The 57,671-nt window shown below is 59.9% G+C and carries 50 protein-coding genes (1 of these 50 only partly in view); 34 read left to right on the top strand and 16 right to left on the bottom strand.

What is annotated here, in order from left to right:
• Window positions 1–27 precede the first annotated feature (27 nt).
• From CRP02_RS09885 to CRP02_RS09910, 6 genes are read left to right on the top strand one after another with little or no spacing between them, the layout of a single operon-like run.
• Window positions 28–777, top strand: coding sequence for a GntR family transcriptional regulator (locus tag CRP02_RS09885; RefSeq protein WP_097170953.1), 750 nt, complete (start codon window positions 28–30; stop codon window positions 775–777).
• Window positions 778–799: 22 nt separating this feature from the next.
• Entirely contained in the window at window positions 800–1,540 is a 741-nt protein-coding gene (locus CRP02_RS09890; protein WP_097170954.1) for an SDR family NAD(P)-dependent oxidoreductase, read from the top strand.
• Between the two features lie 19 nt (window positions 1,541–1,559).
• Window positions 1,560–3,032: a mannitol dehydrogenase family protein gene (locus tag CRP02_RS09895; protein ID WP_097171316.1), complete on the top strand. Its 1,473-nt coding sequence runs from the start codon at window positions 1,560–1,562 to the stop codon at window positions 3,030–3,032.
• A 3-nt stretch (window positions 3,033–3,035) separates the two neighbouring features.
• A complete protein-coding gene (gene uxuA / locus CRP02_RS09900; RefSeq protein ID WP_097170955.1) occupies window positions 3,036–4,229 on the top strand; it encodes a mannonate dehydratase in 1,194 nt (397 codons plus the stop codon).
• Window positions 4,226–5,215, top strand: coding sequence for an aldo/keto reductase (locus tag CRP02_RS09905; protein WP_097170956.1), 990 nt, complete (start codon window positions 4,226–4,228; stop codon window positions 5,213–5,215). The genes uxuA and CRP02_RS09905 overlap by 4 nt, the downstream gene beginning before the upstream one ends.
• A 25-nt stretch (window positions 5,216–5,240) precedes the next feature.
• Window positions 5,241–6,083 (top strand): amidohydrolase family protein, encoded by an 843-nt coding sequence (locus CRP02_RS09910; RefSeq protein WP_097170957.1) that lies wholly within the window; start codon window positions 5,241–5,243, stop codon window positions 6,081–6,083.
• 84 nt (window positions 6,084–6,167) lie between these two features.
• On the opposite strand, the gene CRP02_RS09915 is transcribed toward CRP02_RS09910, so the two are convergent.
• The gene (locus CRP02_RS09915; RefSeq protein WP_097170958.1) at window positions 6,168–7,394 is read right to left on the bottom strand and encodes an MFS transporter; all 1,227 of its coding nucleotides are present in this window, start codon (window positions 7,392–7,394) and stop codon (window positions 6,168–6,170) included.
• 121 nt (window positions 7,395–7,515) lie between these two features.
• Between CRP02_RS09915 and CRP02_RS09920 the strand changes: the two genes are divergently transcribed.
• The 9 genes from CRP02_RS09920 to CRP02_RS09960 all read left to right on the top strand — a co-directional run bounded on the left by CRP02_RS09920 (window position 7,516) and on the right by CRP02_RS09960 (window position 17,437).
• On the top strand, window positions 7,516–8,106 hold the full coding sequence (locus CRP02_RS09920; RefSeq protein ID WP_179783974.1) for a TetR/AcrR family transcriptional regulator: 591 nt from the start codon (window positions 7,516–7,518) through the stop codon (window positions 8,104–8,106).
• Window positions 8,107–8,401: 295 nt separating this feature from the next.
• Window positions 8,402–9,439, top strand: coding sequence for an NAD(P)-dependent alcohol dehydrogenase (locus CRP02_RS09925; protein ID WP_003518206.1), 1,038 nt, complete (start codon window positions 8,402–8,404; stop codon window positions 9,437–9,439).
• 378 nt (window positions 9,440–9,817) lie between these two features.
• Window positions 9,818–10,702: an AraC family transcriptional regulator gene (locus CRP02_RS09930; protein WP_003518205.1), complete on the top strand. Its 885-nt coding sequence runs from the start codon at window positions 9,818–9,820 to the stop codon at window positions 10,700–10,702.
• Between the two features lie 96 nt (window positions 10,703–10,798).
• Window positions 10,799–11,710, top strand: coding sequence for an ABC transporter substrate-binding protein (locus CRP02_RS09935; RefSeq protein WP_097099581.1), 912 nt, complete (start codon window positions 10,799–10,801; stop codon window positions 11,708–11,710).
• A 70-nt stretch (window positions 11,711–11,780) separates the two neighbouring features.
• The gene (locus CRP02_RS09940) at window positions 11,781–13,283 is read left to right on the top strand and encodes a sugar ABC transporter ATP-binding protein (protein WP_097170960.1); all 1,503 of its coding nucleotides are present in this window, start codon (window positions 11,781–11,783) and stop codon (window positions 13,281–13,283) included.
• Window positions 13,273–14,250, top strand: a complete 978-nt coding sequence (locus CRP02_RS09945) for an ABC transporter permease (protein WP_019566881.1) — start codon at window positions 13,273–13,275, stop codon at window positions 14,248–14,250. The genes CRP02_RS09940 and CRP02_RS09945 overlap by 11 nt, the downstream gene beginning before the upstream one ends.
• A 38-nt stretch (window positions 14,251–14,288) precedes the next feature.
• Window positions 14,289–15,020 (top strand): SDR family oxidoreductase, encoded by a 732-nt coding sequence (locus CRP02_RS09950; protein WP_097170961.1) that lies wholly within the window; start codon window positions 14,289–14,291, stop codon window positions 15,018–15,020.
• Between the two features lie 25 nt (window positions 15,021–15,045).
• Window positions 15,046–16,656, top strand: coding sequence for an FGGY-family carbohydrate kinase (locus CRP02_RS09955; protein ID WP_097170962.1), 1,611 nt, complete (start codon window positions 15,046–15,048; stop codon window positions 16,654–16,656).
• 55 nt (window positions 16,657–16,711) lie between these two features.
• Window positions 16,712–17,437 (top strand): SDR family oxidoreductase, encoded by a 726-nt coding sequence (locus tag CRP02_RS09960; RefSeq protein ID WP_097170963.1) that lies wholly within the window; start codon window positions 16,712–16,714, stop codon window positions 17,435–17,437.
• Window positions 17,438–17,503: 66 nt separating this feature from the next.
• Here the strand turns inward: CRP02_RS09960 and proP are convergent, their stop codons facing one another.
• Window positions 17,504–19,024 (bottom strand): glycine betaine/L-proline transporter ProP, encoded by a 1,521-nt coding sequence (gene proP, locus CRP02_RS09965; RefSeq protein ID WP_179783975.1) that lies wholly within the window; start codon window positions 19,022–19,024, stop codon window positions 17,504–17,506.
• A gap of 185 nt (window positions 19,025–19,209) precedes the next feature.
• Window positions 19,210–19,506 carry a PRC-barrel domain-containing protein gene (locus CRP02_RS09970; protein ID WP_097099579.1) on the bottom strand — a complete coding sequence of 99 codons (297 nt, stop codon included), beginning with the start codon at window positions 19,504–19,506 and terminating at the stop codon, window positions 19,210–19,212.
• 215 nt (window positions 19,507–19,721) lie between these two features.
• Here CRP02_RS09970 and CRP02_RS09975 point away from each other — a divergent pair, with 215 nt between their 5' ends.
• The 4 genes from CRP02_RS09975 (at window position 19,722) to CRP02_RS09990 (ending at window position 24,637) form a co-directional block, all read left to right on the top strand.
• Complete coding sequence (locus CRP02_RS09975) at window positions 19,722–20,561, top strand: inositol monophosphatase family protein (RefSeq protein ID WP_097170964.1); 840 nt, start codon at window positions 19,722–19,724, stop codon at window positions 20,559–20,561.
• Between the two features lie 53 nt (window positions 20,562–20,614).
• Window positions 20,615–21,223, top strand: a complete 609-nt coding sequence (locus tag CRP02_RS09980) for a dual specificity protein phosphatase family protein (protein ID WP_097099577.1) — start codon at window positions 20,615–20,617, stop codon at window positions 21,221–21,223.
• Window positions 21,217–22,887 carry a metallophosphoesterase family protein gene (locus tag CRP02_RS09985; protein WP_097170965.1) on the top strand — a complete coding sequence of 557 codons (1,671 nt, stop codon included), beginning with the start codon at window positions 21,217–21,219 and terminating at the stop codon, window positions 22,885–22,887. The genes CRP02_RS09980 and CRP02_RS09985 overlap by 7 nt, the downstream gene beginning before the upstream one ends.
• Window positions 22,888–22,984: 97 nt before the next feature.
• Window positions 22,985–24,637, top strand: coding sequence for a Na/Pi cotransporter family protein (locus CRP02_RS09990; RefSeq protein ID WP_097170966.1), 1,653 nt, complete (start codon window positions 22,985–22,987; stop codon window positions 24,635–24,637).
• A 46-nt stretch (window positions 24,638–24,683) separates the two neighbouring features.
• On the opposite strand, the gene CRP02_RS09995 is transcribed toward CRP02_RS09990, so the two are convergent.
• Window positions 24,684–25,670 (bottom strand): LacI family DNA-binding transcriptional regulator, encoded by a 987-nt coding sequence (locus tag CRP02_RS09995; RefSeq protein ID WP_003518188.1) that lies wholly within the window; start codon window positions 25,668–25,670, stop codon window positions 24,684–24,686.
• A gap of 518 nt (window positions 25,671–26,188) precedes the next feature.
• On the opposite strand from CRP02_RS09995, the gene CRP02_RS10000 reads away from it, so the two are divergent.
• From CRP02_RS10000 to CRP02_RS10030, 7 genes are all read left to right on the top strand, one after another.
• Window positions 26,189–28,042, top strand: a complete 1,854-nt coding sequence (locus tag CRP02_RS10000) for an ABC transporter permease (protein WP_003518186.1) — start codon at window positions 26,189–26,191, stop codon at window positions 28,040–28,042.
• Window positions 28,042–29,175 carry an ABC transporter ATP-binding protein gene (locus CRP02_RS10005; protein ID WP_097099574.1) on the top strand — a complete coding sequence of 378 codons (1,134 nt, stop codon included), beginning with the start codon at window positions 28,042–28,044 and terminating at the stop codon, window positions 29,173–29,175. Before CRP02_RS10000 ends, CRP02_RS10005 begins: the two co-directional genes overlap by 1 nt.
• Before the next feature lie 44 nt (window positions 29,176–29,219).
• The gene (locus tag CRP02_RS10010; RefSeq protein WP_019566893.1) at window positions 29,220–30,347 is read left to right on the top strand and encodes an ABC transporter substrate-binding protein; all 1,128 of its coding nucleotides are present in this window, start codon (window positions 29,220–29,222) and stop codon (window positions 30,345–30,347) included.
• 63 nt (window positions 30,348–30,410) lie between these two features.
• Window positions 30,411–31,511 carry an ABC transporter substrate-binding protein gene (locus tag CRP02_RS10015; RefSeq protein WP_097170967.1) on the top strand — a complete coding sequence of 367 codons (1,101 nt, stop codon included), beginning with the start codon at window positions 30,411–30,413 and terminating at the stop codon, window positions 31,509–31,511.
• 73 nt (window positions 31,512–31,584) lie between these two features.
• Window positions 31,585–32,673 carry an ABC transporter substrate-binding protein gene (locus CRP02_RS10020; RefSeq protein ID WP_097170968.1) on the top strand — a complete coding sequence of 363 codons (1,089 nt, stop codon included), beginning with the start codon at window positions 31,585–31,587 and terminating at the stop codon, window positions 32,671–32,673.
• Between the two features lie 59 nt (window positions 32,674–32,732).
• Entirely contained in the window at window positions 32,733–33,650 is a 918-nt protein-coding gene (locus CRP02_RS10025; RefSeq protein WP_179783977.1) for an inositol monophosphatase family protein, read from the top strand.
• A gap of 46 nt (window positions 33,651–33,696) precedes the next feature.
• Entirely contained in the window at window positions 33,697–34,323 is a 627-nt protein-coding gene (locus tag CRP02_RS10030) for a dual specificity protein phosphatase family protein (protein WP_097170969.1), read from the top strand.
• 114 nt (window positions 34,324–34,437) lie between these two features.
• Here CRP02_RS10030 and CRP02_RS10035 read toward each other — a convergent pair whose 3' ends face one another.
• Both CRP02_RS10035 and CRP02_RS10040 read right to left on the bottom strand, forming a co-directional pair.
• A complete protein-coding gene (locus tag CRP02_RS10035) occupies window positions 34,438–35,997 on the bottom strand; it encodes a TerC family protein (RefSeq protein ID WP_097170970.1) in 1,560 nt (519 codons plus the stop codon).
• Between the two features lie 301 nt (window positions 35,998–36,298).
• The gene (locus CRP02_RS10040) at window positions 36,299–37,315 is read right to left on the bottom strand and encodes a DUF1402 family protein (RefSeq protein ID WP_097170971.1); all 1,017 of its coding nucleotides are present in this window, start codon (window positions 37,313–37,315) and stop codon (window positions 36,299–36,301) included.
• A gap of 259 nt (window positions 37,316–37,574) precedes the next feature.
• Between CRP02_RS10040 and CRP02_RS10045 the strand changes: the two genes are divergently transcribed.
• Window positions 37,575–38,240: a transglutaminase-like cysteine peptidase gene (locus CRP02_RS10045; RefSeq protein ID WP_097170972.1), complete on the top strand. Its 666-nt coding sequence runs from the start codon at window positions 37,575–37,577 to the stop codon at window positions 38,238–38,240.
• Between the two features lie 69 nt (window positions 38,241–38,309).
• Here the strand turns inward: CRP02_RS10045 and CRP02_RS10050 are convergent, their stop codons facing one another.
• The 6 genes from CRP02_RS10050 to CRP02_RS10075 form a co-directional block, all read right to left on the bottom strand.
• Complete coding sequence (locus tag CRP02_RS10050) at window positions 38,310–39,395, bottom strand: ABC transporter ATP-binding protein (RefSeq protein ID WP_097099568.1); 1,086 nt, start codon at window positions 39,393–39,395, stop codon at window positions 38,310–38,312.
• Window positions 39,392–40,219: a carbohydrate ABC transporter permease gene (locus tag CRP02_RS10055; protein ID WP_003518166.1), complete on the bottom strand. Its 828-nt coding sequence runs from the start codon at window positions 40,217–40,219 to the stop codon at window positions 39,392–39,394. Before CRP02_RS10055 ends, CRP02_RS10050 begins: the two co-directional genes overlap by 4 nt.
• Window positions 40,216–41,118: a carbohydrate ABC transporter permease gene (locus tag CRP02_RS10060; RefSeq protein ID WP_097099567.1), complete on the bottom strand. Its 903-nt coding sequence runs from the start codon at window positions 41,116–41,118 to the stop codon at window positions 40,216–40,218. The genes CRP02_RS10055 and CRP02_RS10060 overlap by 4 nt, the downstream gene beginning before the upstream one ends.
• A 114-nt stretch (window positions 41,119–41,232) precedes the next feature.
• Complete coding sequence (locus tag CRP02_RS10065; RefSeq protein WP_097170973.1) at window positions 41,233–42,465, bottom strand: ABC transporter substrate-binding protein; 1,233 nt, start codon at window positions 42,463–42,465, stop codon at window positions 41,233–41,235.
• Between the two features lie 68 nt (window positions 42,466–42,533).
• Complete coding sequence (locus tag CRP02_RS10070) at window positions 42,534–43,436, bottom strand: sugar phosphate isomerase/epimerase family protein (protein WP_045019392.1); 903 nt, start codon at window positions 43,434–43,436, stop codon at window positions 42,534–42,536.
• A gap of 12 nt (window positions 43,437–43,448) precedes the next feature.
• Complete coding sequence (locus tag CRP02_RS10075; RefSeq protein ID WP_097170974.1) at window positions 43,449–44,483, bottom strand: Gfo/Idh/MocA family protein; 1,035 nt, start codon at window positions 44,481–44,483, stop codon at window positions 43,449–43,451.
• A 139-nt stretch (window positions 44,484–44,622) separates the two neighbouring features.
• Here CRP02_RS10075 and CRP02_RS10080 point away from each other — a divergent pair, with 139 nt between their 5' ends.
• Complete coding sequence (locus tag CRP02_RS10080; protein WP_097170975.1) at window positions 44,623–45,660, top strand: LacI family DNA-binding transcriptional regulator; 1,038 nt, start codon at window positions 44,623–44,625, stop codon at window positions 45,658–45,660.
• Window positions 45,661–45,668: 8 nt separating this feature from the next.
• Here the strand turns inward: CRP02_RS10080 and CRP02_RS10085 are convergent, their stop codons facing one another.
• Both CRP02_RS10085 and CRP02_RS10090 read right to left on the bottom strand, forming a co-directional pair.
• A complete protein-coding gene (locus CRP02_RS10085; RefSeq protein ID WP_097170976.1) occupies window positions 45,669–46,547 on the bottom strand; it encodes a hypothetical protein in 879 nt (292 codons plus the stop codon).
• Window positions 46,548–46,676: 129 nt separating this feature from the next.
• The gene (locus CRP02_RS10090) at window positions 46,677–47,723 is read right to left on the bottom strand and encodes a GlxA family transcriptional regulator (RefSeq protein ID WP_179783978.1); all 1,047 of its coding nucleotides are present in this window, start codon (window positions 47,721–47,723) and stop codon (window positions 46,677–46,679) included.
• An 85-nt stretch (window positions 47,724–47,808) separates the two neighbouring features.
• On the opposite strand from CRP02_RS10090, the gene CRP02_RS10095 reads away from it, so the two are divergent.
• The 6 genes from CRP02_RS10095 (at window position 47,809) to purU (ending at window position 55,210) form a co-directional block, all read left to right on the top strand.
• Window positions 47,809–49,062, top strand: a complete 1,254-nt coding sequence (locus CRP02_RS10095; RefSeq protein WP_097099560.1) for a sarcosine oxidase subunit beta family protein — start codon at window positions 47,809–47,811, stop codon at window positions 49,060–49,062.
• Window positions 49,063–49,073: 11 nt separating this feature from the next.
• Window positions 49,074–49,394 carry a sarcosine oxidase subunit delta gene (locus CRP02_RS10100; protein ID WP_097099559.1) on the top strand — a complete coding sequence of 107 codons (321 nt, stop codon included), beginning with the start codon at window positions 49,074–49,076 and terminating at the stop codon, window positions 49,392–49,394.
• Window positions 49,391–52,381 carry a sarcosine oxidase subunit alpha gene (locus CRP02_RS10105; protein ID WP_097170977.1) on the top strand — a complete coding sequence of 997 codons (2,991 nt, stop codon included), beginning with the start codon at window positions 49,391–49,393 and terminating at the stop codon, window positions 52,379–52,381. Before CRP02_RS10100 ends, CRP02_RS10105 begins: the two co-directional genes overlap by 4 nt.
• A gap of 13 nt (window positions 52,382–52,394) precedes the next feature.
• Window positions 52,395–52,949, top strand: a complete 555-nt coding sequence (gene soxG / locus CRP02_RS10110) for a sarcosine oxidase subunit gamma family protein (RefSeq protein ID WP_179783979.1) — start codon at window positions 52,395–52,397, stop codon at window positions 52,947–52,949.
• Window positions 52,950–52,966: 17 nt separating this feature from the next.
• The gene (gene glyA, locus CRP02_RS10115) at window positions 52,967–54,235 is read left to right on the top strand and encodes a serine hydroxymethyltransferase (RefSeq protein WP_097099556.1); all 1,269 of its coding nucleotides are present in this window, start codon (window positions 52,967–52,969) and stop codon (window positions 54,233–54,235) included.
• 90 nt (window positions 54,236–54,325) lie between these two features.
• A complete protein-coding gene (gene purU / locus CRP02_RS10120; RefSeq protein ID WP_097170979.1) occupies window positions 54,326–55,210 on the top strand; it encodes a formyltetrahydrofolate deformylase in 885 nt (294 codons plus the stop codon).
• 24 nt (window positions 55,211–55,234) lie between these two features.
• On the opposite strand, the gene CRP02_RS10125 is transcribed toward purU, so the two are convergent.
• Together CRP02_RS10125 and CRP02_RS10130 are read right to left on the bottom strand one after the other, a co-directional pair.
• Window positions 55,235–57,328: a mechanosensitive ion channel domain-containing protein gene (locus CRP02_RS10125; RefSeq protein ID WP_097170980.1), complete on the bottom strand. Its 2,094-nt coding sequence runs from the start codon at window positions 57,326–57,328 to the stop codon at window positions 55,235–55,237.
• A protein-coding gene (locus CRP02_RS10130) for a ParB-like protein (protein ID WP_097170981.1) crosses the window boundary here: on the bottom strand, window positions 57,325–57,671 show its 3' portion. Its footprint extends 271 nt past the window's final position; the window shows 347 of its 618 coding nt (coding positions 272–618); its start codon lies off the right edge, out of view; it ends in the stop codon at window positions 57,325–57,327. The genes CRP02_RS10125 and CRP02_RS10130 overlap by 4 nt, the downstream gene beginning before the upstream one ends.

Consider the following 57,671-nt stretch of genomic DNA (forward strand, 5'->3'; position numbering starts at 1 on the left):
ACGACGGCCTTTTGAAGGGGAGCGTTCATGACGAAAAACACCACTGCGGGTTTCACTGGGCGCGGCGCTCATCAAGACGCCCCCGGCTCCGGAATCGAAAGCGTGGAGCTTGTGGTCAATCGTTATGGCTCGGTTGCCGATCAGGTTCATGCGGCGTTGCGGCAGGCGATCGTCGAGGTCCGCCTCGCGCCCGGTGCGCCGATCAGTGAAAACTCGATCTGCCGTCAGTTTTCGGTGTCGCGCACCCCGGTGCGTGCCGCGATCCAGCGCCTGTCGGAAGAGGGTCTTGTGGACGTCTATCCGCAACTCGGGAGCTTTGTTGCGCCGATCAGGCTTGGCGAAATTCAGGACAGCCATTTTATCCGCCGTTCACTCGAAGTGGCTTTGCTGCGCGAAGTCGCGCCGAAATGGACGAAAGAAATGAGCCGTACGATGCGCGACGTCATCGCCGAGCAGGAAAGAGTGATTGCCGCCAATGACGCATCCGGCTTCTTTCATGCCGACGAGGCGTTTCACCGGCTGCTCGGCACGTTTTCCGGTCGCGAAGGCGTCTGGCAGGCGATTCTTGCCGCCAAGGTGACCCTGTCGCGGTTCCATCGTTATTGGGCAAAACCGGAACGATTGCCCGCCGTCATCGAAGAGCATCTGGCAGTCGTGGATGCTCTCGACCGTGGCGATGCCGAAGGTGCGGAAAAGGCGCTGGTGACGCATCTGGATATGGTTTTCGTGATCTACGAACAGTTGCCTGAAGAAGAGCGCAAGCATTTGTCCATTTGACGGTGGACGTGGAGGAGACAGAATGGAACTGAAACACAAGACGGCGCTCGTGACGGGCGCTTGTGGCGGCATCGGCCGTGCCGTGGTTGCGGCGCTGGTCGCGCAAGGGGCGAGGGTGATCGCCTTTGATCGCGACATCGAGGCCGTTGCGGCGCTCGCGGAGGGGTTTGGCGGTGCTTGTGATCCCGTCGCCGTCGATCTCGGCGATCCGACGGCGCTGCAGGCGGTCATGAAGGATGTCGCCAACCGTTTCGAGGTCATCGACATTCTCGTCAACAATGCCGGCGTGCTGTCGCCGCACAAGCTGGGAGCGACCACGCTTGATGATTGGCACAGGCTGATGGCCGTCAATCTCGATGCCGCCCTGCTGCTGACGCAGGCCGTCGTTCCCGCCATGAAGGAAAACCGCTGGGGGCGGCTGATCAACATCTCGTCCTATGCCTGGAAGTCCGGCGGCCTGACGGCGGGCACGGCCTATTCGGTCTCGAAATCGGCGCTGGTGGGCCTCACCTACTCGTCCGCTCGCGAACTTGCCCCTTTCGGCGTCACCGCCAATGCAGTCGCGCCGGCCTATGTGGTTTCGCCGATGATCATGGAGCAACTTTCGGAAGAAGATCGCCAGCGCCAGCTTGCGGCCATTCCCGTCGGGCGGTTCTGCCAGCCGGAAGAGGTGGCTCATACCGTACGTTTCCTCGCCTCGCCGCTGTCCGGCTTCATGACCGGCACTGTCGTTGACATGAATGGCGGCCTGCAATTCGGCTGAGATACGGAGATAAATGACCATGACAGAACGCCTCTCGTCCCTTGCGTTGCCGCATCTGCCAAAAGACGTCCTTTTGCCCGCCTATGACCGCAAAGCGGTGACACCGGGCATTGTGCATCTCGGCGTTGGCGCTTTTCACCGCGCCCATCAGGCCGTCTTCATCGATGATTGCCTGGCGCGTGGCGAAACCGGCTGGGGCATTGTCGCTGCCTCGCTGCGCAGCCCCGATACGCGCGATGCCATCGCGCCACAGGACAATCTCTATACATTCTGCCTGCGTGACGGTGAAAACGAAACGCTGCGGATCATCGGTTCAATCCTCGAGACCATCGTCGCCCCTGAGGATCCGGAGCGGCTGCTGCAAGCCATGACCGATCCGCGGGTCAGAATTATCACTTTGACGGTGACGGAAAAGGGTTACCTCGCCGATTTGTCGGCGGGCACGCTTCTTCGTGACCATTCCGATGTCGTTCATGATCTGGCGCATCCGCAGAAGCCGCGCTCCGCGCTCGGTTTTCTGCTGGAAGCGACAAGACGCCGGCGGGCCGCCGGGGCTGTGCCGCTGACTTTGCTCTCCTGCGACAATCTTCCGTCCAACGGTCGCATCCTGCACCGTCTTCTGGTGGAGATGGCTGGTCTCACCGATAAAGATCTCGCTGCGTTCATCGCGGAAAATCTCTCCTGCCCCTGCGTCATGGTGGACCGCATCGTGCCCGCCACCACCGCAACCGACCGCGAGCGTGTGACGGCGCGTCTCGGCTGCGAGGATTCCTGGCCGGTAATTGCGGAACCCTACTTCCGCTGGGTAATCGAGGATCGCTTTCCGCACGGTCGCCCCGGCATCGAGCTGTCAGGTGCCGAAATCGTTGATGAGGTCGAGCCGTATGAACATATGAAGCTCAGGATGCTGAATGGCGCTCACACCGCCATGGCCGCAATCGGCCAATGCAGCGGGCTTGAGACGATCGCCGATATCTATGCCGATGCGCGTGTACGCGGTTACGTCGACCGTTACTGGCGGGAGGTTGGTTCGACATTGAGCCCGGCCGTCAGCGGACCGGACTATGTTGCCGGTCTGCGCCAGCGTTTCGCCAACCCCGCCCTTCGTCATCGCGCCGCCCAGATCGCCTCTGACGCTTCACAGAAAGTGCCGCAACGCATTCTCGCGCCGCTTGCGGAGCTGCGTGCCGCAGGCGCGCCGAATACGGCCGCTCTTTTTGCGGTTGCCATGTGGATACGGTCCTGCGCAGCGCTGAACGACCGGGGAGAAGCAATTGTCATGGCAGATCCGGCATTTTCCGAATGGAGTGCACCCACCGGCAACGGCGAAGAGCAGGACGCGGTCATCGACCGGTTTTTAACATTCCGTCGCGTCTTCGGGCCTGAATGGCAGGCGGATGAGGCATTCGTAACGGCGCTTCGGGCGGCCTATCGCGACATCGTCCAATACGGCGCGCTCGGCGCCATCGAACGGCATTTTTCGGAGGAGTAGAATATGAAGGAAACCTGGCGCTGGTTCGGTGAATCGGACCCCATCACCTTGCAGCATGTGCGGCAGACCGGCGCCAGCGGCGTTGTAACGGCGCTGCACCAGATCCCCGACGGCACGGCGTGGCCGGCCGAAGAGATAGCCAAACGCAAGGCGATGATCGAGGCGGCCGGCCTGGAATGGAGTGTCTGCGAATCCATTCCGATGGAACAGTCCATCAAGCGCGGCGACGCCGATGCGCCGAAGGCGATTGCGCGCTGGAAAGATACGCTCTCCCGTCTCGGCCGCGCGGGCGTTCCCGTCGTCTGCTACAATTTCATGCCGGTGGTGGACTGGACACGCACGAACCTGCGCTGGCAGGCACGCAATACCGGATTGGCGCTGCGCTTCGAAATGGCGGATTTCGTCGCCTATGACGTCTTCATCCTGAAGCGTGTTCGTGCTGCTGAAAATTACGATCCTGCACTCGTGGCGCGAGCCGAAGAGAATTTTGCGCAAATGAGCGAAGATGACCAGTCGCTTCTCGAGCGTAACATCATCGCCGGCCTGCCGGGCGGCGCGCTGGTGCAGACGCGCGAATCGATCGCCGCACTGATTGCTTCGTTCGATGGCATCGACAGCGCGACCATGCAGGGCAATCTTCTGGCCTTTCTGAGAGAGGTCGTGCCGGTGGCGGAAGAGGTGGGCGTGCATCTCGGCATCCACCCTGATGATCCACCGTTCTCCCTGTTCGGCCTGCCGCGCGTGGTCTCGACACCTGCCGATATCCGCGCCATCCTCTCGGCCGTTGAAAGCCCGAACAATGGCATCACCCTTTGTACCGGCTCCTACGGCGCCCGCAGCGACAACGATCTTGTGGCGATGGCACGGGAGTTCGCGTCTCGCATCAATTTCGCCCATCTTCGGAATGTGACCGTTGAAGCGGATGGTTCCTTCTTTGAGGACGATCATCTGGATGGCGGAACGGACATGATTGGAGTCATCGAGGCATTGTTGCGCGAGGAGCGGGCCGCCGCCAAGGCTGGCCGCCGCACCAATATTCCAATGCGGCCTGACCACGGCCATCTGCTGGGTGATGACATCACCAAAAAGACCAATCCCGGATATTCCTACATTGGCCGCATGAAGGGGCTGGGCGAACTCCGCGGCGTCATCCACACCATTGAGCGCCAGCTTCGCCGCGAGGAGGGTGCCGCATGAAAACCCGCAAACTTGGTCGCACGGCGCTGTCGCTGAGCGAACTTTCCTTCGGCGCGGCGGGTATCGGTAATCTCTATCGCAGCGTCAGCCGCGAAGATGCGATGGCGACGCTGCAAACCGCCTGGAACGCGGGCATCCGCTACTTCGATACCGCACCCTATTACGGGCAAGGCCTTTCCGAACGCCGCCTCGGCGATTTTCTTCAGGGGAAACCACGCGACGAATTCGTGCTGTCCACCAAGGTCGGGCGGATTCTGAAACCGGCTGAAGCGGGCGTGACACCGGATTACGGTTTTGTCGAAGCGCTGCCTTTTGTGGTGGAATACGACTACAGCTATGATGGCATCATGCGATCGCATGAGCAGAGCCTCGCCCGGCTTGGTCTCGGTTCAGTGGATATTCTCTATGTCCACGATCTGGAGGAGACCACGCTTGGGGAAGAGGCCTATCGCCATCATTTCAGAGTATTCACCGAAAGCGGCATCGAGGCCCTGCACGAGTTGAAGGCGAAAGGCCGGATCGGCGCGTTCGGTCTTGGCGTGAATGAGGTTCCGGCCTGCCTGAACCTCATGGAGATAGACGAGATCGACTGCATTCTTCTGGCGGGTCGTTATACGCTGCTCGACCGGTCGGCTGCAGCAAAGCTGCTGGGGCGCTGTGCGGAAACCGGCACCTCGCTCGTCATCGGCGGCGTCTTCAACTCTGGCATTCTTGCGACGGGTGCAAGGCCGGGTGCGACTTTCAACTATAGTGAAGCAGCAGCCGATGTCATGGAGCGGGTGCGCGCCATGGAGGCCCACGCTGCCGGGCACGGGGTTGCACTTGCGGCCGCTGCCCTGCATTTTCCGCTGCAAAATGCCGATGTTGCAAGTGTCTTGATAGGCACGGCAAAACCGGACAGCCTTTTGCGCAACCTGTCTATTTTCGAAACGGCTGTGCCGGACGCCGCCTGGGCGGGTTTCGACGCGCTCGCCCTCGAAAATTGACCGCAACGACAGGGAGGAGGACGCCATGGATCTGATCGATACTCACCAGCATCTGATCTTGCGAGGCAAGCTCGGTTATGCCTGGACACGAGGGGAGCCCAGCCTTGCGGGAAGCTTCACCCGGGCTGATTACGCAGCGCTTGTCGAGGGATGTGGCGTCGTCGGCACGATCTTCATGGAAAGCGGGGTGGATGACGGCGACTATCAGGCCGAGGCTCGCCTCATCGCCAGCATGATCGGCGAGGGTGCCTTGCCGATGTTCGGCCAGATCGCCAGTTGCCGACCGGAAACGGATAATGGTTTCGAAGCCTGGCTGGAGGAGTGCCGCCACCTGAACGTGGTCGGTTTCCGGCGCATTCTCCACGTCATGCCCGACGACCTCAGCCGCGAGGAAAATTACCGACGAAACGTGCGCACGATTGGAAAGGCCGGATGGCCGGTCGATCTGTGTTTTCATTCCCGCCAGCTTGCCATTGCCGCCGAACTTGTCGGGGCCTGCCCTGATGTGCGCTTCATGCTCGACCATTGCGGCACGCCGGACATTGCCGGAAACGATTTTCGGGAGTGGAGCGAGCGTATGGCCGACTTGGCGACGTTGCCCAATCTCTTCGTCAAACTCTCCGGCATCACCGCCTATTGTGCACCGGGATGCGCGACGCTGGAAAGTGTGACACCCTATGTGGAAACCGTGCTCAACCTGTTCGGACCTGAGAGAATGGTCTGGGGCGGCGATTGGCCGGTGGTCGATCTCGGCTCGGGTCTACCGGAATGGATCGGTATGACGAGTGAGCTTCTTTCGACGCTCTCGCCCGACGAGCATGCATCGATCGGCCACCGCAATGCCAGACTGTTTTATCTGGCGACATAGCGCGCAGCTTTTCATGCCGATTGTGCCTTGCGTCGGCCGGATATACCAAGAAGCGCGCCCGCGCGCGCTTCATACTCCTGTGCTTTACTCGGCAGGCTGCGCTGCGGTTGTCGTCGCAGAGCGGTTGGTCTCTCCAGAAAGGCTGCGCTGACCGAGGCTGATAATGGTGACTGTCGACAGGGTGGCGGCAATCGATACCCAGAAGCCGTTGCTCGGGCCGAAATTATCGATCACCCAGCCGGAAATGAAGGCGCCGAGCGCCATGCCGATACCGATGCCGGTCATCACCCAGGTCACGCCTTCCGTCAGCATCGATTCCGGCACGCGGCGCTCGATCAGGCCAAATGCAGTGATGAAGATGGGAGAAATTGCAACGCCGCTGAGGAATACGGCGAAGGCAAGCAGGGCAACTGTCGTGCTTGCAAAGAGGAGCGGCAGCGCGGTGAGCGCAAGGACACTGACGGCGATCAGCAATTGCCGTTGCAGCGGCATTTTGGGGTTGATCGCGCCCAGAAGCAGGCCGACGACAAACGAACCGATGGCATAGACGCCGATCACGAGGCTGGCAGCTTCCGGTTGACCGAGTTCTTTGGTGATGGCAACGGCACTTACCTCAGCTGTGGCGAAAGTCGAGCCGACAAAGATCAGGGCGACCGTGATGATCTGGACCGAACGCAGCCGGATAGCCGAATGTTGCCTGCTGCCGCTTTCAACCGCGCGTACCTTGGGTTCGGTCGATCGTTGCAACAGGAAGGCAAAGGTACCGAGTGCGAGCGAGGCGGTGCTGATCATCATACCTGCTTCCGGAAAGAGTGAGACCGCGAGACCGACGGAGAGCGAGGCGCCGGCGATGTAGACAAGTTCGTCGGCGGCGGATTCAAATGCAAACGCGGTGTTCAGCTCAGGTCGGTCTCGGAAGATTTCCGTCCAGCGCGCGCGCATCATCGCGGGAATACTCGGCATGGCCGCGGCGAGGAAGGCCGAAAGAAAGAGTGTCCAGGCAGGCCATCTCTGGTTTGTCGCGATAATCAGGATAGCAAAGGCGATGACCGATATGATGGTGGCCGGGACAAGGACGCTGCTCTGGCCCTTGCGGTCCACCAATCGGGAAATCTGCGGCGCAACGGCGGCATTGGTCAGCGCGAAGGTTGCCGAGACCGCGCCGGCAAGCCAATATTCACCATGGGTCTGGGAAAGCATGGCGACGATGCCGATCGGTGCCATCGCAATCGGAAGACGGGCAAAGAAGCCTGCGGCGGAAAAGCCTTTGGCGCCCGGAGCCCGGAAAATTTCTCTATATGGATTAGACATCGGGATGCACCTTGTTTAGGGAATACCCACCACAAACATACGTGGCGTATGCAAATGAAATAATTGCATACGTCGCGTATGTCAACTAGTATACGCGACGTATGTAGAATTCGGAGAAAAAATGCGCAAACCTCGCAGTGAAATGATTGCCGAGACGCGGGCGAAGCTTCTGGTCGCTGGCCGCAAGGCATTTGGCAGCATCGGCTATGCCGAAGCTTCGATGGACGACTTCACTGCCGAAGCAGGGCTGACCCGCGGCGCGCTCTATCACCATTTTGGCGACAAGAAAGGCTTGCTGCAGGCGGTTGTGGGTGAGATCGACGCCGAGATGACGAAAAGGCTCTGTGACATCTCGTCTAGGGCCGCGACGCGGTGGGAGGGTTTTGTTGAGGAAAATGTCGGTTACATTCTCATGGCTCTGGAGCCGGAGATCCAGCGGATCATGTTCCGTGATGGGCCAGCCGTTCTCGGCGACCCTTCACGCTGGCCAAATGCCAACGGCTGTATCTCGGCCGTTGCGCGAAGTCTCGATGCGCTGAAGCAGGAAGGGACGATCGTCGACATTGATCCGGAGGCCTGTGCGCGTTTCATCAATGCGGCGAGCAGCAGTGCAGCCCAGTGGATCGCGAATTCCGACGACCCCGAAACGACCTCGAAACGCGCCGTCGACAGTTTCCGCACCTTTCTGGAAGGGCTGAGGATCACACGCTGATCCGCTTGTCGTCGGTCCTGCGTACACATCAGGGTCAATCTCGTTCCGGCTGAGTGGGTAACCTTGAGCCGGCGATATTCCCCGAAGCGCGCTGAGCGAATCGTGCTGTCTCTCTCCCCCGTAGACTCGTTAACGCGCTAGGGATGATAAGAAATTGCGGGCTCATCGATACAGTTTTTCCTCCTTGAAGAAAAACCGGCCGATCCGGCGGATTTCTGTTTACTTTTGTCGAAATTGCACCGCATCACGCTGTTTGAATTCGCTGTAAGGCCTTTCGCAAACTACGGAGGATGAGATGAAAGCACTGGTGCTGGAAGAAAAAGGAAAGCTCTCGCTCAGGGAGTTCGACATTCCCGGCAAGCTCGGACCCAAGGATGTGCGCATCCGTACCCATACCGTCGGGATTTGCGGTTCGGACGTCCATTATTATACCCATGGCAAAATCGGCCATTTCGTTGTGCATGCGCCGATGGTGCTGGGCCATGAAGCTTCCGGAACGGTAATCGAGACCGGTGCCGAGGTTGCGCATCTGAAGGCGGGTGATCGCGTCTGCATGGAGCCGGGCATTCCCGATCCGACCTCGCGCGCTTCCAAACTTGGCATTTACAATGTTGATCCGGCGGTCAGCTTCTGGGCAACGCCACCCGTTCACGGTTGCCTGACACCGGAAGTCATTCATCCCGCCGCCTTTACATACAAGTTGCCCGACAACGTTTCCTTTGCCGAAGGCGCCATGGTGGAACCCTTCGCCATTGGCATGCAGGCAGCGCTCAGGGCGCGTATTCAGCCCGGCGATGTTGCCATCGTGACGGGTGCCGGTCCGATCGGCATGATGGTTGCGCTGGCGGCGCTCGCCGGCGGTTGCGCAAAGGTGATCGTTGCCGATCTTGCCCAGCCGAAGCTGGATATCATCGCAGCCTATGACGGCATTGAGACCGTCAACATCCGCGAACGTGACCTGTCGCAGGCCGTGGCTGATGCGACGGACGGCTGGGGTTGCGATGTCGTTTTCGAATGCTCTGGCGCTGCACCAGCCGTGCTCGGCATGGCGAAACTCGCGCGTCCCGGCGGCGCCATCGTCCTCGTCGGTATGCCGGTCGATCCGGTGCCGGTCGATATCGTCGGCTTGCAGGCAAAAGAGCTGCGGGTAGAGACGGTTTTCCGCTACGCCAATGTGTATGACCGTGCGGTCGCTCTCATCGCGTCCGGCAAGGTCGATCTGAAGCCGCTGATCTCCGCAACCATTCCCTTCGAAGACAGCATTGCCGGTTTTGACCGCGCGGTGGAGGCAAGGGAAACGGACGTGAAGCTGCAAATTCTGATGCCGCAATAATACCTTCCGGCAAGCCGCCTGCCGATGCAGGGGCGTCAAAAACCCTTCGGAAAAGTATAAGCTCGACCTGCCGGTGATCGGCGGGTCGAGCTTTAAAAATTCATCACATCGATCTTTAAGATGCGCATTTTCTGGGCGTATGACGTGCAACTGCGCGAAAAAATGGGCGCAACCGCTGGCTTAGTTGTCGGCCTATGTACGGCACTCTTCAATTTCTGACAAAAAACAGTCAAAAAAGTATCGGTAATTTCCCCGGTATGATGTGGAAGTAAATGTGCCGCAGGCCATATGCTCCCCATCAACGCCTGGGACGAGCCATAAAGAGGAATGGCTTTGCTCCGCGAATACGGCGGACGTGACCGATGGGAGGAAACATCGATGCAGCCCGATCTGGAACTGGTACATATCCGCAAGGGCGAATCCTTCGCCGCCTGGCGGCATGGCTATCCGTTCCGCACCGTGCGCTGGCATTACCATCCCGAATATGAAATTCATCTGGTCGTGGCGACGTCCGGCACGTTCTACATCGGCGATTTCGTCGGTCGCTTCGGCCCGGGCCAACTAATCATGACTGGCCCAAATCTCCCCCAAAACTGGATCAGCGAGATCGAGCCGGACGAGATTGTTCCCACGCGCTCTCTCGTCATCCAGTTTCCGGAGGCTTTTATCGAGGATGCCTGCGCTTCCATGTCCGAGATGGAGGTAGTTCGCGCCCTTCTGGACCGCAGCCGCCGCGGCATTCTGTTCGACGATGAGACCAGCGATCGCGTTCGCCCGCTGATACTGCGTTTGATCGAGGCGCAGGGGTTGAAGCGTCTTGCGATTTTTTGGGAAATTCTCGATCTGCTGGTCAATGCGCCGGCGCCCGAGGTGCTGGCGAGCCTGAGTTACGAGCTGGACCTGACGGGCATCGGCGATAGCGGCATCAACCGCGCCTTGTCGCATCTGCGCCAGCATCTGACCGAACAGGTCGAGGAAATCGATCTGGCCGACATGGTTGGCCAGAGCCAGAGTGCCTTTTCCCGTGCCTTCAAGCGACATACGGGAACGACTTTGGTGCGCTATCGCAATCAGCTGCGCATCGATCTGGCCTGCCAGATGCTTCTGGTGGATCAGGACGTGAAGGTGGCGGAAGTCTGCTACGACGTGGGCTTTTCAAACCTTTCGAATTTCAACAGGCATTTCCTGAAGCTTAAGGGAATGTCGCCATCGAGGTTTCGTACGGTATTCGCGGCCCAGAAGGCAGCGGTCATGGCGGATTAAACCAAGATACATCGCGGATTTTTCACCAATTCGGGCAGAGGACTGTCCGGAAACGGGCTCCTATTGCCCAGATTTTCCAAACGGGAGGAAGTTACTATGAGAATGAAATCCAAGTTCCTGATGGCATCGGCCGCACTTGCAATGATGGCCGCTCCGGCATTGGCCCAGGACAAGCTGAAAATCGGCATGACGTTCCAGGAACTGAACAACCCCTATTTCGTGTCGATGCAGGAAGCGCTGAAGGAAGCCGCGGCAAGCATCGGCGCTGATGTTGTCGTCACCGACGCCGGCCACGATGTGGCAAAGCAGATTTCCGACGTGGAAGACATGCTGCAGCAGAAGATCGACATCCTGCTTCTGAACCCGACCGACAGCGCCGGCATCGAAGCCGCCGTGCACGCTGCCAAAGCTGCCGGCGTGATTGTCGTTGCTGTCGACGCCAACGCAAACGGTCCGGTCGACACCTTCGTCGGCTCGAAGAACCGTGACGCAGGCTACAAGTCTTGCAAGCATCTCGGTGATGCGCTCGGCGGCAAGGGTGAAGTCGCAATCCTCGACGGTATCCCGGTCGTGCCGATCCTGCAGCGCGTCGAAGGCTGCAAGGCAGCGCTTGCCGAATTTGCCGACATCAAGCTTGTCGACACGCAGAATGGTCGTCAGGACCGCTCCGTTGCGCTCGGCGTCGTTGAAAACATGATCCAGTCCCGTCCGAACCTCGCCGGTATCTTCTCGGTGAATGATGGCGGCGCAATGGGTGCACTCGCTGCGATCCAGGGCTCCGGCAAGGACATCAAGCTGACCTCGGTTGATGGTGCTCCCGAAGCTGTGAAGGCAATTGCCGACGGTACGCCCTTTATCGAAACGACCGCGCAGTTCCCGCGTGATCAGGTGCGCGTTGGCCTTGCCATGGCGCTTGCCCAGAAGTGGGGCGCCCGCGTCGTTCCGAAGGAAGTACCGATCGACGTCATGGTCGTTGACAGCAAGAACGCCGGCGACTTCAGCTGGTAAGAATTCCTCCCCGGTCCCGTCCCCGCCTCGTGTGGGGGCGGGATATGTCCCGACTATCGAGGAGGGTAAAATGCTGGAACTGAATGGAATAAGAAAAAGCTTCGGCAAGATCGAGGTCCTGCGCGGCGTTGACCTGCAGGCGCGCGCCGGCGAGGTGCATGCGCTTCTGGGAGAGAACGGCGCCGGCAAGTCGACATTGATGAAAATCCTGTGCGGCATTTTGCAGCCGTCGGAGGGCACGATCCGCATTGACGGAAAGGACCGCCGCTTCGCCAATTACGACGAGGCGATTGCCGCCGGTATCGGCATAGTGTTTCAGGAATTCAGCCTGATCCCCTATCTCGATGCGGTCGAAAACATGTTTCTGGCACGCGAAATCCGCGGACCGCTGCGCCTGCTGAACAAGCGCGCGATGCGTAAACGTGCCGCCGAAATCATGAGCCGTCTGGCCGTGGACGTTCCGCTCGATGTGCCGGTGCACCGCCTTTCCGTTGCCCAGCAGCAATTCGTGGAAATTGCCAAGGCGCTTTCGCTCGATGCCCGTATTCTCGTTCTCGATGAGCCGACTGCGACGCTTACCCCGTCCGAGACCGAGCATCTCTTCAAGGTCATGCGCGAGCTGCGGCGTCAGGGTGTCGCGATCATCTTCATTTCCCATCATCTCGAGGAAATATTCGAGATCTGCGACCGCATCACCGTTCTGCGTGACGGTGAACTCATCGGCTCCTGCCTCACCTCTGACGTCGATAATGACCGTCTGGTGGAGATGATGGTCGGTCGGCGCATCGAGGCCAATTTTCCGCCCAAACCGAAGATCGATACAGCTGCGCGCAACGTGATCGAGGTCGAAGAGCTTCAACTGAAAAAAGGCGGCCCGGTCTCGCGCTTTGCCCTGCGGCAAGGTGAGATACTCGGTTTTGCCGGGCTTGTCGGTTCCGGGCGCACGGAAACGGTGCTGGCCATGCTTGGCGCGCATTCCGCTTCGCGCCGCAAGATCAAGGTCGATGGCGTCGAGACCCGCTTTTCCGGCCCGGATGAGGCGCTGATGCGCGGCATTGGCCTGCTGCCGGAAAGCCGCAAGGAAGAGGGTCTGATCACCAGTTTCTCCATCCTGCAGAACATTTCCCTCAACAACTATCGCAAGTACCAGAAGGCTCACTGGTTTATCGACCTGAAAAAAGAGCTGGAACATACGAAAAAGGCGATGGCGCAGGTTCAGGTCAAGGCACAGGGACCCTATGCCCGCGTGGACACGTTGTCCGGTGGAAACCAGCAGAAGATCGTTATCGCCCGTTGGCTGAACCATGACATGCGCGTCCTGATCTTCGACGAACCGACGCGCGGCATCGATGTCGGCGCGAAGGCGGAAATCTATGCGCTGATGCGCGAATTCGCAGCCAAGGGCTATTCGATCATCATGATCTCTTCGGAACTGCCGGAAGTGATCGGCATGTCGGACCGCGTCTGCGTCTTCCGCTCCGGGGGCATCGTTGCCACCGTCGAGGGTGCGGACATCGATTCAGAAACAATAATGACAAACGCCACCACCGGGAGGGTTGAACATGTCGCTTGATGCAAATACCGGCATTGCCGAAAAGACGAGCGGTTTCGGCCTTGGCAGCATGCTGCGCTCGCCACTCGCCCTGCCTCTGGCGGGCCTGATTGTCGTATCGATCCTGATGGGTCTTGCGAGCGACAATTTCTTCAGCGTGAACAACATCATGAACGTGCTGCGACAGGTTTCAGTCGTCGGCATTCTGGCCGTCGGCATGACATTCGTCATCCTCACGGGCGGCATCGACCTGTCGGTCGGTGCGGTCATGGCGCTTGTCGGCACGCTGTCTGCCGGCCTGATGGTGAATACCGGCCTGCCTGCCTCGCTCGCCTTGCCGGCCGGGCTGTTCATCGGACTTGGCATCGGTATCTTCAACGGAGCACTTGTCGCCTGGGGCAAGATGCCGGCCATCATCGTCACGCTTGCGACGATGGGAATGGCGCGCGGTCTCGGCCTCATCTATTCCGGCGGTTATCCCGTCAGCGGCATTCCGAGCTGGATTTCCTGGTTTGGCGTCGGCCGCGTTGGCGTCGTGCCGGTGCCTGTTATCATCATGGTGGTGATTTACGCCGTGGCCTGGGTGCTTTTGCAGCGTACGGCTTTCGGTCGTCACGTCTATGCACTCGGCGGCAACGAGTTGGCCGCGCGCCTCTCCGGCGTCAAGACCCGGCGCGTCAAGCTTGCCGTCTATGGTATCTCAGGCGTGACGGCAGCGCTTGCAGCTCTCATTCTGACCGGCCGGCTTATGAGCGGACAGCCCAATGCGGGTGTCGGTTTCGAGCTGGATGCCATTGCGGCCGTGGTTCTCGGCGGCACGGCGATTGCCGGCGGACGCGGGCTCATTCTGGGTACACTTATCGGCGCGGTGCTGCTCGGCATCCTGAATAACGGCCTCAATCTCATGGGTATCAACCCCTATCTGCAGGATGTCATCAAGGGCGCGATCATTCTACTCGCCATCTATATCGGGCGCGACTGGCGTTGAGCCCACACGTCATATCTTCAAAGAAGCAGGAGAATTAAATGTCTGAATTGCTGCAAGGCAAGATCGCGGTCATCACCGGCGCCGCGTCCGGTATTGGCCTCGCCACCACCGAGGCGCTGCTGGAAAACGGTGCAACCGTCGTCATGGTCGACTGGAACGAGAAAGCCTTGAATGAACTTGTCGGCAAACTCGGCAAGCGCGCCATCGCGCAGGTCACGAACCTTCTGGATGCAGATAGCTGCAATGCCATGATCCCGGAAATCCTTGAGAAGGTCGATCACATCGACATTCTCTACTGCAACGCAGGCACCTATATCGGTGGCGATCTCATCGAAACCACGCCGGAAGCCATCGACAAGATGTTGAACCTCAACGTCAATGCCGTGATGAAGAATGTACAGGCCGTCGTGCCGCACATGTCGGAGCGCAAGACCGGCGACATCATCGTCACCTGCTCGATCGCCGGGCATTTCCCGACCTATTGGGAGCCGGTCTATTCGGGTTCGAAATGGGCGATCACCAGCTTCGTGCAGGGCATGCGTCGCCAGATGATCCCGCATGGTGTGCGCGTCGCGCAGGTCTCTCCCGGCCCGGTCGTCTCGGCCCTTCTGGCAGACTGGCCGGAAGAAAATCTTCGCAAGGCCAAGGAATCGGGTAGCCTCATCGACGCGAGTGAAGTGGCCGATGCGGTCGTTTACATGCTGACCCGCAAGCGCACCGTTACCATCCGCGACATGCTGGTGCTGCCCACCAACTTCGACCGCGTTTAAACTACACTCCCAAGGAGTATCGCAAATGGCTTCCTACCTGATTGGCGTCGATGTCGGTACCGGCTCTGCCCGTGCCGGTGTCTTTGATGTGGCGGGCAGGCTTCTGGCCACCGCCAAGCGCCCGATCACGATGCATCGTGAAGACGGCGGCATAGCCGAACAATCGAGTGGTGAGGTTTGGAAAGCCGTTTGCGACAGCGTGCGGGAAAGTGTCTCGCACGCCGGCATAAATCCCGCAGCCGTGATTGGCATTGGTTTCGATGCCACCTGCTCTCTCGTGGTGCGTGGGCCTGGTGACGAGACCCTGCCGATCGGTGCATCGGATCATCCCGAGCGCGATATCATCGTCTGGATGGATCACCGCGCCGTCGAACAGGCGGAGCGGATCAATGCGGGCGAACATGCCGTTCTGAAATATGTCGGCGGCCGGATTTCCCCGGAAATGCAGACGCCCAAGCTGGTCTGGCTTCGCGAAAACAGGCCGGATATCTATGCGCGCGCCGAGCACTTCTTCGACCTGACGGACTTCCTGACCTGGAAAGCCTCGGGCGCGCTCGATCGTTCCGCGTGCACGGTTACCTGCAAATGGACTTATCTCGCCCATGAGGAACGTTGGGATGCGGAATATTTCACCCGCATCGGGCTTGGCGATCTGGCGGAGCAGGGATTCCGCCGTATTGGTGAAAGCGTCGTTCATCCAGGCACGGCGCTGGGTACTGGTTTGACCGATGAAGCCGCAAAAGCCATGGGGCTGGTTGCTGGAACCGCCGTTGCCGCCGGTCTGATCGATGCGCATGCCGGGGGTGTCGGCACCGTGGCTGCGGGCGGCGACGCTTCGCGGTGCCTCGGTTACGTCTTTGGTACCTCTTCCTGCACCATGACAACCACCTCGGAGCCGGCTTTCGTGCCGGGTGTTTGGGGTCCCTATTATTCCGCCATGGTTCCCGGCGCATGGCTCAATGAAGGCGGCCAATCCGCCGCCGGTGCGGCCATTGATTATCTGGTGCAATTGCACCCAGCATTTTCAGAGGCAAAGGCGCTTTCCGAAAAAGAAGGCAAGTCACTACCTGCATGGCTTGCCGACCGCGCGCTGGCTTTGGTCACGTCTGCTTCTGCTGCCGTGAAGATTGCCGAGAATTTTCACGTGGTGCCGGAGTTCCTCGGCAACCGTGCGCCCTTCGCCGATCCTCATGCCCGTGCCGTCATTGCCGGTTATGGCACCGAGACGGGGGTGGATTCGCTTGTCGCGCTTTACGTGGCGGGGCTTCTCGGCCTCGGTTACGGGCTTCGCCAGATCATCGAGACGCAGGCGCGTCATGGCGCTCCCGTGGAAACGATCAGTGTCAGCGGCGGCGCGGGCGCTCATCCGCTTGCCAGACAATTGCTGGCGGATGCGACGGGGCTTCCGGTTGAACTCACTGAATGCGAGGAGCCGGTGCTTCTCGGATCGGCGATGCTCGGCGCGGTTGCCGCCAAGGCCTATCCCGACCTGATTTCCGCAATGCCCGCCATGTCGCGTATTGCCAAATATTCGGTACCGGACGCTGCATTCAGCCAAGTGCACCAGTCACGCTACGACGCGTTTCTGGCACTGCAGAATGCGGCGCGCGCCATTCGTTCCGCAAACCATTCCTGAAGCGCTACACGCTTCCATCGTCCGGCCGTCTTGGCCGCAAAATAAAGAGGATTCCATGCAGTTTTCCGGAAAATCCGTCATCATCACTGGCGCAGGCAAGGGCATCGGCCGTGCCTGCGCTCTCCTGATGGCCGCGCGCGGTGCTGAGGTCGTGGCAATCAGCCGGACCCAGTCCGATCTCGACAGTCTGAAAAGCGAAATCGGTGGCCGCTCGATCCGCGTCGATCTTGCCGATGTGGCTGCAACGCGGGCCGCGATGGCCGAAGCGGGTCCTTGCGATTTTCTCATCAACAGCGCCGGCATCAACGTGCTCGAAAGCGTGCTTGATATGAGCGACGAAGGTTATGAGGCTGTGCTGGGCATCAATCTGCGTGCCGCGCTCGTCACCTGCCAGGAATTCGCCCGTGCTCGTGTCGCAAAGGGTGGCGGCGGCGCAATCGTCAACATCACGTCAATTGCCGGTCATCGCGGTTTTCAGGATCATCTCTGCTACGCGGCCTCGAAAGCGGGGCTTGAAGGCGCAACCCGCGTTCTTGCCAAGGAACTTGGGCCGCACGGCATCCGTGTCAACGCCGTTGCACCAACAATCACGCTCACTGAACTGGCTGCCGAAGCATGGAACGATCCGGCCAAGAGCGCACCAATGATGGTTCGCCATCCGCTGCAGCGCTTTGCCGAGGCCGAAGACGTGGCACAGAGCATCGCATTGCTTCTGTCAGATGATAGCAGCATGATTTCCGGCGCGGTGTTGCCCATCGATGGCGGGTTCCTCGCCGTCTGACGTTTGAGGGATGCGCGGGGTGCAAATGCATCGCCGCGCATCCTGTCCCAGGACTGGATATCCCGCTCAGGTCAGATCCGGATGCCTGCCAACCAGCTGGTTGCGTTTTGCCTGAAGAATTTCCTTCTGTTCTTCAAGTTTGAGCAGTTCGTCGTCTATCTCCTCGACGCTTTTCTCGATGTGCAGATATTGCTCTGCAAGAAGCGACTTCGCTTCCTTTCGGCTGGATGCATTCGGCGTGTCGCCATAAAGCGGCCGGTTGGCGGTTTCCTTGAGGAAAAATGTCGTCACAATGCCGAAGACGGCCGCGACCATGAGATAGTAGGCCGGCATATAGATATTTCCCGTTACCTCCACCAACCATGCGGTGAGTGTCGGCGTGAGCCCGGCAACGATGATCGAGATATTAAACGCGATAGCCAGCGCGCTGTAGCGGATGCGGGCCGGGAAGAGGGCCGGCAGGGTGGATGCCATGATCCCGATCAGGCAGTTAAGTGCGACCGCCAGGATGAGCAGGCCGAAGAAAATCTGAACAACCTGTCCGCTGGCGATGAGATGAAATGCCGGCAGTGAAAGAAACAGGATCGCCGTGCTGCCAACCGCCAGAAACGGCCTGCGTCCGATCCGGTCGCTCAAAAGCCCGATTGCGGGCTGCACGAACAGCATGCCAACCATCACCGCGATGATGATGAGGACGCCATGGTCCTCGCTGTAATTCAGTGTCTTCGACAGATATGTCGGCATGTAAGTGAGCAGCATGTAATAGGTCACGTTGGTCACGAGGACCATGCCTATGCATATTGCCAGCGAGCGGGAATGTTGGCTCACAATCTCGGCGATGGGAACCATGGGGCGCTCTTTCAACGACTGCCGGTCTTCTTCTTCAGAGCGCTGCAGGCGTTCGGTGAAGGCTGGTGTTTCTTCTGCCGCGTGGCGCAGATAAAGTCCGATCAGCCCGAGGGGTGCCGCCAGAAAGAACGGAATGCGCCAGCCCCAGTCGAGGAACTTGGCTTCACCCATCGCGGTGCTGAGCAGCACGACAAGCCCCGCACCAAGCACGAAGCCGGCGATGGAGCCGAAGTCGAGCCAGCTTCCAAGGTAACCGCGCTTCCGGTCAGGCGCGTATTCCGCCACGAAAATGGCCGCACCGGTATATTCGCCGCCAACGGAAAACCCCTGGGCAAGCTTGCATAACAGCAACAGAATGGGTGCCCATATGCCGATGGTGGCATAACCGGGGATGAGGCCGATACAGAAGGTGCTCGCGGCCATGATGATGATTGTCAGGGAGAGGACTTTTTGACGCCCGAATTTGTCGCCCATGGCGCCAAAAAATACGCCCCCCAATGGGCGGATGAGGAAGGGGACGGAGAAGGTTGCGAGCGCCGCCACCGTTTGAACGGCGGGTGACGCGTCAGGGAAGAAGACCTTGCCGACGGCATAGGCGACGAAGCCGTATACGCCGAAGTCGAACCACTCCATCGCGTTACCGAGAGCGGCTGCTGTAACTGCTTTTTTGACCTTCTCGTCATCGATGACGGTGACGTCGTCGATGCTCAGCGGAGTGGCCTGTATCTGGTTGTTCAATCACTGTCCCCCTGAACTGCATTGCGCCCGAATTTTTTGAGCGCCATGAAAATGCTCGATACGCTTAAGCGTTCCATCGGTCGGCAGAACAATCGGGCCTTAGCCGATCTTATGGGGGTATGGGCGGGGTCGCACGACAGGAGAAAAAAGAACGCCCGGCTGGTAGCCGGGCGTTCTTTTAAAGATTAGTGGCGGTGCTCAGGCATTTCCTTGAGCTGATCCTTGGTCCACGAGGTGACCGCGTGGACATCGCCGTCTTCATCGCGCATGAAATCGAGATCGCTGAGCGGTACTGCGACAGGCTTTGCGCCGATGCCGAGAAAGCCGCCGACGTCGATGATTGCGGTGCTGGCCGCGCCGACGCCATGGACATGATCGACCTTGCCGACCTTGTGATCATCTGCGCCGTAAACTGTTGCACCTTCCAGAACCGACGGTGTCAGTTCGGTTTCAACGAGGCGTACGTGATTGGCGTGATCCATTTTTCTTCCTCCTGCTTGGGTTGCGATATGGAAACTCCCGCAGTGCAAAACCGTTCCATCGCGTCTGGGGGATTTTAGGCTAAACCGGTTGTCTGGACGTTTGAGGGACTGGTATGAACTCCAGCGGACCGCCCGCCGCAAAATCACGCTTGAAAAGACTGAACACGTGTGCAATATGAACGCGTGTTCAATCTTTTGAGAGATGGTTATTTCGCATGGACCTGATGCCTTATCCGGATACGTTGGCAGCCCGTGCCGAACTGTGCCGCAGCGTTATTCTTTCCGCCGGGGAACTGGTGCTGAAAGGCTTTCAGGGCGAGGCGACACGCAGCTTCTCGATGAAGGGCCCGCAGGACTTTCTGACGGTGACGGATGCAGCCTCCGAAGCGCATATTCGCGGCGCGATCTCGGCCTGCTTTCCCGAGGACAGTTTTTTCGGCGAGGAGGGCGGCGGTGTGATCGGTGATCGCGTCTGGGTCGTTGATCCCGTGGACGGCACCGCAAATTTCGCCCGCGGCATTCCGCATTTCTGCATCTCCATCGCCTATGTCGAAAACGGGCAAACCGAAATCGGCGCTATCTATAATCCGGCTCTGAATGAACTTTATTTCGCCCGACGTGGTGAGGGGGCGACGCGTAACGGGCAGCCGATCCAGGTTGCGCAGACGGAACGTTTCGATGCGGCCTCAATCGAAATGGGCTGGTCGACGCGTATCGCGAATGCCACCTATCTTGATGTCGTCAAGAACCTGCTCGATATGGGCACCAATGTGCGCCGCGCCGGTTCCGGTGCGCTGGCGCTTGCCTATGTGGCCGATGGCCGCTCCGATGCCTATCTCGAATTGCACATGAATTCATGGGATTGTCTTGCGGGACTGCTACTCGTCAGCGAAGCTGGCGGCGACGTCTGCCCTTTCCTGGAGATCGGTAGTCTTGAAGATGGCGGGCCGGTGCTGGCCGCAGCCAGCGGTGTTGCAAGCGGCGTCAGCCAGGCATCGAAGATACCGTTGGCAGAGCGGCAGCCGTCAGATCGGCAGCGGGCCGTATCGGCTTGAATTTAGACGAGCGCCCGTCCGTGAAGGGTGCTTGGTGCATGTGGAGGAATGAGATGGATGGACCCGTTTATGCCCGGCCTGCGATCAGCCTGATTGCGGAAGGGCTTGGCCCGCGTAACGTTGCGCTCTATATTGGCGGCAGCGATGGTGCGAGCGACCTTGGGCTCCTTCACCGGCACGGCATTACCACCGTGGTCAACTGCGCCGTCAATCTGGATATCAATCTCGTGCCAGCGGCGGCGGAAGATGGCGACAGGTGCGCGGTGGGGTATGGCGATATCCGTTATTATAAGCTCGGTCTTATCGACGGCGAAGGCAGTCCGGACACGATGATGTTGGGGGCCTATTATATTCTCGACGGCGCGTTGCGGCAGACCATGCCGAAGCGCGAAACCTATCCGTTTCCCGATGGCGGCAATGTGCTCGTCAATTGCCGCAGCGGTCGCAGCCGCTCGGTCTCGCTGGTCGCGCTTTTCCTGCACAAGCAGCAGCCGCATCTTTACCCTACCCTTGACGATGCACTGGCTGTGATCCGCACGAAGCGGGAATTGCGGCCGGACGAATGGTTCGAGACACCGAAGCCGATGCTTTATGCTGCTGCCCGCCGCGCTTCCGACTGGATCGATATGGTCGACGGCAGAAAGACTGTCCAACCATGCTGAAACGCACGCTTCCTTCCGTCGCCGTCATTGCCGACGCCCATTTCCATGACACGGCGGCCGATTTCGGTTTTCCCGGCATAGAGGTCGATGGGGAACGCATCACCATGCGTAGCTGGTCGGATACACGCGAATCCACCCGTGTTTTCAACGAAAGCGCCGATGCGCTGCATGCTGCACTCGAAGAAGTGCGGCAGCGGGGCATTCGCCATGTGGTGCTGCTTGGCGACTATACCGACGACGGCCAGCGCGCGACATCCGAAACGCTGAAGGGTATTCTGGAGCGTCATCGTGATACCCATGGCACCGCCTTTTATGCGCTGCCCGGCAACCACGATATTTTCGGCCCGCGTGGCCGACATCATACCAAGGAGTTTCTGACGGAGAACGGCAAATGCCTTTCCGTTTCAAGCGATGCGCGGCGGGCCGGTGATCGGGTCGTGATCAGCGACCGTATGTATTGCGAAGGCTATCCGATGGGGCTTGGCCCGATGGCGGCCTTTGGCTATTTCCGCCAGCCGGACTATCTGCATTGGGAAACACCGTTCGGGCTTTCCGATGCGGCGGAAGACCGTCTCTACGAGGTGCGTTCCCCCGATGGCACCAATATCTACCGGCTAATGGACGCATCCTATCTGGTTGAGCCGGAGCCGGGCCTCTGGCTGCTCATGATCGACGCCAATATTTTCGAACCGCTCGACGGCACTTTCGAGACGGGTGAGGAAGCGGCTTTCACCGACAGTACCTCTGGCGGCTGGAATGCGCTTTTGCGCTGCAAGCCCTTCATCATCGACTGGATTGCCGATGTGCGCGAAAGGGCGCAGGCGCTCGGCAAGACTTTGCTCGGCTTTTCGCACTATCCGGCGCTCGATCCCTTCGATGGCGCAAGCGGCGCCGAAAGTGTGCTGTTCGGCGAAACCAACGTCGTGCGCCGTACGCCGCGCAAGGCGGTTGAGGATGCGCTGGTTGAGGCCGGGCTCCAAGTCCATTTCAGCGGACATCTGCATGTGGAAGGCGTAACCCGGCGCGGGGAGGTGGAAACCTCGCTCACCAATATCGCCGTGCCGTCTCTGGTTGCCTTTCCGCCCGCCTTCAAGATTGTGCATCCCCAGCAGCACGAGATTTCCGTCGAGACGGTGGAAATGGCCGCGCTGCCGATAAACAGCCGCATTTGCCGGGGGTATGCGCAGGAAACGGCACTTGCGGGCGAGGATGAGGACCGCGCATTTGCGGCCGGCAATTATGGTGATTTCCTGCTTGGCCACAAACGCGCGCTTATCAGGCATCGTTATTTCACCAAGGAGTGGCCAGCCGGGATCGTGGCGGCGATCGCGGATAAAACCATATCCGAGGTTATCGGCCTGCTTGGTGAAAAAAGCCTTGCCTCGCATGATGCCGATCTGCCGATGTTCGAGCTTATTGCTGACTGGTATTGCCTGCGTCAGGGCGCGGGCCTGGCGCTTGCGCATATCGAGCCGCCACGACTTTCCCTTTATCGGGCGCTGGCGGAGCGTTTTGGCCGTAAGCCCGATCATCACGACGGTTCGGTTAAGAGTTTTATCGAAATCTTCTTCGGTGCCCTTGGGCTGTTTCTCGATCGTGCAGAAGGCGGTTTGCGGCATCTGGAGCTCCGTCTCACACCGCAACTCCAATCCGTTGCGGTGTGATCCGTAGGTTTTTTCGACGCAATACACGATGTGAACGGGGCAGATTAACGTCCCCGCGGGGAAGAGTGGCGGCAAGCAGGACAGGCGAGGTGATCTAGTGGAATCGGTCGTTGTCAGCATCAATCTGTTCGGCGCGGTGGCGCTCCTGCTTTTCGGCCTTGGGCAGATCAAGGACGGAATGTCGCGTGCCTTCGGCGCCAAGCTTCGCATCGGGCTTGCCGCCGGTACACGGGGTGGGTTTCGCTCCTTCATCGCTGGCCTCGTGGCGACGATTGCACTGCAGAGTTCGACAGCCACGGCGCTGATGGTTGCCTCCTTCGTTGAAAAAGATCTCATCGCACCGGCGATGGCGCAGATCGTACTGCTCGGCGCCAATGTCGGCACCGCAACGACCGCGTGGATTGTCGCGCTCGGTCTTGGCTGGCTGTCGCCCATGTTGATCCTTGCCGGTGTCATCCTTTTGCGTGGAAAGTCTGTGCAGCGGCAGGGTGCCGGTGCTGCCCTTGCCGGTGTCGGCCTGATGCTGCTTTCCCTGCATCTTCTTTCTGCGGCGACGGATCCGATCCGGCAGTCGCCGGCGCTGAACCTCTTCATTTCCATGCTCGGCAATGCCTGGCCGGTCGCGTTGATCTTTTCCGCGGTGCTGGCCGTGCTGGCATCATCGAGCCTTGCCATCGTCGTCCTCATACTCTCGCTTGCGGCAAGCGGCGGCATCGAAACAAGCCTCGTTATCGTGCTGGTGCTCGGCGCCAATCTCGGCGGCGCCGTTCCGCCGGTGCTGGCGACGTTGAAGGCGCCGGTCGCGGCGCGTCGGGTGGCGCTTGGCAACCTCATCGTCCGGACCACCGGCTGCGTCGCAGCCCTGCCTCTTGCCGGATACGGCGCGGCACTGCTGGACATGTCGCCTTTCTCGCACGCCAATCTAGCGGTCGATGCGCATCTCCTTTTCAATCTTGCTGTTGCCGCGATCGCATGGCCGCTATCGCCGTTGTTGCTGCGGATGACGAGCGCGCTGCTGCCGGAAAAAGAGGGGGCCGAAAGCCGCCGCAGCTATCTCGACAGTCATGATCTGGGTCAACCGGTTGCGGCGCTTGCCGGTGCAAGCCGCGAGGTCATGCTGGTTGGTGACCTGATTGAGCGCATGCTGCGTCAGGCGAATGACGCCATGCGCGACAGCGATCTTTCCAAACTCAATGATATCAGCACGCTGGAAGGTCGGGTGGATAGTATCCAGCATGCCATCAAGGTCTATGTCTCGAAGGTGGGCCAGGATGGACAGGATGGTTTGTGCCAGAAGGATCAGCGACGTGCGATGGATATCGTTGAATATGCCATCAATCTCGAACATATCGGCGATATCATCGAGAAAGGCATCCGCCCGGAAATCGCCAAGAAGATCAATCTCGGCCTCAGATTTTCCGATGATGGCAAAAGCGAGCTGGAACGTCTTTTCTCCATCACGCTCGACAATATCCGCATGGCGCAATCCGTTTTCGCCACCCGCAATGCCGACCTTGCCCGTCGGCTGGTGGAGGTGAAGGAAGACGTGCGCCGGCTGGAAAAACAGTCATCGGAGCGACATCTCCAGCGCCTGCGCGACGGCCTGACCGACAGCATCCAGACAAGCTCAGTGCATCTCGACATGCTGCGCGATCTGAAGCGCATCAACGCCCATATCGCCGCCGTCGCCCATCCGATCCTCGATGAAAGCGGTCTCCTGATCGAAAGCCGGATCAAGCAGGCGGGTTGAAGCCATTCCAGCAAAGACGCTGTGGTTTTTGCCCGGGAGTGCGCTTCTAGCGCGCGGTGATCCGCTCGACCATCTCAACGGGCACGACCTGAAGCCGGGTCTCGGGCTCGTCGCTGTCAAGGGCGGTCAGGACCTTCTCGGTCAGCGCGTCAAAGGATTGGGCAACGGTCGTCAACTGATAGCTTTTCCAACCCGCCTGCGGAATATCGTCGAAACCGACAATCGACAGGTCTTCCGGAATTCGGCGACCCATCTCCAGCCTTGCTGCGTCCATGAAGCCGAGTGCCAGCAGATCGGTCACGCAGAAGGCGCCGTCTATCGTCTTGTCCGTCAGCAACTCGCAGCCTGCCTGATAGCCGCTGTCATAACTCGTCGGACCGCCCGACCATGGAACGACCTCGATACCCTCGATGCTCATGCGCTGGGTGAAAGCGCCGGCGCGGCGCAGCTGTGCCGGTGTCTGGCTGCCGCTGGAAACGACCGCGACCTTCCGGCATTTAGCCGCCACAAGCCGCATGGCGGCGAGATCGGCGCCGTGGGAATCGTCGCTCAGCACCATGTTCGTATCGGTCCGGTCGAGGCGCTGGTTGATGAGGATGAGGCGCACGCCATTGGCAATGCATTCGTCGACGATCGAGGCTGGCGGCTCGCCGGAGAGTACGACGATAGCCTGGGCGCGAAACTCGAAAAGCAGTTCGATCAGCGGCGCGATATCCTTGCGTGCATCGGCCGCATTCAGCAGCAGGCATTGCAAGCCGCGACGCAGAAGGCCGATGCTGAGGAGGTCGAGCTGTTTTGAAATAAACGGCGAGCTGAGATTGGCACCGACTACCCCGATGAGATTGGATCGGTCATTGTTGAGGCCCTGGGCCAGACGGTTGACGCGGTAGCCAAGCTCATGCGCGGCTTTCAACACCTTGCGCCGGACGGCCTTCGATACGCTGCCGCCGGGGGTGAATGTGCGCGAGACGGCGGAGCGCGAGACACCGGCCTTTTTCGCCACCTCTTCGGCCGTCACGAACCCTCTCGCCATTCAACTTCCCCGTTGCAAAACCTCATGTCTGATATCACAGGCCATAAGGGCCGACTATTCCAATCGAAATATTTCGGGTGCAAAGCGCTCTTGCTGAGGGAAGGCAGTTCTCGCTTTCGCCGGCAAATATATCGTCCTTTCCATTCTCATTCTGTGGGAAAAAATGATTGCTCGTGCGTCGGTACGAAAATTTGCAAAACATGTTCAATAAAATCGTTTAAAAACAATGGTATATATCAATGATCACGTGTGCATTTTTTCGTTGACAAAATGCCGTTTAGGATGGATCATGCATTCCAAGGTTAAGCGCTATGTGGAATATTTATTCCACGTTTTGCTTGCCGGCGATGTTTCCGGGAGGAGCTGGATCATCGTTGCTCGCGGGCCTGATGTGCCCGCTGCTGAAGCATTGACGCATTGCTCATGTTCGACGCACGCGCCGCCTGTTTCGCAGGTTGCGCGCAGGCAGATGCTTGCCGGCGTGTCGGAGCGATGTTGCGGCCATATGGGGAGGAATAATGGCTCTTTTAAGCGAATCAACGAAGGCGGAGGCACTGGGGCGTCCCCCGGCGACCGCGCCTTCGGCATGGCAGGCCTGGCGATATCGCCTCAAGGTCGCGCTCAGGGAGCCGACGACGCTCATCGGCGTGCTGACGGCGCTACTTTTCACCTATCTGATCGTCGTTCCGATCATCTCTATCGTTCTGGATGCCGTCCGTGTCCAGTTCGGCCACGAACGGCGTCTTGGCAAGGATGTCGGTGACCTCACGCTCTATTATCTCGACAGGGCGTTCTTCTCGCCCGTCGCAACGGATCTTTTCTGGCATCCGCTCTTCAATACGCTCACCGTCGCTTTGGGGGCGATTGCGCTTTCGCTTGTTATCGGCACGGTGCTTGCCTGGCTTATCAGCCGCACGGATATGTTCGGTCGCCGCTGGTTTGCGACCGCGCTGATCGTGCCCTACATGCTGCCCGCATGGACCTTCGCTCTCGCCTGGACGACGCTGTTCAAGAACCGCACCGTTGGCGGCCAGCCCGGCTGGTTCGAGGCGATGGGCCTGACGCCGCCGGACTGGGTGGCCTATGGGCGCTTCCCGATCACCATCATCCTTGCCCTGCATTACACACCCTTCGTCATCCTGCTGTTCGGCTCGGCCCTGCGCCGCTTCGACTCGCAGCTGGAGGATTCGGCCCGCATTCTCGGCGCTCATCGTTATCAGGTGGCTTTGCAGGTGATCCTGCCCTTGATGCGCCCAGCGCTGCTCTCTTCCATGGTGCTGATCTTTGCAAAGTGCCTCGGCGAATTCGGCGTACCCTATGTTCTCGGGCTTCCAGTGAAGTTCGAAGTCCTCTCGACATCGCTGTTCCGCAGCATCGCCTCGCGCCAGACCGGTGTTGCCGGTGTCGTTGCGGCCTCGATCATGCTCATCGGCATCATCACGCTGATGATCGATGCCCGCCTGGTTCGCGAAGCCCGCCGTTTCGTGACGATCGGCTCGAAGGGGTCGATGAACCGGCAAAGCCGCCTCGGCAAAATGCGTCTTCCGGCAACGGGCTTTGCGGCCGCTGTCTTCATTCTCAGCGTCGGCCTGCCTTTGCTTACCCTCGCTCTCTCGACCGTCATGAAGATGCCGGCCAAATTCACGTTCGACAATTTCACGCTCGATTACTGGATCGGCAGCAATCTCAACACGGTGGCCTTGCAGACCGGCGTTCTTTTAAGCCCCGATCTCTGGGCAGCCGCGAAGAACACGATGATGATCGTTGGTCTTGCCTCGCTCACATCTGGCGTCCTCGGCCTTCTGGTCGGGTATGTCGTCATCCGCACGCCGGTGCGCGCCCTTTCGGTCTATCTGCGTCAGGTCACGTTCCTGCCCTATCTCGTGCCCGGCATCGCCTTTGCCGCCGCCTATCTCTCGCTGTTTGCGGTTCCGCGCGGGCCGATGCCGGCGCTCTACGGCACGGTGACGATCCTTATCCTGGCACTGATCGCCGACCAGATGCCCTATGCCTCGCGCGCCGGTATCTCGGCCATGACACAGCTTGGAAAGGACCCGGAAGAGGCAGCACAGATCGCCGGTGCCGGATGGTTCCGCCGCATGGTCTCGATCGTCATCCCGATCCAGAAGGGATCGCTGGTGACGGGGGTTCTCCTGCCCTTCATCTCGGGCATCAAGGGTTTGAGCCTTTTCGTGATCCTCGCGGTGCCAAGCACGGATGTTCTGACCACCTATTCGCTGCGGCTGGTCGACTACCACTATACGCAGGCCGCAAACGCCGTGGTGCTGATCATCGCAGGTATTGCCTATTTCGGTACCCTGTTGGCCCAGAAGCTGACCCGCACAAATCTTGCAGAAGGACTTGGAAGCTGATGCCTACCATCAACCTGCGCGGGGCGCAGAAGAACTACGGCGTGAATTCCGCAAATGCGGTTTCCGATCTCGATCTCGAAATCCGCGACGGCGAATTCATGTGCCTGCTCGGCCCTTCCGGCTGCGGCAAGACCACAACGCTGCGCATGATCGCGGGCCTTGAAAACCTCTCCGGCGGTGAAATCCGCGTCGGCGACAGGGTGATAGACTCCGTCAATGACGGCATATTCGTGCCGCCGGAAAAGCGCGAAATGGGGCTTGTCTTCCAGAGCTACGCGCTCTGGCCGCATCTGACCATCGAGCGCAACACCGATTTCGGCCTGCGCCTGCGCAAGCTGCCGAAAGCCGAGCGGGAGGCACGCGTCGAGCGCGTCATGCAGGCGCTCGACATTGCCAAGTACCGCGACCGTTATCCGTCACAGCTTTCCGGTGGGCAGCAGCAACGTGTGGCGCTGGCCCGCATGCTTGCCGTCAATCCCGGTGTGCTGCTTCTGGATGAGCCGCTGTCCAACCTCGATGCCCGGCTGCGGCTGGAAATGCGCGCCGAGCTGAAGCGGCTGCACAAGGAGTTCAAGACCACCATCGTCTTCGTGACGCATGACCAGTGGGAGGCCATGACGCTTGCAACGACCATCGCCGTCATGAACGAGGGCACGCTCCAGCAGATGGGAACGCCGAACGATATCTACGACCGTCCGGCCAACCGCTTCGTCGCCGAATTCGTCGGCAGCCCGCCGATCAATATCCTGACCTTCGGCCAGCCCGGCGTGTCTGATATCGCCGATAATGCGGAGGCCTATTTTGCAACGCGTTATCCGCAGTTGCGCGGCATCGCCTCTGTCGGCATGCGACCGGAGGCGATGGGTTACACGGCAAAGTCTGAGGATGTGCCGCAGGGCAGCCTCTTCGGTGAAATGACGGTGACCGGCGTGCTTCCGACGGGCGGCAGCTGGATTCTCGAATTGAGGAGCGAGAACCACACGCTGTTCCTGACCACCCATGCCCTGCCGCGCGTCGATAGTGGCGACCGTGTGTTTTTCCACGTGCCTCCCGACGCCCTGCATGTGTTCGACGCCAAGGGGCAACGGATTACGGAAGCGGACGCCGTGCTGAGGAGCAGTAGCTACAACTGAAAACGACGAAAAGACTGACAATCGCTTGCTGAAGGAGGAGCAGTATGAAGCGGAAAATGACGGGCGGCCTTAGCCGTCTCCTGTGTGCAACGGCAATTCTAGCGACGTTTGGCGGCGTGGCGAAGGCGGGGGAGCCTTTTGACCTCAACGCCCTGATCGAGGCTGCGAAAAAGGAAAAGCCGATCACCGTCTATGACAGCACGGGCAAGATCGTGGAAATGGCGAAGAATTTCGCCAAGAAGTATGGCGTGGGCGCGGAGGGTGCGAAGGTAAAGGCAACAGCGCAGCTGGAGATGGTCATCCGCGAGGCGCGGGCCAACAATATTCAGGGTGACGTCTCGATCATCAGCGATGCCCCGGCGGCGATGGCACAGCTTATTCCGATGGGCTTTGTCGAAAGCTGGTTGCCGCCGGATCTCGCTGGCAATATTCCGCCGGAATATCAGGATCCGCTGACCGTCGTCACCAGCGCCAATGTCTGGGCCTACAATACTGAGCTTTTCGACAAATGCCCCGTTTCCAACATCTGGGAACTCACCGACCCGAAGTGGAAGGGCAAGGTGGCGATGCAGGATCCGCTCGGCAAGGCATCCTATGTCGACTGGTTCAACCAGATGGCTAAGCATGGCGATGGCGAGGTGAAGGCGGCCTATAAGGCGCTTTACGGCAAGGACCTCGAGACCGCGGAGTCAAGCGCTACAGCGGCCTGGGTCAAGGCACTTGCCGCCAACGCGCCGCTGCTGACCGATGCCGATGCAGCGGCGGCGGAAGCCGTTGGCACGCCCGGCCAGAAGCAGCCCTTCATGGGCCTCATCAGCTCGGCGAAGTTTCGCGATAATGCCGACAAGGGCATGAAACTCGGCCTCTGCAAGGAGCTGAAGCCGTGGATCGGCTGGCTTTATCCAGGTGTCGGCCTGATCACCAAGGGCACGGACAGCCCCAATGCTGCAAAGCTCTTCATTCACTACGTCATGACTGCCGAAGGCATCGCGCCGCAGGCGATCGACGGCAAGATGTCCACCAACAAAGACGTGAAACTGCCCGCCGACGAACCTTCGGGTATCGGCGCCGTGCTCGACCGCGTTCTGCCCTACAGCATGGCCACCAGCCTGGAAGACTGGGATGCGCGCGAAACCTGGCAGGACTTCTGGCGCGTGAATTACAAGAAATAACGGGGGACCGACACAGTGAATATCATGACCAAGAACCGATGTGGTGGCGAGCGGCGGCGGCGGATGGCGGCTTCAGCCCTTTCCCTCATCTTCTCGCTGGCGCTTGGCGGTGTTGCCCACGCGCAGGACGCCTTTAATCTCGATGCGCTCATCGACGCCGCGAAGAAGGAAAAACCGATCACCGTTTATGCGGTGACCGGCAAGATCGTCGACACTGCGCAGGCCTTCACCGCCAAATATGGCGTGCAGGCAAGCGGCAAGAAAGTGAACGAGGCAACGCAGGTCGAGTTGATGATCCGCGAACATCGCGCCGGCAATGTCGTCGGCGATGTCAGCGTCGCAACGGATGTCGCCTCCGCCATGGGGGAACTTCTGCCGGAAGGCATTGCCACCAGCTGGTCGCCACCGGATATGGAAAGCGATATTCCGCAAAAGCTGCGCGATCCGCTCGTGGTCGTTTCGGATCCGCATGTGTGGACCTACAATACCGAGAAGTACGACAAATGCCCGGTCACCAACATCTGGCAACTGACGGAGCCGCGTTGGAAGGGCAAGCTTGCCATGCTCGATCTCTTCGACAAGCCGCTTTATGCGGACTGGTTCAACCAGATCGAAACCCATCATGATGCCGATGTCGCCAAGGCCTATGAGGTGCTTTACGGCAAGAAGCTGGAAACGGGCGAAAAAAGCGCGACGGCTGCCTGGGTGAAGGCCTTTGCCGAGAACGCTCCCCTGCTGACGGACTCGAGCACGGTTGCCGATGCGGCGGGCGCTCCGGGACAGACCGATCCCTTTTTCGTCATCACCTCGGCGGCGAAATACCGCGATAATGAGGCCAAGGGGCTGAAGCTCGGTCTTTGCAGCGGCGTCAAACCGTTTTCCGGTTTCCTCTATCCCGGCTTCGGCCTGATTGCCGGGCAGACCAAAAGCCCGAATGCTGCAAAGCTCTTCCTTCACTATCTGATGACGGAAGAGGGCATCGCGCCGCAGACGGTCGATGGCAAAATCTCCGGCAACACGAAAATCGGTCTGCCGGCGGACGAACCATCGCGGGTAGCCGATCATCTCGACGAGTTGATGGCCTTTGATGCCGCAACGGCGGCCGACGACCTCGACAAGCGCGAAGGCTGGCAGGATTTCTGGCGTGTGAACTACAAAAAATAACGGCAGGGCGGGCGCGAGCCTGCTTTGCCTTTTCCTTGGGAGGGGAACGATGAGAAGAAGCAGATTTTTACCGATGACGGCGATAGCCATCGCCGTTGCAGGCATATCCGCAATGGGGGCTGCAGCCGAAGAAACCTTCGATCTCGATACGATCTTGGCGGCGGCGAAGCAGGAAAAGCCGATCAATATCTACGACAGCACCGGCAAGATCGTGGAGATGGCCGACAAGTTCAGCGCCAAATACGGGTTAAAGGCGACAGGCGTGAAGGTTTCCGCCAACAGCCAGCTGGAAATGATCATCCGCGAAAGCCAGTCCGGCAACGTGCAGGGCGACGTGGTGCTGATCACCGATGCGCCATCGGCGCTCGCGCAGCTTCTGCCGGCGGGTTTTGTCGAGAATTACCTGCCGGGCGACATGGTTGCGAAAATCCCGGCGCAGTTCCAGAACCCGCTGGCTATCTCCACCAACGCCAATGTCTGGGCTTACAATACGGAAGCCTATGATAAATGCCCGGTGACCAACATCTGGGAACTGACCGAGCCGAAATGGAAAGGCAAGGTCGCCATGGTCGATCCCTTAAGCAAGAGCACCTATACGGACTGGTTCAACCAGCTCGAAGCCCACGGCAACGAGAAGGTGGCGGCCGCCTACAAGGCCCATTTTGGCAAGGATATCGAAAAGGATGCGGCCGCAGCCTGGATCAAGGCGCTGGCGCAGAACGGCCCGCTTGCCACCGATGGCGATGACCCGGTGGCAGAGGCCGTCGGCGCACCCGGCCAGAAGCAGCCCTTCTTCGGCCTGCTCAGCTCTGCCAAGTTCCGCGACAATGCCGACAAGGGCTACAAGCTCGGCCTCTGCACTGGTCTCGATCCCTGGGTCGGCTGGACCTACATCAAGCTTGGGCTCATCGCCTCCAAGACCAAAAGCCCGAACATGGCGAAACTCTTCGTCCACTATATCCTGACGGAAGAGGGCATCGCACCGCAGATGAAGGACGGCAAGCTGCCGACCAATATCGACATCAAGATGCCGGCCGACGAGCCGTCGGGGCTGATGAAGGTTGCCGACAGGCTGATGGGTTACGAGTCCGCCACCGGCCTCAACGATTTCGATCGTCGCGAGGAATGGCAGGACGTCTGGCGCGTCAACTACAGGAAATAATCCCGGCTGGCGCGGTCCTACCGCGCCGGTCCCTCCTTTGCGAAAAAAACAGACTGGATATGCCGATGCAAAGCCCTTCTTCGACTGAAAACAAATCTGGAAATGAGGAGGCGCTTTCCCGTTCGGTGCGGCTGATGAAAATCGCCGAAGCGGCGGCGCGTGCCGTGCGCGATCCGTTGCTGGCGGCATTCCGCTCTGATATGGCGGTGGACTACAAGGTCGATCTCCACGACATCGTCACCATTCACGACAAACGCGCCGAAGCCGCGATCCGCGCCGTCATTCTCGAGCGGGAGCCGAATTCGGCGATCATGGGCGAAGAGGGTGGCCAGATCGGCAACGGCGAGGTGCAATGGTATGTCGATCCGATTGACGGCACGGCAAATTTTGCCCGTGGCCTTGCCTTCTGGTGCGTATCGATTGCCGCCGTCATCGGTGGGGAAGCCGTTGCCGGCGTGGTGTACGATCCCGTGACTGACCAGATGTTTTCCGCCGACCTCGAGGCTTCTTATCTCAACGGCGACAAGCTGCGCTCCCGCAGCGTTGCAGATGAAACCCGGGCGACGCTTATCACTGGCTATCCGGTCTCACGTGATTTCCGGCTGGATGGGCGGGATGCGGCGCTTTCCAATTTCGGTGCGCTCGTCGAGACTTTCTCGACGCTGCGCCGGCCTGGCAGCGCTGCCCTCAGCATCGCGCATGTGGCGGCCGGCTGGACGGATGCTGCCGCGGGCTTCGGCGTCAACGCCTGGGATGTGGCAGCAGCCATCCTCATTCTTAGGAATGCCGGGGGAACATACGAGCCGCTGACGTTGGGAAAGGTGGCGGAGGGGTCGGCCGATTTTCTCTGCCCCGGCTATATCGCCACGGGCGAGGGGGCGAATTACCAGACATTGCAGCGGGTGGCGCGATCCATATCCGCAAGCCGCATAGCCAGGGCAGCGATCCCGCCAAGCCAGACCGCTGCAAACGCCTGAAGCAAGGACATGACGGCCGCCACATCGGCGCCGATGGAGACAAGACATGCCGCAACCGGAAAAGACCCTATCCCGCGAACAGGAAACCGGCGAATTGCCGAAGCTCAGCCGCATCTATGAGCAGCACCCACTTTATGGCGTCGATCTCTTCATTTCAGGTAAGGAAGGCGCCAGCGATCTGAAGCTTCTGCGTGAAAACGGCATCACCACCGTCGTCAATTGTGCCGTCAATCTCGACTTCAACTTCGTGGAGCAGCCGCAGATCGTTTCCGATCATGAAGGCAGCGTCTATGGACCCGGCGAAATACGTTATTACAAGATCGGTCTGATCGACGGCGATGGAAATCCCGATACCCAGATGGTTGCGGCCCATTACATCCTGCGGGCGGCGCTCGAACAGATCCTGCCCGACAAGCCGTCCTATCCCCGGCGCGAGCGCGGCAGCGTGCTGATCAATTGCCGCGGCGGCCGTTCGCGTTCCGTCGCCGTTGTTGCGCTCTTTCTGCATCTGACATTGCCGGTGGAATTCCCGACGCTCGACGATGCCATCAGCTTCGTGCGCGTGAAGCGCGAGCTACCGGAAAACGAATGGTACAAGGCGCCGAAACCTGTGCTCGCGGAAGCAGCCCGCCGCGCCGCCGGGTGGATTACCATGATCGATGCCGCCCACTAGAGCGGAGGACGGTTTTCACCGGTCGGGCCGCTTCCTTGGTGATGCAAATGTGGAGACGTGCCGTGGCTTGCACGTCACGTCGTCATTTCGAAGCGGGTTCGGGATTTTTCCAACTCACGCCTCGGGAAGCGTAGTGTTCCAGACCCGGACCTTTTCGATGTTTCTGTCCGAGCAGGAAACGATCTCGAACTCGAACCCGTCGCCGGAAACACGTTCGCCGATCTCGGGAAGGCGATTGAGGCGCCAGAGGATGTAGCCAGCGACGGTGGAATAACGATCGTCCTCGTCCACCAGATCGATATCCAGCAGATAGGATACGCGTCTGACGTCGACGGCGCCGTCCAGCAGCCAGGAACCGTCCTCTGCCCGTTCCGAAATCTGCGATTCCTCGCCTTCATCCGGAAATTCGCCGGCGATAGCCTCGAGAATGTCGGTAGGCGTCGTTATTCCCTGAAGCGTGCCGTATTCGTCGACGATGACGGCCATCTGGAGCGGGGATTTGCGCAGCTGCTCCATGACCTGCAACGCGGTGGCGCTTTCATGCACGACGAGGGGTTGGCGCAGCGAGCGCTCGAGGTTCAATTTGCCGTCATGCAGAAGATCGCGCAGCAAGTCCCTCGTTGCGGCGACACCGAGGAACGCATCCAGCTTGCCCTGCGCGAGCATCAGGCGGGAATGGTCGAGTTCCAGCAGGCGGTTCCTCAGCGTATCGTGATCGGCGTCGACATCGAGCCAGTCGATTTCCGTCCGCGGCGTCATGATTGAGACAACGGGGCGCTCGGCAAGCGTAAGGACACCGCGGATCATGTCCTTTTCCTCGGATTTGAACAGGTCGCTTCGTGCCGCCTGTGCCGCGATGACGTCGGCTGTCTCGCCAAGGGACTGTTCTTCGCCGACACGGCCGCCCAGAAGCCGCAGAATGGCATCGGACGTCCGCTCTCGCATATCACCGGCGGTGATACGTCTTTCGCGATTGCGCCTGCCAATCTGGTTTGCCGCCTCGATGAGCACGGAAAAGCCGATTGCGGCATAGAGATAACCCTTGGGAAGGTGGAAGCCGAAGCCTTCGACGATCAGGCTGAAGCCGATCATCAACAAGAAGCCAAGGCAGAGAATGACCACGGTCGGGTGTTTCGACACGAAACTCATCAGTGGCTTCGATGCTGCCATCATCACGGCCATGGCCACACAGACGGCGGTAATCATCACCCAGAGATTGTTGACCATGCCGATGGCGGTGATGACGCTGTCGAGGGAGAATACTGCATCGAGCACGACGATCTGCACGATCACCTGCCAGAAGACGGCATGGACGACCTTGCCCTGTTTCGGCTTATGCGCGCCCTCCAGCCGTTCGTGCAGTTCCATCGTTCCCTTGGCGAGCAGGAACGCACCACCGAGAATGAGGATGAGGTCGCGCCCGGAGAAGGAGAAGTCCGCAACCTGAAACAGCGGCCGCGTCAACGTCACGATCCATGAAATCGAAAACAGCAGCAGGATGCGCATGACTAGCGCCAGCGACAGACCGACGATCCGCGCCTTGTGGCGTTGATGCGGCGGCAGCTTGTCGGCGAGGATCGCGATGAAAACGAGGTTGTCGATGCCGAGGACGACTTCGAGGACGATAAGGGTAACGAGGCCGATCCAGATATTTGGATCTGCGAGGAATTCCATGGTCAGGGGCCTTTATGGGAACGGGCGCGAACGCAAAAAGCCCCGGACTGAACATCCGAGGTTGAAACCCGTTTCGTTGAAGAAAACAAGAAAGGACGAGGCTGGCTTCGCTTTACGCAAGCCAGCCTCGTTCGGTGTCGACTACCGTCGGTACTGTCGCCTTCGTCAGGCATATCGCGGAATTATCCCACTATCAGTCAATTCTTGTGCACGTGGCAGTAGCAGATTCCGGGCGGTCGGGAAAGCGTTTTGCGTGCATCATCCTTTGCGAGGCGGATTTGCAATCCTCCCGGCAGGTGCGTTATCGCGTTTTTTCGCCGATATCCGAGGTGGTTCGCTTGTCGATGGCCTTGCCATCGAGGATGCCTCTCAGAACGTCGAGGCGCTCGTTGATAAGCCATCCATAGTAGTTTTCAACCGGCAGCAGGTTCTTTGCGCCTGCATCCACGGCCGTCCGCAGGCGTTCGGCGCGACGCCGGGGTTGGCCGACATTGTAGAGGGTGGCGGTGATGCCGGGATTGCCGGAAATGTCGAAGCCTTTTTCCCTGTAGGCGTCGATGGAATCTCGAAGGATAGCGGCGATGTAGATGATGCTCCGGTCAGGATCCATGACGTCGCGGTAAATCTCTTTCGGCCTGTCGGCGGAGAGTTTCGGCAGACCACTGGTTCTGTTTACGAGATCGGTGACCTGCAGCGCCGTCAACGGGCTGATCTGGCCAAGACCAAAGGTCTGTCCGGCATAGAAGGGCTGGAAGAAGGCCCGCTGGAACGAAATCGCTTCATAGCTCACGCCATCGACGACTTTGCCGCGGAAACTTGCATCCCAAACGATATCGCGGCAGCTCCATTGCTCGGATGTCCTGGCAAGCGTCGCGCAGGATCGGAATTCCGGACGCTCGAGAAACGTCTTCAGGGCAACGCCCTGATAGCTGAATTTTATATCGAGTTCCGCATAGGAAATGGCCTTGACGTAATATGTCTGCAGGCGGTCCACGGCGGTGACGTTGAAAGTGTGTTCACCTACGATGGCGCCGACGATATGGATCGGGTCGATGCCATAGGCCGATCCCGCCTTCCTGATCTTGCCGAGGAGACCGGGTTCGCTGTTTAGAAGATCGACCGTCTTGCGGAATTTTTCCTCATAGGTCGTGGAGAACGCCCTGGTCCTGATCGCCGAAGCCTGAGGTATTTCCGGCTGTTGGGCGGAGCGGTTTCCGGGAGGTACGACCACCATCTGCTGCGCTGCGGCATTTGAGGGCAGGCAGGCCAGTGCCAGAATGACAGCGGCCGCGCGGGTGGTCTTCGCAAACAGGCTCATGCAGCGTTCTCTAATATGTGGATTATTATTGCGTGACGGCCTCTTCATAGGCAGGCCGCCCCGGCGTGGCAAGTTCCCGCTGCTCACTTTACCGTTGCTGACCGTTCAGATGCCGTGGCTCCCCGAGGCGTGATCCCAGGCAACGCCGCTCCTTGTCGGGACCATCGGGAGCGGAATTATCGGGTTCGTTAAAAGTCGAGCATTTTGTTTCATGTGAACTCAAATCGCCACCGGTAGGTCATGCCGTCAGGAGACGAACATGACCCATCTCATCAAATTGCTGCAAGCATGTTTCATTCTGGCCGTCGCGGGTTTGGCTGCGCCGGTGCAGGCGTCTCCTTCGATGCAGACGGGCAAGTTCACGTCGCAGCCCATCGGGCATTACGATTTCTGCAAGCGTCACGCGGATGAATGTCAGCCGGTCAAGGAAATGCCGCCGCTCAGTCTTACCCCTGATGTCTGGGCTACCCTTGTTTCGATCAACAGCGCAGTCAACGTCGAAATCGACCAGCGTTCCGACATGGAAGTATGGGGTTACGAGGACTATTGGGAGTATCCCTATAACGGCGCGGGAGACTGCGAGGACCTCACGCTGGAGAAACGGAAACGGCTTATGGATGCCGGTTTCCCGGTTTCCGATCTGCTGATCACCGTTGTCCGGGACGAAAAAGGCGATGGCCATGCCATCCTCACGGTGAGAACGGACCGCGGAGATTTCATTCTCGACAATATGAAATCGAAGATCTTTCGCTGGGACGAAACGCCCTATACCTATCTCAAGCGTCAATCCACGGAACATGCCGGTCGGTGGGTGGATATTGAAGGCTCCGGTTCGCCCGCCATCGCCGCCCGCGAGGTTGGCCGGGCCACCGCCACCTCCGCAACCGCGCGCCGCAACATCCTCGACATCATCATGGGGCGCTGAAGCTTTCGCCTCGTTGCGGATCGGAAAGCCCGAAGGGCCGTCCGGTCCGGATAGGCCCCATGGTTCGTTTCACCGGCCTCCGAGGCCGGCTCCGGTTTCTTCATCAAACAAATGCAGGTCGGTCGGGTTGATGTCGAGGCCGACGACTTCGCCGCTCCTGACCTCACTGCGTCCCTGTATAGCGATGACCACTTCGGTCGATGTGCCAAGGGTGAGGAAGGTGGCCGAACCTGTGGTTTCCACGGCTGAAACAGGTAACGTCAGCGCCGCGCCGGTTGCGGTTCGCGGCCGGATGTGTTCCGGCCTGATACCAACGATGACACGCTTGCCGGGCGATAAGGGAGCCGGGTTTTTGATGGATTGCTGCGGCTCGCCTTCACTGAAACGCAGCTGAAGCGCCGCGCCGTCCGGGCTGACCGTTGCCGGAATGAAATTCATTGCCGGTGAACCGATGAAGCCGGCAACAAAACGATTGACCGGGCGGTCGTATAATTCCAGTGGCGTGCCCTGCTGTTCGATCACGCCGTCGCGCATGACGACGACGTGATCCGCCATCGTCATCGCCTCTATCTGGTCATGGGTAACATAGACCGAGGTGGCGTGCAGGCGGTCGTGCAACGCTCGAATTTCCTTGCGCATGTGCACACGCAGGGCCGCGTCTAGATTGGAGAGCGGTTCGTCGAACAGGAATGCCTGCGGGTTGCGGATGATCGCGCGGCTCATCGCCACACGCTGGCGCTGCCCGCCGGAAAGTTCGCGCGGATAGCGCTTCATCAGCTTTGACAGGCCTGTGGTGGCTGCAACCTCCTCTGCCGCCTTGCGGGCTTCCGCTTTTGCCACGCCGCGCATGCGCAACGAATAGGTCAGGTTCTCCTCCACCGTCATGTGCGGGTAGAGCGCATAGGACTGGAACACCATCGCCACATCGCGCTTGCGCGGCGGCACACCGTTCATCAACGTGCCTGCAATGCGCATGTCGCCGCTCGATATGGTTTCCAGCCCCGCCAGCGAACGCAGCAAGGTGGACTTTCCGCAACCGGACGGGCCGACGAGGGCGACGAAGGTGCCCTTCTTGATGGAAAGATGGATGTTCTTCAGCGCGTGAAAGGCACCGTAATATTTGTTTACGCCGGAAAGTTCGATCTGAAGGGTCATTTTAACGCTCCCGATGTCAGGCCGGAAACGATGCGGCGCTGCAAGAGAATGAACAGGGCAAGAATGGGCGTCACATACATGGTCGCATAGGCCATGATGTTGTTCCATTCGCTGGTGTTGGGGCCCATGAAGGAATTGAGGCCGACACTGGCAGGCTGCAATTCAGCCGCCTGGATCATCGATTTCGAATAGACGAATTCCCCGAATGCCTGCATGAAAATGAGAATGGCGCTGACGAGAATGCCGTTTCTGGCAAGCGGCAGCACGATGTTGAAGAAGGCGCCGACGCGGGAATTGCCGTCCACAAGCGCGGCCTCTTCCAGCTCCTGCGGCACCGCCATGAAGGTTGCGCGCACCAGCACCACGAAGAAGGGCATGCTTTTCGCCGCAATGGCGAGAATGACCGACAGGCGGGGATAATCCAGCAGACCCACTTGCGAGAAGCCGACGAAGATCGGCGTAATCATCAGGGATGCCGGCAGAACCTGCAGCATGAGGATGAGGAAGAGGCCGATATCAACCCAGACGTTGCGATAGCGCGCCAGGACATAGGCGCAGCCAACGCCAAGCACGGTGATGAGCGCCACGGCACTTGAAGCAATGAGCACCGAATTCCACAGATAACGGCCCATATTGCGGCTTTCCCAGACATAGGCATAGGTCTGCCATTGCGGATCGGCCGGCCAGAAGCCCGGCGGGTTCGCAAACATCTCCGAGCCGCTTTTCAGCGAGGTCAGATACATCCAGTAGAGCGGAAAGAGATAGATGACGGCAAGCACGATGGCGATTGCCAGCATCAACCGGTTGCGGGTCGTGATACTCATCCGCGCACCTCATGCCGTGTCGAGCGCACATAAACGACGGAAGCCAGCATGACGAAGACGATCATGATGACGGAGATCGTCGCGCCCTTGCCGAAATCATATTGCCGGAATGACAGATCCCAGGCCCAATATTGCGCCACGTTGGAACTGTTGTTGGGCCCGCCATCGGTGATGGCGGCGAAAAGATCGAACTGCTGAAGCGTGAAGATCAGGCCGAGCGAGATGATCGCGCCGATGGTAGAACGCATCATCGGCAGGGTGATGGTGTAGAAACGCTGCCAGGCGTTCGCGCCATCCAGCTCCGCCGCTTCGTAGAGATCGCCGGGGATGGAGGCGAGGCCGACAGAAAGAAGGATCATGTTGAACGAGGTGCCGAGCCAGATATTGGCGATGACAACGGCCCAGAGCGAAAAATTCGCGTCCGATCGCCAGAAGATATTGCCTGAGATCATGCCGCTTTCCCGCAGGAAGAAATTCAGCACGCCGAAATCGCCTGATAATATCCAGTTCCAGATCGCGCCGACGACGAGGCCGGGCATGACCCAGGAAACGAGAAACAGCCCGCGCAGCCAGGTGGCGCCGGGAAAGTTCACCCAGAAGAACAGCGCCAGACCGAAGCCGATGGCGAATTGCCCGGCAATCGAGGTGACGACAAAGGTGACGGTGTTGAAAAGGATCGGCAGGGTTTCAGGCTGCCGGAAGAGATCGACATAATTGCGGAAACCGACAAATGGGCGCACGAAGGTGCCCAGGCTGAACATGTCGACTTCCTGAAAGCTCATGACGATGTTGTAGATGAGCGGCAGGCCCGCCATGACGAACAGGAAGCCCAAAGGAAAAGCGACAAGGATGAGGTCGAAACCACGACCGTCGCTGACGCTGGAAAACAGTTTTTTCATGAAACATCCTCACAAGCTCCGATCGGGGCCGCCGCTGCATAAAGCAGCAGGCAGCCCCACCGGGAGGAACCCCTTGGATGGGGCCGGGTGAACCCGGCCGCCCGCCCAGACAGATCAGCTTTCGATCAGCTTTATCTTTTCAGCGGCCTGATCGAGCGCGGCCTTCGGCGTCATCTGACCCGACAGGGCACCCTGGATAGCGTCCTGGATCGCCTTGGAAATCTTCGGCCATTCAGGCGAGGGACCGCGCGGCTGCGCATATTTGAGCTGCTCGATAAAGGTCTTGAGTGCTTCGTCCTTCAGCGCGTTGCCGGTGGGCGGAACGGGAATATCGGAACGCGCCGGCAATTGCCCGAAGTTCTTGAACATGTCCTTGTCCTGCGAGGCGAAAAATTCGATGGCCTTGAAGGCTTCGGCGGGATGTTTGCTCTTGGAGAAGATCGCCCAGTTATAGTCGCCCATGGCCGAAGACCGCGGCGCGTCCGGCGTCGGAACCGGCAGTAGCGTCACGCCCCAGTCGAACTTGGCGTCCTTGAGCATGCGGTCGATTTCCCACGGGCCGGAGATCACCATGGCCGCGTTGCCGGCGTTGAAGGTGGCGGTGGAATCCCACTGGCTGCGCGTCAGCGTATCCGGCGAGGCCAGCTTTTCACTGAGAAGGGTCTTCCATGTTTCAAGCGCCTTCACCGCGCCATCGGTATTGATGTTTTTGTAGGTGGCGCCGGCCATCTGCGCCCATGGCAGAAACTGGAAGGTGCCTTCCTCGTTGGCCTTGGCGCTGAAGCTGATGCCGTAAACATTCTTGGCGGGGTTGGTCAGCTTGCGGGCAGCTTCCACAAGCTCGTCCCAGGTCTGCGGCGGTTTTGCCGCATCGAGACCGGCTGCCTTGAACAGGTCCTTGTTGTAATAGAGCGCGATCGTATTCGTCGCCTTCGGAACGCCGAAATATTTGCCGTCCCAGGTTACGGATTTCAGCGGACCCGGAAAATAGTTTGCCGTCTTGATGACGTTCGAATTCGCAATCATATCCGTCACGTCAAGAAACGCGCCACGTGCGGCGAACATGGCGTGGTTTGGGTTGTCGATGGCGATGATATCGGGCGCGTTGCCGGTCGAGTAGGCGCGCATGGATTCGCTCACCACATCATCGAACTGCAATTGCCGGTATTCGATCTTGATGCCGTTATTGAGCTTGTTAAACTCGTTCACGAGGTTGGGTGCCGGCTGGATGTCCCTGTCCAGCGACCACAGGGTCAAGGTCACATCTTCCGCATTCGCCACCATCGCACCGGCGGATACGCCTGCCAGAACAAGCGCACCGGCGATCATGCATTTCGCGATACCCATAATAATCTCCTCCTCTTGGTTATCGTCTCTGCAATTACTGGAAGCCTTCTCCCAAAGGCTTCCATTCCTCAGGTGGGATCGACGACAAAATCGCCGCCCCGGCAATGTTTCAGATAGTTCAGGCCATGTACCTGTCCCGTCATTTCCAGCGCGTCGCGATAGACGGGGTCATGCCAGCCTTCAATGTCGATCGAGCCGGACCAGCCGGCCAGGCGCAGTTCCGAAATAATGTCCGTCCAGTTGCTGTCGCCGAAGCCCGGCGTGCGCATGAAGACGAATTTTTCCTTGCCGAAAATCCCATGCTCGCGGATGACATCCCAGCGAATGGTCGCATCCTTGCCGTGCACGTGGAAAATCTTGTCCGCCCATTTGCGGATCTGCGGCAGCGGATCGATGAGATAAACCATCTGGTGGCAGGGTTCCCACTCGATGCCGATATTGTCGTCCGGCGTTTCGTTGAACATCAGTTCCCACGCATCCGGATTATGGGCGATGTTCCAGTCGCCGGTCTGCCAGTTGCCGTCCATGGCGCAATTTTCAAAGGCGATCTTCACGCCCTTGTCCGCTGCGCGTTTGGCAAGCTCGCTCCAGATTTCCTTGTAACGGGGCAGGCTCTCAGGCAGCGGCTTTCCGCGCAGGCGGCCGGTGAAACCGGCAACGCAGGTTGCACCGAAGTGGTGGGCATTGTCGATGCAGTCTTTCCAGCCCTGCAAGGTCTGAAGGTCGATTTCCGTTTCCTCCAGCGGGTTGCCGAACATGCCGAGCGTGCCGATGGTGATGTCGCGGTCACCGATCGCGTCAAGTGAACGCTTGCCAAGCTCGGCAAGGTCCTGGCCGTTGGTCGTCTGCCAGAAGAACGGTTCGAAGCTTTCGAAACCAAGATCGGCTATCTGCCCGATGCGTTCAGCCGCCTGTCCCTTGGTGGCGCTGACCATGGTGCCGATGCGGATGGATTTTGCCGGATTGCTCACTTCTGTCGGTCCTTATGCTGCGATGGAAACACGCTGGCCGATGCGGGCGCTTTCAATCGCGCCGATCACCATTGCCAGGCTGTTGATGTTGTCGAAGGAGGCCGTTTCCGGCATCTGGCCGGTACGGATGGATTGAAGAAACGAGAGTATGACGCTGGCGTGGCCATGCGTATCCTTCTCGGAAATACTATCGGAAACGTTTACGGTCTTGAATCCGCGTAGAAGACCCGGCTCTTCGCCGGCGACGGATGCGGAGAAATTGTCTTCGCCGTCCCAGAGGATCATGCCCTTGGAGCCAATCAGCCGCCAGCGGGCTTCCCAGCTGGTTCTTTCGCCTTCCGCGCACCAGGAGCCGCGATAGGTGAAGACCACATCGTTGGAGAATTCGAATATGGCATTGGCGCTTGCCCCGTGTGCGTACCAGGAGCCGGCCGGATTTTTCTCCACGCAAAACACGGAGAGCGGCTTTTCGTCGGCGACGAAACGCGCCGCATCGAAGGTGTGGATTGCCATGTCGAGAAGAAGAACATTCTTCATCTCCTCGCGGAAACCGCCGAAATGGGGCCCCAGGAAAAAGTCGCAGTGAATCGCCGTCAAATCACCGATAATGCCGTCTTCCACGGCCCGGCGCAGCCGCCGGATGCCGGAGATAAAGCGCCGGTTTTGCACCACAGCATGAATTTTTCCGGCCTTTTCCGCCAGTTCCACCAGCTTTTCGGCTTCTTCCATCGAGGCCGCAAGCGGCTTTTCGCTGAGCACATGGCACCCGGCCGCAAGGCCGGTTTCAACCACGGCATACCGTGCCTGCGGGATGACGATATCGAACAGGATGTCGGCTTTGGTCCGTGCGAGGACATCGCGGAGATCGGTGCCGATGATGACGTCGGTGAGGGAGAATTCTTCGGCAAGCGCGCGTGCCGTATCTTCGTTCAGATCGACGAGACCGACGATCTTGACCGCGCCGAGAATGTCCGGCGTCGATTGAATGGCGCGCAGCCAGCCTTTGGCCATTGCTCCGCACCCGCATAAAACGGCGTTGTATGTCATCTTCTCTCCCCGGTCTCTGGGCAAACTCCTCTTTGCGCAGAGCTTCGTAAACGTTTACGACACTAGGATGATCATGTTAGATATGTCAATACCGTTATTGGGGACGCATATTTCGTACCCGGCTCAGGAGGGGGAGTGCATGAAAGGAATTCGTCAGCTTGCCGACTATCTGGAGATATCGATAGGCACCGTTTCCCGTGCCTTGAACGGCAAGCCCGACGTTAACGAGGAGACGCGGCGGCGTGTTCTGGAGGCGGCGGAAAAACTTGGCTATGTCGCCAACCAGTCAGGCCGCAGCCTCAGGCAGGGGACCACTAACGTCATCGGCCTGATGACCGGCAGCGACGCGCAGACGGTGGAGAACTCCGACAACTTCTTCATGGGAGTGACGGATGGTTTGCAAAGCGTATTTTCCGCTCACAATCTCGATCTTATCGTTCTGCCTTGTCCCGGTGAGGAAGACCCGGACGAATATCTCAAGCGCATGGTGGCGCGCCGCATGGTGGATGCGATGATCATTTCCTCGACCCGCCGTGTCGACAAGCGTGTCGATTTTTTAAAGCAGACCCGCTTGCCTTTCGTAACGCTCGGCCGCACCTCTTCCAGCGCCGATCATGCATGGATCGATCTCGACTTCGAGGAGGTTGCGCGCAGCGCCGTCAACCGGCTCGCCGCTGCCGGCCATCGCACCATTGCGGTTGCCGCACCCGATAGCGACGTCAATCTCGGTTATGTTTTCATGGACGGGTACCGGCGTGGACTGGAGGAGAACGGCATTGCTTACGATCCTTCTCTGGTCATCCGGGCGAAATCGAGCGAGCAGGGTGGATATCACGCCGCCAGCGAGTGGCTGCAGATGCGGCCGCGGCCAAGCGCGCTTGTGCTGATCTATGAGCTGATGGCCCTTGGCCTTTATCGCCGTCTGGCGGAAGTGGGTCTGAAACCCGGGCGGGATCTTGCGGTCATCGGTTTTCGCGATGGTCCACGCGGCCAGTTTCTCGAACCGCGATTGACCAGTTTCCGCATGTCCCTGCACGACCTCGGCGTGACGGTCGCCCAGACGCTTCTGTCTACCATGCCGGCCTATGCGCCGTTTTACCCAAATCAGGCGCGTTACTGCGTCTGGCCAATGCAGCTTGTCGCCGGAGAGAGCGACCCAGGCCCCGCATCTTTATAAGCGCGGCGTCAAAGCTTGTAGTCTCGAACGGTCGCAACGCCGAACGGATTGAATTTGTATTCGTCCTCCTCATACCGCGTGTCATCGGACAGGTCGGCACGACGATCCTTCACGGCCGCTTCAACGCCGTCGCGGGTCATTTGATCGGCAATATCGTCAATCAGCGCGGCGATCTTCAGTTGCTCGCTATTTGTTGAGGGCTGCTGCTGGTCTTTTCGGGTGAAGTGTATCTCCACGTCAGGCAATCCGACCAGATGAAAGCCGACGCTCCCCATTCCGTCGGCATCGCCGCCGATGGGCCGGCGCGCGAAGGCTAGACGGCAGGTTCTGGCGAATGCCAGGGCGTCGTTTGCTGCCGCGTTACGGCGCGACTGTTCGAAGAGTTCCTTCCACCGCTGCGCGCCATGGGCAACGCCGGCGCTTTCACCCTTTACGGCAACTGCGCCACTATCGAGCATGTGGTGCACGAACATCAGGGCTTTCCCACAGGTCGCCACGGCTGTTTCCGCGGCCATTGACGGGCCAAGCACATAAAGAACCGAGCCGTGGCCTGCGACTGCCTCCTCGTCACTCTCCTGATAGGCGTCCGGCTCGACACGGTCCCAGCAGACATTGAAGGAGCGCTCCATCCTGTCGTCCGGTTCATCCTGCGAATAATCCTCATCGAGACTGAAATCGCCGGCAAATTTATCGATAGCGGCGCGAGCGCTCTGCTGCAGCGCTGCCAGACCATTTTCCGGGCCGAGAAAACAAAGGACATGGCGGGGTTGGTATTCGGAGCGGGATTCGGCAACTGCCGGAACGTTGCTCGCGGCCTTGCCGACAGACGGTCTTCCCAGCACAAGGCCACCTAAAAGCGCGAGAACGCCACGACGCTCTGAATTCATCCCATACCCCCCACGGCTTCCCTAAACAGGATCGAGGACTTTTATACCTGTACGTGCAAGTCTGACCATATCAATTACATTGATCTATTTTTTGCAGGGTCCGGCTTTTCGCAGGCGAACAGCAAAGCCTTAGGGTTGCGGCAACAACACGCCGACGGCGAATTCTTCGTCCGTTGTCGTGTGGCCAATCTGCGTCTTGCGATATTCGCTGGGGCTGAAGCCGCGCTCGGCACGAAGTGTGCGGGAAAGGTGTGGCGCATCGCAAAACCCGGTGGCGAGCGCAATCTGGGTGATCGGGTCCCGCGTGGTGCGCAGGAGGGAAAGGGCGCGGTCGAGCCGCAGCTCGAGATAGACTTTGGAGGGCGTTGCCTTCAGGTCTCCAAGGAAACGCCGTTCGAGACTGCGTCGGCCAAGGCCGAGATCGCGCGCAAGTTCCAGCACGGTTCTCGGAACCTCGATGTTCTGCTGCATGCGCAGGATCGCCTTTCTGACCAGGGGATCGGTTGCCGTTCTGGCGCTCTGCTGGCCGGGCTGGGGTTTTTCGCCGCTGAGCGCACTGTCGATCATCATGATATTAAGGCTTTTGATGGCGGCCGACTGACCGACATGGCGCTCCACAAGGAACGCCGCCAGATGCGCAGCGCCATGGCCGCCCGAACAGGTCAGGCGGTTGCGATCTATGACGAAGAGCTGGTCGGAGACCATCTGCTCGGCGTCGAAGCGGTCGAGAAAATCCTGATGGTGGAACCAGCTCACGCAGCAGCGATAACCATCCAGCAGGCCGGCTTCATGTAGAATAAAAACGCCGGTGCAGAGCCCGACAAGGGGAGTGCCCGCTGCCGCACGGTCTTTCAGGAACCGTAATGCCTCCGGCGGCAGGGCGCTGTGGTCGCTAATCAATCCGCCGACAACGACGATATAGTCGTAATGCACGGCGTCGATGAGCCGCGTATCCGGTTGCACCTTCACACCACAGCTGGATTGCACATTGCCGAGGGTCGCCGACAGCACGGACCATTCGCACAGGATCGGCCGGGAACGGTCAGCCTCGTCGGCAGCAAGACGCAGCACATCGACGAAATTGGCGAAGGCCGACAGCGTGAACCGGTCGGCGAGCAGGAAGGCGACGCTGAGGCGTTTCTTGGCGCGATGAGAGCTCATGGCGCAAATATTCATGCAAACAGACGCTATTGTCCAGCCCGGCCGCTATAAATCTCCGTAGGCTTTTGAATACCGAGAGTTCCAACCAGCAGGCCCGCTCATGACGCGTTTTAATGCCTTCAATCTCTTGCGGAATGCCCTGACCGGCCACAAGAACTGGGACGAGCAATGGCCCGATAGCCAGCCAAAAGCCGAATATGACGTGGTCATCGTCGGCGCCGGTGGGCACGGTCTGGGTGCGGCCTATTATCTGGCCAGCCAGCACGGTATCACCAATGTCGCCGTCATCGACAAGGGCTGGCTCGGCGGCGGTAATACCGGCCGCAACACGACCATTATCCGCTCCAACTATCTCTACGACGAAAGCGCGCGTCTTTACGATCACGCCGTCGATCTGTGGGAGAACTTGAGCCAGGAGCTGAATTACAACGTCATGTATTCCCGGCGCGGCGTGCTGATGCTCGCCCATAATGTCCACGACGTGCAGAGCTTCAAGCGCCACATCCATTCCAACCGTCTGAACGGTGTCGACAATCGCTGGCTGAGCGTCGAGGAGTGCAAGGAATATTGCCCGCCCTTGAGCATATCGCCAAACGCCCGCTACCCGGTGATGGGCGGCGCGTTGCAAGAGCGGGCGGGAACGGCGCGTCACGATGCGGTTGCCTGGGGTTATGCCCGCGGTGCTGCTGCCCGTGGCGTCGATATCATCCAGAATTGCCCGGTCACCGCCATTCGCCGCAATGCCGACGGGTCCGTCGCGGGTGTCGAGACGGCGCGGGGTTTCATCAAGGCGAAGAAGGTGGCGGTTTCCGCTGCCGGTCACACCTCGGTGGTCATGGATACCGCAGGCGTGCGCCTGCCGCTCGAAAGCTATCCGCTGCAGGCTCTGGTATCCGAGCCGATCAAGCCGATCTTCCCCTGCGTGGTCATGTCGAATGCGGTTCACGCCTATATCAGCCAGTCCGACAAGGGCGAGCTGGTGATCGGTTCGGGTACGGACCAGTACACCTCCTATTCGCAGCGCGGCGGCCTGCCGTTGATCGAACATACGATCGCCGCCATCGTCGAAATCTTCCCGATCTTCAACCGCATGCGGATGCTGCGCAAATGGGGCGGCATCGTCGATGTCACGCCGGATCGCTCGGCCATTCTCGGCAAGACGCCGGTCGACGGGCTTTATGTCAATTGCGGCTGGGGCACGGGTGGTTTCAAGGCCACGCCGGGCGCTGCCCACACCTTCGCCTGGACCATTGCGAAAAACGAACCGCACCCGATCAACGCGCCTTTCACGCTGGAGCGTTTCCGCTCCGGCCGCCTGATCGACGAGGCCGCCGCCGCTGCCGTGGCGCACTGAGGAGCTAACCCATGCTGCTGATCCGTTGCCCCTATTGCCATGAAACGCTGCCCGAAGCCGAATTCACCTATGCCGGGCAGGCCCATGTCGTGCGCGCGGCCGACCCCTCATCTCAGAGTGATGAACAGTGGGAAGAATTCCTGTTCATCCGCGAAAACGCTAGGGGTCCGCATTTCGAGCGCTGGCGGCACCTGCATGGCTGCGGCCGCTTCTTCAATGCGGTGCGCGACACGGTGAGCGACCGTTTCCTGACGACCTATAGCGCAGGCGAGCCGCGTCCTGATCTCTCCTCCCTATCCAGCGCACCAGCCAGCTCCGAGGTGTCGAAATGAGTTCCTATCGCGTTTCCGGCCGTGGCCGGGTGGATGCCGCCCGCTCGGTAAGCTTTACCTTCGATGGGAAGACCTATCGCGGTGTAAAGGGGGATACGGTCGCCTCTGCGCTTCTCGCCAATGGCGTACATCTCATGGGCCGCTCGTTCAAATACCACCGCCCGCGCGGGCCAGTCGCTGCGGGTTCCGAGGAGCCGAATGCGCTGATCGGCACCCGCCGCGGCTCCGGCCGGTTCGAGCCGAACACGCGCGCCACGGTGCAGGAAATCTGGAGCGGGCTGGAAACCACCTCGCAGAACAAATATCCGAGCCTGAAATTCGATATCGGCGCAGTCAACGATATGGCCTATATGCTGTTTTCTGCGGGCTTTTACTACAAGACCTTCATGTGGCCGAAGAGCTTCTGGAACAAGGTCTATGAGCCCTTCATCCGCGCGGCGGCCGGTCTTGGCGTCTCGCCCACGGAAGAAGACCCCGATACATATGCCTCGCGCAACCTGCATTGTGACGTGCTGATCGTCGGCGCCGGTCCTGCGGGTCTTGCTGCGGCGCGCGCAGCGGCGGTCGATGGTCTCAAGGTCGTGCTGGTGGATGAAAATGCCGAAGTCGGCGGGACGCTGCTGTCCGAGCCGCAGGCGCAGATCGACGGCCAGCCAGCATGGAACTGGCTGGCGGACGAGTTGAAGGCGCTGAAGGAGCGCGGCGTCAGGGTCATGACCCGCACGACGGCGATTGCCTATTACCACCAGAACATGATCGGCCTTTGCGAAAAGCTGACCGACCATCTCGAAACCGTGCCCAAGGACATGCCGCGTGAACGCCTGTGGCGGGTGCGGGCGCGCCATGTGGTGCTGGCGCAGGGGGCTCTCGAAAAACCACTGGTCTTCCATGGCAATGACCGGCCGGGCGTGATGCTGGCGGGCTCCGCCCAGACCTATCTGAACCGCTACGGCGTCAAGGTCGGCAACAGACCGGTGGTGGTGACGAGCCATGACAGCGCCTGGTATGCCGCCTTCGATCTTCATGGCGCAGGCGCGCGGGTGCAGGCCATCGTCGATACCCGTGCGAAGGTGCGCGAGGAACTGGTGAACGAGGCGCGCGCGCTCGGCATTCCGGTGCGGCTGTCGCATACCGTGACGGCGACTTCGGGCCGGCTGCGTGTCAAATCGGTCCGCGTAAATCCGGTGAATGGCTCCACGGTCGGCGCGGGGCAGGAAATCGCCTGTGATGCGTTGCTGATGTCTGGCGGCTGGACGCCGTCGCTGCATCTGTTTTCCCATACGCAGGGCAAGCTTGCCTGGGACGACCAGCGGACCACCTTCCTGCCGGCCATGACCAATGAGGATTGCGCGATTGCCGGCGCCGGGCGCGGGCTTTGGGGCATTGAAGCGGCGCTGAAGGATGGCACCGAGCAGGGCCGGAAGATCGCTGCAGCCCTGGGCAAGACGGGCGATGCCCGCGACTATGCGGTGGAGCACGACCGCACCGGCAGCGGCGTATCGCTGACGGAATTGCCGAGCGATCGCGATGCCGGCAAGGCAAAGGCTTTCGTCGATTACCAGAACGACGTGACCGCCAAGGATCTGCGGCTGGCCGTGCGCGAGGGCATGCGCTCCATCGAGCACGTCAAGCGCTACACCACCAACGGCATGGCGACCGATCAGGGCAAAATGTCCAATATTAACGGTCTCAACATCGCTGCCGAAGCGCTCGGCAAACGCCAGCCGGAAGTCGGCCTGACGACCTTCCGCCCACCCTATACGCCGACGACCTTCGGCGCTTTCGCCGGTTATCATCGCGGCCAGCATTTCGAGGTGACGCGCAAGACGCAGATCGACGGCTGGGCTGAGGAACATGGTGCGGTCTACGAACCGGTCGGCCAATGGCGGCGCGCCTGGTACTTCCCCAAACCAGGTGAAGACATGGATGCGGCAGTCGGCCGCGAATGCCGGGCGGTGCGGCAAAGCCTCGGCATGTTCGACGCCTCGACGCTCGGCAAGATCGAGGTCGTCGGGCCGGATGCGGTCGAGTTCATGAACCGCATGTACACCAACCCGTGGTCGAAGCTCGCACCCGGCCGCTGCCGTTACGGCCTGCTTCTGGGTGATGACGGCTTCATTCGCGACGACGGCGTCATCGGCCGCATGACCGAGGATCGCTTCCACGTCACCACCACCACCGGCGGTGCGGCAAGGGTGATGAACATGATGGAGGATTACCTCCAGACCGAATGGCCGGATCTCAACGTCTGGCTGACTTCCACCACCGAGCAATGGTCTACCATTGCGCTGAACGGCCCGAATGCGGCAAAGCTGCTCGCTCCGCTGGTCGAAGGCGTCGAGCTGACGGAAGAGGCTTTCCCGCATATGTCCTGCGCGGAATGCACGGTGGCCGGCATGCCGGCGCGGCTGTTCCGGGTGTCGTTCACCGGCGAGATCGGCTTCGAAGTCAACGTGCCGGCGCCGCTTGGCGGCAAGCTCTGGGAAATCCTGTGGGAGGCTGGCCAGCAATACGGCATCACCGCCTATGGCACGGAAACCATGCATGTGCTGCGTGCCGAAAAGGGTTACATCATCGTCGGCCAGGATACCGACGGCACGGTCACGCCCTATGATGCCGCGATGGGCTGGGCGGTGGGCAAGACCAAACCGGATTTCGTCGGCAAGCGCGGTCTCGCTCGCCCCGATCTCGTCGCCAAAGGCCGCCGTCACCTCGTCGGTCTTCTGACCGAAGACCGCTCGAAGCTGGAAGAGGGCGCGCAGATCGTCTTCGATCCGAAACAGCCGATCCCGATGAAAATGGTCGGTCATGTCACCTCATCCTATCATTCGGATGCGGTTGGCCAGCCGATTGCGCTGGCGCTGGTCGAGGGCGGCCATGAGCGGATGGGCGAGACCGTCTATATTCCGATGCCCGAACGCACGATTGCCGCAAAAATCACCGGGATGGTCTTTGTCGATCCCGAAAACACCCGCCTGAAGATCTGACCCGGAGATGACAATGAACATGCGCGTTTCCTCCCCCGTTCCCGGCACGCTGGCCGAGAGCAAAGCAGCCCGGGTCAGCATATTGGCCGCGCAAGGGCGGCTGTCGCTGCGTGCGCGCGGCGATCTGGTACCGCTCAATGCAGCCCTTGGCCTGACCTTGCCCGACCGGATCGGCGCTCGCACTGCTGCAGGCGAAATCGAGGCCGTGCGCCTTGGGCCCGACGAATGGACGATCCTTGCTCCCGTTAGCGCGGTCGACGGGTTGATTGCGGTCTGCGCAGGCATTTATGCCGACCATCCGCATAGTCTCGTCGATATTTCTGGGCGGGAAGTGACGCTCGCGATCAAGGGGCCGCTCGCCGCCGAGCTTTTGACACTCGGCTGCGCCCGCGACATCGACACCATTCCGGTTGGCGAGGCCCGCAGAACGATTTTCGATGGCGTGACCGTGGTGCTGTGGCGCGATGCGCCGGATGGTTTCCGTATGGATATCTGGAACAGTTTCGCGCCGCATCTCGGCCATTTGCTTGAAACCGGCTGCAAGGAACTTGCCGCCGAAATCGCCTGATCCTTGAGGAGGAAACAATGCTCAACCGTCTGTCCCATAATGCCGTTTCGGATACGGTGATCGCCGACGCCATCGCCGAGGAACTCGATCGCCAGAAAACCCAGATCGAGCTGATCGCTTCGGAAAACATCGTGTCCGCCGACGTTCTAGCGGCGCAAGGCTCGGTGCTGACCAACAAATATGCCGAAGGTTATCCCGGCAAACGCTATTATGGCGGCTGCGAATTCGTCGACAAGGTCGAGCAGGTCGCCATCGACCGGCTGAAGCAACTTTTCGGCGCGGAGTTCGCGAACGTTCAGCCGCATTCCGGCGCGCAGGCCAATCAGGCGGTGTTTCTGGCGCTTCTTCAGCCGGGCGACCGGATCATGGGGCTTTCGCTGGCCCATGGCGGCCACCTGACCCACGGTTCGCCGGTCACCATGTCGGGCAAGTGGTTCGATGTCGTCTCCTATGAGGTGGATGCCGAGACGCATCTGATCGATATGGAAAAGGTGCGGGCAAAGGCGCTGGAGACGAAACCGAAGCTGATCGTCGCAGGCGCCTCGGCCTATCCGCGTCAGATTGATTTCGAAGGCTTCCGCAAGATCGCCGACGAGGTAGGGGCCTATCTGATGGTCGATATGGCCCATTATGCCGGCCTGATCGCTGGCGGCAAATATCCAAATCCGGTGCCGCACGCTCATGTCGTCACCTCCACGACCCACAAGACCCTGCGCGGCCCACGCGGCGGCTTCATCCTGACCAACGACGCCGATCTGGCGAAGAAGCTGAATTCGGCCGTCTTCCCCGGCAATCAGGGCGGCCCGCTGATGCATGTCATCGCCGCCAAGGCCGTGGCCTTCGGCGAGGCGCTGAGGCCGGACTTTGCCGACTACGCCGGTCAGGTCATCGCCAATGCACAGGCTCTGGCGCGAGTGCTGACGGATGGCGGTCTGGGGATCGTTTCTGGTGGAACCGACAGCCACATGGTTCTGGTCGATCTGCGTCCGAAGGGCGTCACCGGCAAGGTTGCCGAAATCGCGCTTGAGCGGGCAGGCCTCACCTGCAACAAAAACTCCATTCCCAACGACCCGGAAAAGCCCTTCGTCACCTCGGGCATCCGGCTCGGCAGTTCGGCCGGCACCACGCGCGGTTTCGGCGTGGCCGAATTCGAGCGGATCGGCGTGCTGATCCTGCGCGTCATCGACGCGCTGGCTGTCAGTGCCGAAGGCAATGCTGAAATTGAGGCGAACGTGCGGGCCGAGGTTGCAGCGCTGTGTGAGGACTTCCCGATCTACGGCGCGTAACACGCTATTATCGGTCTCGTTAGCCATGATCGGGCAGGGCGGCATCACCGCCAATGTGCCCGATCGCTGATCCATCAAGGGGAGCAGGATTTGACCAGCTATGTCATGAAAGTCTCGTGCCCGGCACGCAGCGGCATCGTTGCCGCCGTGTCCGGATATCTCGCGCGGTCCGGCTGCAACATCAACGACAGTTCGCAATTCACCGACCTGGAAACGGGCCGCTTCTTCATGCGGCTGAGCTTCGTTTCTGAAGAAGGGTTGGAACCCGCTGCTCTCGTCGCAGGGTTCGCTTCCGTCGCCGCCGACTTCGACATGGAATACGATATCCATGATCTCTCGCGGAAAACGAAAGTCGTGATCATGGTTTCACGATTCGGCCATTGCCTGAACGATCTGCTCTATCGTTCCCACATTGGTGCATTGCCTGTGGAGATTGTCGCTGTCATCTCCAATCACCTCGAATACCAGAAGCAGGTGGTGAACGAGGATATTCCCTTTCACCACATTCGCGTCACGCCGGAGACGAAACCGGAAGCCGAGGCGGCCATACTGCAGGTGGTGCGCGATGCAGGCGCGGAACTCGTCGTGCTGGCGCGATACATGCAGGTTCTGTCGGAACGGCTGTGCCAGGAAATGTCTGGCCGCATCATCAACATCCACCATTCATTCCTGCCTTCCTTCAAGGGCGCAAACCCTTACAAGCAGGCCTATGAGCGGGGCGTGCGACTGATCGGCGCGACGGCCCATTACGTCACCGCTGATCTCGATGAAGGCCCGATCATCGAACAGGACACGATCCGCGTCACCCATGCCCAGAGCGGCATGGATTATGTGAGCCTCGGGAGGGACGTGGAAAGCCAGGTTCTGGCGCGCGCCATTCATGCCCATATCCATCACCGTGTCTTCCTCAACGGCAACAAGACCGTGGTTTTTCCCGCTTCGCCGGGCGAATATATGTCCGAACGAATGGGCTAAGGTTGGGGCGCGGCTGCCGGTGGCCTATTCTTCCACCGGCCCCGTCCCGTCGCCTGCTTCGGGCTCCTGTGGCCGCGCGCTTCGTGTAGATGCGGGATAAGCGCCCGCCATGCTCGCGAACTGGATGTCGTTTTGCGCAAAGGCATCCTTCAGCATCGAATAGGCCTTGCGGCGCACCATCGAGGATTGCCCGCCGGCGCGCAGCATCATGCCGAAACCAAGCGTCATGCCATATTCGCCGAATTGCTCGACGCCCTTCAGCTTGACGGTTTCCATCAGGAACTGTCCGAATTCCGGGTCTTCCTTCAGCACCTTGCCGATCTCCTTGGTAATGGCCCGGACCTTGGCAATGTCAGTATCGAAGGCGACGGTGACGAGGAATTTGTCGATCGACCAGTCGCGGCTCATATTTTCGACGGCGCCGAGCGATCCGAACGGCACGGTGAAAATCGGGCCGCGATGGTGCCGCAGTTTGACAGAGCGGATGCTGAAGGATTCCACCGTGCCGCGGTAGGAACCGCTCTGGATGTATTCGCCGACGCGGAAGGCGTCGTCGATCATGTAGAACACGCCGCTGATGATGTCCTTGACCAGCGTCTGCGAACCGAAACCGATGGCGATGCCGAAGATGCCGGCGCTTGCCAGCAGTGGCCCGATATTGACGCCGAGTTCCGAAAGCGCCGTCATCACTGCAACCGCGGCGATGATGATGCCGAGCATGTTGCGCAGGATCGGCAGAATGGTCAAAAGCCGGTCATCTTGCGGCTGGCCCCCGCCCGGTTGGCCGCTCGTCGGGTTGCCGGCGGGTGTACTCAACTCCAGCCGCCGTGCGATCATCGACTTGATGGCGATCCAGACGAGATCGGCAAGAAGCAGGATCAGCGCCCCGTGCAGGACGCCGACGACGATCGACGTCAGCAATGCGCCATCGGGCAGGGAATTCGGATGGGCGCGCACGAGGAAGATCAGCCACAGGATGGCAGTCCCGACGATTGCAAGCCGCACGCCTCGCTCGACCAGTACCGGGCGAAGATCGCTTTCCCCATAGGTGCCGATGTCGGTTGCCAGCTTTCGCGCCGCGATGCCAAGCGTCGAGGCAAGGCCGGGTAGAACCAACGCATAAAGCCCGATCCAGAACAGGACCCCGGCGCCGGCGAGCCGCAACCCGAAGAGGATGATGAGGCCGAAGATCAGCGCGACATCGATTGACCTTGCCCGCTCCGAACCGGGATCGCCGACCGGCCGACGCCAGATCCAGATGCATGCGAGCAGGAACAGCAGGCCGACCATGGCGGAGGACAGAAGCCCGAGCGTATCACGCGGGACATCGAGATTCTCGAGCGTCCTGAGCAATGCCCAGAAGACGCCGGCAAGCGTCAGGAGCCATGTCCAGCGGACGATCCAGAAATCGCGCCGGGCATTGGCCTCGCGGCCAACGACCCGCCGCAGCAGGCCCGTGAAGGCAAAAAGCAGCGGCAGCACGATGCTGGTTGCAAGCCAGGGCAGGAGAACGGCGCTCAGCAAAGGTGACCACTGGATGGCAAGGAACATGGCGGTGGCAGCAATGCCGTAGCCGAAGACGGGCAAAAGCCTCCGCGATACGACAGCCGAGGCCTCCTTGCCGATATCCGCGCCGTTCCTGCGGGAGGCCTGCATCGCTATGATCCGGTTCGTGGCAATACCGCCGGCAAGGCCCGCACCGAACAGGATGGATACATGCAGCAAAAAGACGGCTGCACCGTAGTTGCTGATCTCGTCGCAAAGCCTTCCCAGCGCCGCGATGATCTGCGTGGACATGCCGGGCAGGTCCCTTGTGAGACGGCCTAGGTGTTCGCGCCGCTTGCTTGCCCATTGGTCGAGATCGCTCAACTGGCTCTGCGGCGTCAGTTCTGGCGGCTGCTCTGTGCCGGCTGCTGCAAGCTTCTGTGTGAGAAGGGCACGAACATCGTCCTGTCCCAGAAGCTGTAGCAACTGGTCGACTTTCTGCTCTGTCGTCTGTTCCGTAGGGGCCGGTTTCGCTGGCGGCGGCAGTTCCTGCGCAGGCAGGCTCGCCGCGCCCAGCACGAAAACTGCGATGGCAGCCGCCATCAATCGGAAAAGGGAGGGAAGGGTGGTCATCGGTCCGCTCCACACCATCCAGGCAGATGCCGCGCATCGCGCGAGCGTGCCAGTTGCATCGCTTCCTCCACAGCGTCCTCGAAGGAATGTCGCAGCTTCTTGCCACCCACCCGGCGGCGCAGGAAATCCGCCCAGAGGAATTCACTGAAGGGAGCGTTTATTTTGGCAAAACCGCCAGCATCGCGAACCGCGCCGGCCAGCGCGCGGAAGGGATCGTCCTCGAGATCGACGATCCGTTTGGGAAGGTTTTCGATGGGATGGCGCACGCCATCCACACCGAAAGGATAGACGAAGTTGCGATGGTCCATCACCGACCAGAATTCCTGCCGGCCGAGATGGGAAA

The organism is Rhizobium sp. AN5 (genome assembly GCF_900215255.1).
Classification (GTDB): domain Bacteria; phylum Pseudomonadota; class Alphaproteobacteria; order Rhizobiales; family Rhizobiaceae; genus Agrobacterium; species Agrobacterium tumefaciens.

Coding starts and splice junctions, on each gene's coding strand:
- CRP02_RS09885 (WP_097170953.1), top strand. CDS start 28: ATGACGAAAAACACCACTGCGGGTTTCACTGGGCGCGGCGCTCATCAA.
- CRP02_RS09890 (WP_097170954.1), top strand. CDS start 800: ATGGAACTGAAACACAAGACGGCGCTCGTGACGGGCGCTTGTGGCGGC.
- CRP02_RS09895 (WP_097171316.1), top strand. CDS start 1,560: ATGACAGAACGCCTCTCGTCCCTTGCGTTGCCGCATCTGCCAAAAGAC.
- uxuA (WP_097170955.1), top strand. CDS start 3,036: ATGAAGGAAACCTGGCGCTGGTTCGGTGAATCGGACCCCATCACCTTG.
- CRP02_RS09905 (WP_097170956.1), top strand. CDS start 4,226: ATGAAAACCCGCAAACTTGGTCGCACGGCGCTGTCGCTGAGCGAACTT.
- CRP02_RS09910 (WP_097170957.1), top strand. CDS start 5,241: ATGGATCTGATCGATACTCACCAGCATCTGATCTTGCGAGGCAAGCTC.
- CRP02_RS09915 (WP_097170958.1), bottom strand. CDS start 7,394: ATGTCTAATCCATATAGAGAAATTTTCCGGGCTCCGGGCGCCAAAGGC.
- CRP02_RS09920 (WP_179783974.1), top strand. CDS start 7,516: ATGCGCAAACCTCGCAGTGAAATGATTGCCGAGACGCGGGCGAAGCTT.
- CRP02_RS09925 (WP_003518206.1), top strand. CDS start 8,402: ATGAAAGCACTGGTGCTGGAAGAAAAAGGAAAGCTCTCGCTCAGGGAG.
- CRP02_RS09930 (WP_003518205.1), top strand. CDS start 9,818: ATGCAGCCCGATCTGGAACTGGTACATATCCGCAAGGGCGAATCCTTC.
- CRP02_RS09935 (WP_097099581.1), top strand. CDS start 10,799: ATGAGAATGAAATCCAAGTTCCTGATGGCATCGGCCGCACTTGCAATG.
- CRP02_RS09940 (WP_097170960.1), top strand. CDS start 11,781: ATGCTGGAACTGAATGGAATAAGAAAAAGCTTCGGCAAGATCGAGGTC.
- CRP02_RS09945 (WP_019566881.1), top strand. CDS start 13,273: ATGTCGCTTGATGCAAATACCGGCATTGCCGAAAAGACGAGCGGTTTC.
- CRP02_RS09950 (WP_097170961.1), top strand. CDS start 14,289: ATGTCTGAATTGCTGCAAGGCAAGATCGCGGTCATCACCGGCGCCGCG.
- CRP02_RS09955 (WP_097170962.1), top strand. CDS start 15,046: ATGGCTTCCTACCTGATTGGCGTCGATGTCGGTACCGGCTCTGCCCGT.
- CRP02_RS09960 (WP_097170963.1), top strand. CDS start 16,712: ATGCAGTTTTCCGGAAAATCCGTCATCATCACTGGCGCAGGCAAGGGC.
- CRP02_RS09970 (WP_097099579.1), bottom strand. CDS start 19,506: ATGGATCACGCCAATCACGTACGCCTCGTTGAAACCGAACTGACACCG.
- CRP02_RS09975 (WP_097170964.1), top strand. CDS start 19,722: ATGGACCTGATGCCTTATCCGGATACGTTGGCAGCCCGTGCCGAACTG.
- CRP02_RS09980 (WP_097099577.1), top strand. CDS start 20,615: ATGGATGGACCCGTTTATGCCCGGCCTGCGATCAGCCTGATTGCGGAA.
- CRP02_RS09985 (WP_097170965.1), top strand. CDS start 21,217: ATGCTGAAACGCACGCTTCCTTCCGTCGCCGTCATTGCCGACGCCCAT.
- CRP02_RS09995 (WP_003518188.1), bottom strand. CDS start 25,670: ATGGCGAGAGGGTTCGTGACGGCCGAAGAGGTGGCGAAAAAGGCCGGT.
- CRP02_RS10000 (WP_003518186.1), top strand. CDS start 26,189: ATGGCTCTTTTAAGCGAATCAACGAAGGCGGAGGCACTGGGGCGTCCC.
- CRP02_RS10005 (WP_097099574.1), top strand. CDS start 28,042: ATGCCTACCATCAACCTGCGCGGGGCGCAGAAGAACTACGGCGTGAAT.
- CRP02_RS10010 (WP_019566893.1), top strand. CDS start 29,220: ATGAAGCGGAAAATGACGGGCGGCCTTAGCCGTCTCCTGTGTGCAACG.
- CRP02_RS10015 (WP_097170967.1), top strand. CDS start 30,411: ATGGCGGCTTCAGCCCTTTCCCTCATCTTCTCGCTGGCGCTTGGCGGT.
- CRP02_RS10020 (WP_097170968.1), top strand. CDS start 31,585: ATGACGGCGATAGCCATCGCCGTTGCAGGCATATCCGCAATGGGGGCT.
- CRP02_RS10025 (WP_179783977.1), top strand. CDS start 32,733: ATGCCGATGCAAAGCCCTTCTTCGACTGAAAACAAATCTGGAAATGAG.
- CRP02_RS10030 (WP_097170969.1), top strand. CDS start 33,697: ATGCCGCAACCGGAAAAGACCCTATCCCGCGAACAGGAAACCGGCGAA.
- CRP02_RS10035 (WP_097170970.1), bottom strand. CDS start 35,997: ATGGAATTCCTCGCAGATCCAAATATCTGGATCGGCCTCGTTACCCTT.
- CRP02_RS10040 (WP_097170971.1), bottom strand. CDS start 37,315: ATGAGCCTGTTTGCGAAGACCACCCGCGCGGCCGCTGTCATTCTGGCA.
- CRP02_RS10045 (WP_097170972.1), top strand. CDS start 37,575: ATGACCCATCTCATCAAATTGCTGCAAGCATGTTTCATTCTGGCCGTC.
- CRP02_RS10050 (WP_097099568.1), bottom strand. CDS start 39,395: ATGACCCTTCAGATCGAACTTTCCGGCGTAAACAAATATTACGGTGCC.
- CRP02_RS10055 (WP_003518166.1), bottom strand. CDS start 40,219: ATGAGTATCACGACCCGCAACCGGTTGATGCTGGCAATCGCCATCGTG.
- CRP02_RS10060 (WP_097099567.1), bottom strand. CDS start 41,118: ATGAAAAAACTGTTTTCCAGCGTCAGCGACGGTCGTGGTTTCGACCTC.
- CRP02_RS10065 (WP_097170973.1), bottom strand. CDS start 42,465: ATGGGTATCGCGAAATGCATGATCGCCGGTGCGCTTGTTCTGGCAGGC.
- CRP02_RS10075 (WP_097170974.1), bottom strand. CDS start 44,483: ATGACATACAACGCCGTTTTATGCGGGTGCGGAGCAATGGCCAAAGGC.
- CRP02_RS10080 (WP_097170975.1), top strand. CDS start 44,623: ATGAAAGGAATTCGTCAGCTTGCCGACTATCTGGAGATATCGATAGGC.
- CRP02_RS10085 (WP_097170976.1), bottom strand. CDS start 46,547: ATGAATTCAGAGCGTCGTGGCGTTCTCGCGCTTTTAGGTGGCCTTGTG.
- CRP02_RS10090 (WP_179783978.1), bottom strand. CDS start 47,723: ATGAATATTTGCGCCATGAGCTCTCATCGCGCCAAGAAACGCCTCAGC.
- CRP02_RS10095 (WP_097099560.1), top strand. CDS start 47,809: ATGACGCGTTTTAATGCCTTCAATCTCTTGCGGAATGCCCTGACCGGC.
- CRP02_RS10100 (WP_097099559.1), top strand. CDS start 49,074: ATGCTGCTGATCCGTTGCCCCTATTGCCATGAAACGCTGCCCGAAGCC.
- CRP02_RS10105 (WP_097170977.1), top strand. CDS start 49,391: ATGAGTTCCTATCGCGTTTCCGGCCGTGGCCGGGTGGATGCCGCCCGC.
- soxG (WP_179783979.1), top strand. CDS start 52,395: ATGAACATGCGCGTTTCCTCCCCCGTTCCCGGCACGCTGGCCGAGAGC.
- glyA (WP_097099556.1), top strand. CDS start 52,967: ATGCTCAACCGTCTGTCCCATAATGCCGTTTCGGATACGGTGATCGCC.
- CRP02_RS10125 (WP_097170980.1), bottom strand. CDS start 57,328: ATGACCACCCTTCCCTCCCTTTTCCGATTGATGGCGGCTGCCATCGCA.